Here is a 56004-nt window from a genome sequence, read left to right as displayed (position 1 = left end):
TGGTCGCGCACGCCCGCGCCGCGATCGAGGGCACCGGCGAGAAGATCGAGGAGGAGGCGTTCGAGCGGCTGACCGGGCGGATGAGCTATCTCAGCGGCGACTTCGGGGACCCGGCCACCTACCGCCGGGTCGGCGAGGCGATCGGCGGCGCCGCGGTACCGGTGTACTACCTGGAGATTCCGCCGTTCCTGTTCGCGCGCGTCACTCAGGGATTAGCCGAAGCCGAACTAATCCGCGCCGGACGAATCGTCGTGGAAAAACCGTTCGGCCACGACACCGATTCAGCGAAGGCCCTGGCCGCGGAGATCCACCAGCACGTCGACGAGTCGCAGCTGTACCGGATCGACCACTTCCTCGGAAAAATGGGCCTGGAGGAACTGCTCTACTTCCGGTTCGCCAACACCATGCTGGAGCCGGTCTGGAACCGCAACTACGTCGAATCCGTCGAGATCACCATGGCGGAGAGCTTCGGCGTCGAGGACCGCGGCCACTTCTACGACCCGGTCGGCGCCGTCCGCGACGTCGTCGTCAACCACCTCATGCAGGTCGTCTCCGCCGGCGCCATGGAATCGCCCGCCGGCGGCGACATCGACCAGCTCAAGAACACCCAGCTGGCACTCTGGCGCGCGGTCGAGACGGCGGACCCGGCGAAGTACGTCCGCGGCCAGTACGACGGTTACCGCTCGATTCCCGGTGTCGCGCCGGACTCGCAGACCGAGACCTACGCCGCGATACGCCTCGACATCGACAACTGGCGCTGGTCGGGAGTGCCGTTCTTCATCCGTACCGGAAAACGGCTGCCGGTCACCCAGACCGAGTTCCGGCTGGTCTTCAAACGCCCGCCGAAACTGGGCCTGCGACTGCCCGGCGGGATACACCAGCCGGAACCGGACCAGCTGGTGGTCAAGCTGGACCCGTCGACCGGGCTGCGCCTGAAACTGCAGGCGCACCGCTCGGACGCGGACGGACCCGAACCGGTCACCCTGGACATGGAGTTCGCCCAGGAGGGCGGGGAGGGGCCGACGCCGTACGAGGTGCTGCTGCACGCGGCGCTGCTCGGCAACAGCACCCGCTTCCAGCGCCAGGACGGCGTCGAGGAGACCTGGCGGATCATGCAGCCGCTCATCGACAACCCGCCGCCGGTCGAGACGTACGCGCCGGGAACGTGGGGGCCGCCCGGCGCCGACCGGCTCGTCGCCGACCACGGCGGCTGGCACGGCCCATGGGTGACGCCATGACCGTCCTGCCGCACCGCGACCCCGGCAACAACGGCAACCGGCACCGCCGGCCGGTACGCCGCCGGCTCACCCACACCGTCGCCCCGGCCGATCCGGGGACGGTGTGGCCCCGGGTCGAGACCGCGGTCGCCGGTGTGCCCGGCCTGTCCCTCGACGGCGGCGAGATCCTTGGCCTGACCGCCCGCTCGGCGACCGTCTCGGCCCATCTCGGCGGCCAGCCGGTGGTGGTGCGAGTGCTGTTCAACGCCGACGGCACCTGGCAGCCCGCGGCACTTCGCCTGGCCACGGTCGGGCGGCACCGCTGGCCGGTGTGAGCCCACGCTAGAGGCCGAACGCGCCACCCTCGACCAGGATGACCAGGCCGATCGCGATCAGCACCACCGGCAGGACGATGTGCCCCCAGCGGGCCAGGGTCCTCGCCACCAGCGGCCGGGTGGCGAGGAACCAGCTGGCGGCGCACCAGACCGCCACGCCCACCAGGAAGACGGCGATGTAGGCGGTCATGCCGCCGATCCCGGCGACGGTGAAGACCGGCACGTAGACGCCGATGTTGTCGCCGCCGTTGGCAAAGGTCACCGCGGCGACCTGGAGGACGCCGACGGCGTCCGGAGCCTCGTCGTCCTCTTCGCCGCGGTCCCGCCAGACCCGCCAGGCGGCACGCACGCCGAGGGCGAGCGGCAACAACCCGAGGTACGGCACGGCGGCGTCCGGCAGCAGCCCGGCGCCGAGCGCCCCGACCACCGACACCGCCAGGATGCCTAGAAATCCGAGGTACTGTCCCGCGACCACCCGCCAAGCGCTGCTCCCGCCTGCGGCGAAGAAGACGGCCAGCAGCACCAGATCGTCGATGTTGGTCACCGCGAACATGCCGGCCGCCTGGCCCAGGGTGGACAGCTCCATAGCCGTCCATGATCCAAGAAGCCGTCCGGCTCCTGGAATGATGGGTCCGTGGACGCGTTCGACGCCCTGATCGCACCGCTGCGGCCGGAGCTGCACGCGCACTGCTACCGGATGCTCGGCTCGGTCCACGACGCCGACGACGCTCTCCAGGAGACCCTGGTCCGGGCCTGGAAGGCGTTCGACCGCCTCGACGGCCGGGACAATCCGCGGGCGTGGCTGTTCCGGATCGCCACCAACCGCTGCCTCACGATGCTCACCGGCCGGGCCCGCCGCGAACTGCCCACCGGCACCGACGCGGCCTGGCTGGAGCCGTACGCCGACGACCACCTCGGCCCGGAGGCCCGCACCGTGGCCCGGGAGACCATCGAGCTCTCCTTCGTCGTGGCGTTGCAGCGCCTCTCCGCCAGGCAGCGGGCCGTGCTCCTGCTGCGTGACGTGCTCGGTTTCAGCTCGCGGGAGGTGGCCGGGCAGCTGGGCTCGAGCGTCGGCGCCGTGGACAGCGCCATGCAGCGGGCCCGCAAGGCCCTCGCCGAGGCGCACCCGGGACCCAGCCAGCAGGCGACGATCAGTGACCTCGGCGAGCCGGCAGTCCTGGATCTGGCCCGCCGGTACACGGCCGCCTGGGAGTCCGGCGACGTCGACGCCATCGTCGGGATGCTGACCGACGACGCCCGGTACTCGATGCCGCCGCTGCCGCTGGCCTACCACGGCCGCCCGGCGATCCGCGGCTTCCTGTCCGAGGACGGCGGGCCGCTCTCCTACCGGTGGCGGTTCCGGCCGGCCGCCGCGAACGGGCAGATCACGTTCGGCACCTACCGCTGGGACGACGACCGGGCCGCGTACCTGCCCGGCGGCCTCGACCTGCTGCGCCTGCGCCCGGACGGCATCGCCGAGGTGGTCTCCTTCCTCGACGCCGACCTGACCACGTTCGGCCTGCCCGCGAAATTGCCCTCCTGATCGCGATGGATTCGCGCCGCCCGCCGGGTTGTACCGGCATGAGCGACGAAAAGACGATCACTGAACTGATCGAACGCTGGGTGGCCGCCATCCGCGCCACCGACCTGGACGGCGTCCTGGCCGGCCACGCCGACGACATCGTCATGTTCGACGTACCGCCGCCGCAGGACGGCGTCCGCGGCATCGACGCCTACCGCGAGACCTGGCCGCCGTTCTTCGACTGGATCCGGAGCGGGTCGGTCTTCGAACTCGTCCAGGCCGAGGTCACGGCGGGCGCCGACACCGCGTACGCGCACCTGCTGCTGCGCTGCGGCTCGCCGGCCGCCCTCGCCCGCCATCCCGGCCACCGCCTGCGCATCACGCTGGGCCTGTGCAAGGAGGCCGGCCGCTGGCTGATCGCCCACGAGCACCACTCGTTCCCGCTCACCGACGCGGCCGAGTCGGAGCGGGAGATCCGGGACCTGCACGATTCCTGGTTCGCCGCCACCGCGGCGAAGGACCTGGACGCGCTGATGGCCCCGATCGCCACGGACGTGGTGTCCTACGAGCACGAGACGCCTCTCGCCTACACCGGCCGCGACCAGGTGCGCGAGGTGTGCCGGCGCGGCCTGGAGGCCGGCGCCGGCGAGGTGACCTGGCAGGTACCGGATCTGACCGTGGTCACCGACGGCGACCTGGCGGTCGCCTGGGGCCTCAACCGGGTCCGCGCCGACGGCGCGCCCGAGACCTGGTCCCGGGGCACGCGTGTCTTCCGGCGCGCCGGCGGCCGGTGGGAGATGGTGCACCAGCACCTCAGCTATCCGCTCGAGCCGGCGACCGGCGAGGCCCGCACAGATCTGAAACCGTAGAGGTACGCGTTTCGCACTCCCCCGAAATCCACGGGGTACCCGCCCTCCCCCCGCGATCAGGCGCGGGGAGACGCCCCAGCGCGAGCGCCGGGCCCATGCAGGTGGTTGCGCAACCCCACCGGCGTTTCCCGGCGGGCGCGCTGGGGCATCTCGCCGTGCCGGATCGCGCGGGAGCGGCGGGACGGCCACGGCATCGGCGGGACGGCCGGCGCCCGTACCGGCGAAAAGGCGTGAGCGGAAAGCCCACCCGGACCACCGCGGTCTTTAGAGTGTGCTGATGTCGAGGGTGCTGTTCACGATCGCGTTCGCGATGGCTGTGCTGGTTTCGTTCAGCCTGCACGAGGCCGGGCACATGGTGTCGGCGAAGCGGTTCGGGATGCGGGTGAAGCGGTACTTCGTCGGGTACGGGCCGACGGTGTTCTCGTGGCGGCGCGGCGGCACGGAGTACGGGCTGAAGGCGATCCCGGTCGGCGGGTTCTGCAAGATCGCCGGGATGGTGCCGGACGACCCGGTGGAGCCGGCCGACCGGCATCTGGCGATGTGGCGGTTCCCGCTGTGGCAGCGGACCGTGGTGATGGCGTCCGGCGCGCTGACGCAGTTCGGGCTGGCGATCGTCGCGTTGTGGTTCGCGGCGGCGTTCGTCGGCCTGCCGAACCTGGCGTATCCGCGGACGCCGGCCGACTTCAGCGCGCAGCCGGCCGCGATCGCGGTCGGGGACTGCCTGACCGCGGACGCCGCGCGGGCCTGCACCGCCGCTGATCCGGTGTCGCCGGCGAGGGCGGCCGGGCTGCGCGACGGTGACGTGCTGACCGCGGTGAACGGCGTGCCGATCGGGTCCTACGGCGAGCTGGTGCGCGTCGTCCGGCAGAGCGCCCCCGGACCGGCCGTGATCGCCTACACCCGGGACGGGCAACCGGGGACGGTGTCGGCCGACCTCGTCGCGCGGGGCCCGGTCACCGTGCTCGGCGTCGACTTGCGGGTCTCCGCGCCGCCGGAGGTGACCTACGGGCCGGCCGGGGCGTTCGGGGCGACCGTGACGTACTCGGGCTGGCTGGCCGGGCAGACCGTGGACGCGGCCAAGCGCATCCCGGCGAAGGTGCCGGCGCTGTGGCGGTCGATCACCGGCGGCGAACGCGACCCGGACACCCCGATCAGCGTGGTCGGGGCCAGTCTGATCGGCGGTGAGGCGGCCTCGCTGGGCCTCTGGTCGACGGTTCTAATGATCTTCATCGGGCTGAACGTGTTCATGGGGTTCTTCAACCTGCTCCCGCTGCTACCGCTGGACGGCGGGCACATCGCCGTCTGGTGGTTCGAGCGGGCCCGGTCCTGGCTCGCCGCGCGGCGGGGACGGCCGGACCCGGGGCGGGTCGACTACTACAAGCTGATGCCGCTGACCTACGCGGTCATCCTGATCGGCGCCGCGTTTACCCTGCTCACGGTCACGGCCGACGTGATCAATCCGATCACCATCCAGTGACCTGGGGTACTCTGGCCCCGTGGAGCAGGACACCAGCGCCCAGCGCAGCATGACCGAGGTGCTCGCCGAGCTCGGCGTGCCGGTCACCGCTGAGGGCAAGGCCCGCGCCAGCGAGCGCCTGCGCGACGCCGACGCCCGGCGCGACCACGCCGAGCGGGCGGCGTTCCTCGCCGAGATCCGCCGGCGGCCGGCACCGGCCGCGTGACCGAAAAGAAACGGGCGGTCCGGCTGGTGCTGGACGCCTCGGCGGTCGTCGGCTGGGTGCGTGGCTCGGTCGCGGTCGGTGAGCTGATCGCCGAGATCGACGACGAGTACGGCGCGGTCATCCTGCCGCTCCCCTGCCTGGTCGAGGCGGCGCATTCCACCGGAATGCTGCAACAGGCCCACCTGGAGATCCTGATCGGTCACCGCGCGGTGACCCTGCTGGCCGACGACCCCGCTGACTGGCTGGCGCTGACCACGCTGCGCGGCATCCTCGGGAGCCCGGACCGGGCGTCGGCGGCGATGCTGGCCCTGGACGCCGGCGTCGACGTGCTGACCCGCGACGCGAGCTGGTACGCCGGCGTGGCCGGTGGGCGGATCGCCCTGCAGTTCGACCGGTAAGCCTGTCAGGAATCAAGAAGCCGTGTCACCAGGGCACACCTAGCGTGGTGGGTACACGAGAGGAGTGACCATGATCAAGACCGTACTGCACCCGGTCGCCGACCTGACCAAGGCGAAGGCGATCTACACCGCTCTGCTCGGCGTGGCCCCGCAGGCCGACGGCGAGTGGTACGTCGGCTACGACGTCGAGGGCCAGCACATCGGCCTCGTGCCGAAGGGTGGCCCGCAGGGCATGACGTCGCCGGTGGCCTACTGGCATGTTCCGGACATCGAGGCGAAGCTGGCCGAGGTGACCGCAGCCGGCGCCACCGTGAAGGACGCACCGAAGAACGTCGGCGGGGGCCGTCTGGTGGCCTCGTTCACCGATCTGGACGGTAACGTTCTCGGGTTGATCCAGGACAGCATCTAGGGGGAGAAAGAATGAGCGAGCACCGCCTGATCCGCGTGCACGGCGCCCGGGTGAACAACCTGAAGGACGTCAGCGTCGAGATCCCGAAGCACCAGCTGACGGTCTTCACCGGCGTGTCCGGGTCGGGTAAGAGTTCGCTGGTCTTCGGCACGATCGCCGCCGAGTCGCAGCGGCTGATCAACGAGACCTACAGCTCGTTCGTGCAGGGCTTCATGCCGACCATGGCGCGGCCGGACGTGGACGTGCTCGAGGGCCTGACCACGGCGATCCTCGTCGACCAGGAGCGGATGGGCTCCAACCCGCGCTCCACGGTCGGCACGGTCACCGACGCCAACGCGATGCTGCGCATCCTGTTCAGCCGGCTCGGGAAGCCGTATATCGGCTCGCCACAGGCCTTCTCGTTCAACGTCGCCTCCATCTCGGGCGCGGGCGCCGTGAAGATCGAGAAGGCCGGGGTGGTCACCAAGGAGCGGCGCTCGTTCAGCATCACCGGCGGCATGTGCCCGCGCTGCGAGGGCCGCGGCTCGGTGACCGACTTCGACCTGACCGAGCTGTACGACGACAGCAAGTCGCTCAACGAGGGCGCGCTGACCATCCCCGGTTACAGCATGGACGGCTGGTTCGGGCGGATCTTCCGCGGCTGCGGCTACTTCGACCCGGACAAGCCGATCAGCAAGTTCACCAAGAAGGAACTGAACGACCTCCTCTACAAGGAGCCCACCAAGATCAAGGTCGACGGGATCAACCTGACCTACTCCGGCCTGATCCCGTCGATCCAGAAGTCGATGCTGTCCAAGGACGTCGACGCGATGCAGCCGCACATCCGCGCCTTCGTGGAGCGGGTGATCACCTTCACCGCCTGCCCCGAGTGCGGCGGCAGCCGGCTCGCCGAGCACGCCCGGTCCTCGAAGATCAAGGGGATCAGCATCGCCGACGCGTGCGCCATGCAGATCAGCGACCTGGCCGACTGGGTACGCGACCTCGACGAGCCCTCGGTGGCCCCGCTGCTCGACAAGCTCGGCCACACCCTGGACTCGTTCGTCGAGATCGGCCTCGGCTACCTGTCCCTGGAACGGCCGGCCGGCACTCTCTCCGGCGGTGAGGCGCAGCGCACCAAGATGATCCGGCACCTCGGGTCGGCGCTCACCGACGTCACGTACGTCTTCGACGAGCCGACGATCGGCCTGCACCCGCACGACATCGCACGGATGAACGACCTGCTGCTGCGGCTGCGCGACAAGGGCAACACGGTCCTCGTCGTCGAGCACAAGCCGGAGGCCATCGCGATCGCCGACCACGTCGTCGACCTCGGCCCCGGCGCCGGGACGGCCGGCGGCACCATCTGCTTCGAGGGCACCCTCGACGGGCTGCGGGCCAGCGGCACCCTCACCGGCCGCCACCTCGACGACCGGGCCTCCCTCAAAAAGGACGTCCGCAGGCCCACCGGCAAACTCCAGGTACGCGGCGCCGGCACGCACAACCTGCAGAACGTCGACGTCGACATCCCGCTCGGCGTGCTCGTCGTCGTCACCGGGGTGGCCGGCTCCGGCAAGAGCTCGCTCATCCACGGCTCGGTGGCCGGCCGCGACGGCGTGGTCGCCATCGACCAGGGCGCGATCCGCGGCTCGCGTCGTTCGAATCCGGCGACCTATACCGGCCTGCTCGAACCGATCCGCAAGGCCTTCGCCAAGGCGAACGGGGTGAAACCCGCCCTGTTCAGCGCCAACTCCGAGGGCGCCTGCCCGAACTGCAACGGCAACGGTGTCATCTACACCGAGCTGGGGATCATGGACACCGTGGCGACTCCGTGCGAGGTGTGCGAGGGCAAGCGGTTCGAGGCGTCGGTGCTCGACTACCACCTCGGCGGCCGCGACATCAGCGAGGTGCTCGGCATGTCGATCGCCGAGGCCGAGGAGTTCTTCGGCGCCGGCGAGGCGCGCATCCCGGCGGCACACAACATCCTGTCGCGGCTGGCCGACGTCGGGCTCGGCTACCTGAGCCTGGGCCAGCCACTGACCACCCTGTCCGGCGGCGAACGGCAGCGGCTCAAGCTGGCCACCAACATGGGCGAGAAGGGCGGCATCTACATCCTCGACGAGCCGACCACCGGTCTGCACCTGGCCGACGTCGAGCAGCTGCTGGCCCTGCTGGATCGCCTGGTCGACGCCGGCAAGTCGGTGCTGGTCATCGAACACCACCAGGCCGTGATGGCCCACGCCGATTGGATCATCGACCTGGGCCCGGGCGCCGGCCATGACGGCGGCCGCATCGTCTTCGAGGGCACCCCGGCCGACCTGGTGGCGGCGAAGAACACCCTCACCGGCAAGCACCTGGCCGAATACATCGGCTGATTCTTCACCGGCCCGGCGGGAATCAGCCGCCGGGCCGGCTCACCCTTCCGGGTGATATTCGCGCCGGCGCTGTCCGCATTCTTTCGAAGCCGGACCACCGGCTTCGGTTGATCTACCTGCGCGATCGCCCGGAAGTCGAAGTAAACGGCACCGGCCGCGCGCTGATCCTCAATGGACGGCCGCGGTTACCGTCAGACTCATGACGCTCCACCCGGTGCCGATTTTCTACAGCGAGTCTGCCTACCGAATGGCATATCACAATGCCACTTCACCCTGGCGGGATCCGTGGCGAATCGATCCCGTCCCACCAGAGGTTCGTGCACGGTTACGCCTAGGCGGTCCCGGCGCTGAGAGCGCCCGCTACGAACGCCTCGGCACGGCTACCGTGATCGCGCTGGCCATGGTCTTCGCTGGAGTGCTCGGCACGTTCGCCCACGCCGTTCTCCACGTCGGCATCACCCTGATCTCGGTAGCGTCGGAAGCAGGCACGGGCCGGAGCGGTAGCCTGAAGGACGACGCGGTGATAGCGGTGACCCAGGGCGGGCCCGGATGGTGGGACACGGCGTTGGGTGCCGTCTCGTTCTTCGCCCTGGTGGCCCAGTTCGCCGCACTCTTGGCGACGTGGCTTTCCACCGGACCGAGCGGCGGACCGATCAGCTTCTTCGAAACGCCCTACGACTTCGGCCGGTGGGGCGCCGAGAGAATCGGCCGATCCATGACGGTCGCATTCTGGTGGTTCGTCTCCGGCGCATGGGTCGGCTGGTCGGAGCGATTCCCGTTGCTCGCACTGACTTCCCTGCTGAAGTGGGGAGCATTCCTGGTGGTGATCATCACGGACGCTCTGATCTATAACGCCGTACCATTTGTGGATTTGAGGCCGCTCGTCGTCAGCGCGCTCGAGGTCTTTCTGAACCCCGCCCGGTCCGACCGCCTGGGGCTCTCCTTCACATTTTCGGCGGCTGCCTTGAGCGCGCTCTTGTTTCTTGCCGGTCGCGCATTGAGACGTCACCAAGTGCGGTGAGTCAGATCAAGACCGGATCCGACGGCGTGGCCGCGTCCTCCCGCAGCCGGAAGCTGAGCAGGGCCGATCCAGGCTGAGGAGATAGCCCCAGCCGGCGCCAACGCCGTTGGCGATGTCGAGTCCGGAGCGTCTCGTGGTCGCCGCCGCGAAGCAGGCCGCCCCGACCGGGAGCTTCCGTAGTCAGGCTCGATCTTGCTTGGCCCACGCTCAACGCTGTCTCAACGGCCGCCGGACAGCACCCACGTTGGGCCTCCTGGCCGGCACGAACAGCGGCTGCGCGAGAGTCAACGCGCCGGCTCGGGTGGGCGCCGACTACATCGCCGTGCCGCAGTGCGGGGCGGTGCCGGTGCCGCGAGCGGAACCGGCTGCATGGGCCCGGCGGCCGCGCTGCGGCCGGGTGTGGGCTGGCGGCCGCGCGGGCACGGCGGGGCGGCGCCGGTTGGGTGGGAGGTGTGGGGCGTACCGGAAGAAGAGCGTCAGACCGGGACCGCCTCGCGATGCGGAACCGGCGCCTCGGAGCGCGCCGAGAACCGCAGGCTGAGCAGGGCCAGCACAAGGCCGACCACGGTGAGGCCGACCCCGATCCAGGCTGAGGAGAGGTAGCCCCAGCCGGCGGCGATGGCGGCGCCGCCCAGGGCGGCGCCGACGCCGTTGGCGATGTTGAGTGCGGACTGGTTGACCGCCGCGCCCATCAGCTGGGCGCCGGGTGCGGCGGCGATGAGTTGTGCCTGCAAGGCCGGGACGATGAAGAGGCTGGCGGCGCCGACCAGGAACGCGCCGAGGAACAGGCCGGCCGGGTTGGCGGCGGTGACCGCGAAGAAACCGGCCGAGCCGAGCAGGCCGGCGAAGCCGAACAGCACGCTGCGGCGCAGGTCGCGGTCGGCGGCGATGCCGCCGACGGCGATGCCGGCGGTCATGCCGAGGCCCATCACCGCCATCACCCAGGGGACGGCGGTGGCGGGCAGGCCGGTCACCTCGGTGGTCACCGGCGCAACATAGCTGTTCACCGTGAAGAAGCCGCTGGTGCCGACGGCGACGACCAGCGCGACCAGCCAGACATGCGGTGAGCGGAAGGCGCGTAGTTCGGCGCGGGGTGAGCCGCCGGGGGCGGCGGCGACCGGCGGCACGGTGGCGAGCACGGCGAGGAGGGTGAGGGCAAAAGCAAGAGCGACAGCGAGGTACGCGAGACGCCAGCCGTGTGCCTGCCCGAGTGCGGTGATCAGCGGTACGCCGAGCAGGTTCGCCGCGGTCAGGCCGCCGATCACGATAGCGACGCCTCGACCGTGGTTGCCGGGGCCGAGGATGTTCGCGGCGAGGATGCCGGCCGCGCCGAAGTAGGCGCCGTGGGCGAGAGCGGCTACGAAACGACCGGCCAGCACCAGCTCGAAGGTGGGCGCGAGCGCGGACGCGGCGGTGCCGATCACGAAGAGACCGAGCAGTCCGACTACCAGGCCCCGGCGGGGTGCGCGGGCGGTGAGCGCGGCGATGGTGGGTGCACCGACCACGACGCCCAGCGCGTAGATGGTGATCATCCAGCCGGCGGTGGCGACGGCGTCCGGGGCGGAGCGCGCGTACTCGGCGGGAAGCAGGTCCTGGGCGATCTGCGGGAGCAGTCCCATGGCGGCGAACTCGGTCAGCCCGAGCCCGAAGCCGCCCAGGGAGAGAGCGAGCAGGGCCGCCCAGCGGCGGCCGGCGGTCAGTGTGTCCACGAAGATCGACTCTAGAACGTTCTAGTCCGCGCGCCGATAGAACGTTCTAGTGATCACAAAGTAGGATTCCCCCGTGCACGCAGGAGATCGCCGGACTACCCTCGCCGACGTCGCCGCCGAGGCCGGGGTGTCGGTCGCCCTGGTGTCGATCGTCATGCGCGGCGCGCCGGGCGCCGGGGCGGCCACCCGGGAGCGCGTCCTGGAGGTGGCCCGGCGGCTGGGCTATCAGCCGGACAGCCGGGCCCGCCTGCTACGCAGCGGCCGTACCCGCCTGCTCGGCGTCGTCTTCGACGTGCGGCACCCGTTCCACCACGACCTGCTGACCGGCCTCTACGACGCCGCCGGCCGGGTGGGGTACGAGCTGACGCTGAGCGCCGTGACCCCCCGGCGTGACGAGCACACCGCCGTCGAGGGCCTGCTCCAGGACCGGTGCGAGGCGCTCGTGCTGTTCGGCGGGCGGATGCGCACCGCCGAGCTGGCCGGCGTCGCCGCCCGGCTGCCGGTGGTCACCATGATGCGCGGGGTGCGGCACCGGGACGTCGACGTGGTCCGTACCGACGATCACCTCGGCTCCCAGCAGGCCGTCGACCATCTGGTGGCGCTCGGGCACCGCCGGATCGCGCACGTCGACGGCGGCGGCATCCACGGCTCGGCGGAACGCCGCCTGGGCTATCACGAGGCGATGCGGCGGCACGGGCTGTCCGAGCACGTCCGGGTGCTGCCCGGCGGCGCGGGCGAGGAGGACGGTGCGCGCGCCGCCGCGGCGTTGCGGGACGGCCCGCCGACCGCGGTCACCGTCTTCAACGACCTGTGCGCCACCGGCCTGCTCGACGTGCTGCGCCGCGACGGCCTGGACGTGCCGGGCGACATCAGCGTGGTCGGCTACGACGACAGCAGCTTCAGCCGGTTGGCGCACATCGACCTGACCACGATCGCGCAGGACGTGGACGCGATGGCCGGCCGGGCGCTCAGCCGGGCGGTCGAGCGGATCGAGGGGGCGCCGGTCACCCAGCGCGAGGTGGTGATCCCGCCGCGCCTGGTGGTACGCGGCACCACCGGCCCGGCCTGATCAGCGCAGCCGGCCCCGGATCGCGAGGATCGCGTTGAGGCTGTGCTGCCGGGTGCAACGTTCCAATTCGGCCGGCGACACATCGCGGGCCCGCAGCTGGCGCAGCAGGTCGTCGTGCTCGTCGACCGCGCTGGCCAGGCGCTTCGCCGGGTACTCCGAGGCCAGCACCCGGGAGGCGTCGATCCGGTCCCAGAGGCTGTCCAGCGACTCGATGAGGTACTCGTTGTCGCCGCAGGCGTAGATCACCCGATGGAACCGGCGGTGCAGCGACATGACCCGCTCGTGGTCCGTCGGCCCGGCGGCCTGGTCACGCAGAGCGTCGTTGAGCTCCTGGGCCTCGTCCAGCGCGGCCGGGGTGATCCGGCGCTGCGCCCGGACGACCGCGTAGCCGTCGAGCAGGGCGAGCATCTCGACGAGCTGCTCCCAGGCCTCGCCGTCGAGGGTGTTGACCCGGGCGCCGACGTTGCGCTCGAAGGTCACCAGGCTCTCGGCCTCGAGACGCCGCATCGCCTCGCGCACCGGGACCGGGCTGACGTCCAGGTCGCGGGCGATGACGCTGAGGACCAGACGGTCGCCGGGACCGTACCGCCCGTTCACGATGGCCTCGCGCAGCGCACGGTAGACCGCCTCGTGCTTCGACAGGCCCTCGGAGGAGAGCTGCATCGTGCACACCCCCTCTGGACGCCCCTCAGGGGATCGTATATCCTCGACGAATCGTATACGATTCCGGCGTCGCTGGAGCCGAACGGGGGGACGCCGGCGCAGGTCGGTTTAGGCTCCGAGTCGACGCGCGATCGAGGCGGTCGCCCCTTGTGGGCGGCCGCCTCGATCCGTCCAGACCTGCCGATTTAGCTGCGCCGCACACCGGGATCTCCTCAAGATCACAGCATGTGCGCCGCCACGAGGTTGCCGTCCGCCATCGCCCCGATGCTGGCCACACCCGGCCCGGTACCGGTGGGGGCCGGATGGGCGGCGGAGATCAAGCACGACGGGATGCGAGCCGGCGTCACGGCCGTCGACGGCCGGTGGCGGCTCCGCAGCCGGACCGGCCAGGACATCACCGGAGCGTTCCCGGAACTGGCCGTGCTGCCCGACCTGCTCGGCGGCCGGCGGGTCGCACTCGACGGCGAGCTGGTGGTGCTCAACACCGCGGGAGCCTCGGACTTCGCCCTCCTGCAACAGCGCATCGGCGTACGCGATCCCAGCCCCCGGCTGCTGCGGGCGGCGCCGGCCACCCTGTACGTGTTCGACCTGCTCGTCATCGACCAGCAGGAGGTGATGGCGGCGCCCTACACCGAGCGCCGGGCGATGCTGGAGGACTTGCGGCTGCGGGCCCCCGGCGTGGACACCACACCGGCGTTCGTCGACGGAGCCGCCGAGCTGTACGCGGCGGCGCAGGAGTACAACCTGGAGGGCATCGTCTGCAAACGGCTGACCTCGCCGTACCTGCCGGGTCAACGGTGCAGGACGTGGGTCAAGACGGTCATTCCCCACGTGGCCGACGTGGTGGTGTGCGGGTGGCTTCCCGGCCGCGGTCGCCTGCGCGGCACGATCGGCGCGCTCGTCGTCGGCGCGTACGACCGGACCGGGCACCTGCACCTGATCGGCCGGGTGGGCAGCGGCCTGTCCGGCGCGGCCCGTCAGCAGTTGCAGGAGCGGCTCGCACCGTTGCGCCGCAGTAACCCGCCGACCGGCCATGCCGAGAGCGTCGCCATGGCGGAGGCGACCTGGGTCGACCCACAGGTGGTGGCGCGCGTCGCCTACCGGTCGTGGACGGGCGGCACCCAGCTGCGGCACCCGGTGTATCGCGGTGTGCTCGACGACCGGGACGCCACGTCCGCCCAACTCCCAGAGGTCATGAGGCCTGCTCAACGGTGACGGCACCCGCCTTGGTCCGCACCTCGATCCGGTGCGCCGAGCCGGGATCCTGGTCGACCGAGACCTTCGACCGGCCGACCTCGGTGGCGACCGTGACCGCGTAGGCAACCCCGGGCGGCAGGCGCAGGCTAACCGCGCCCACCTCGGTGCCGACCGCCAGGGCGGTCGGCGCCTTCGTGAACTCCAGCTCGGTGGCGCCGGCCCGGCTGTTGACCGTCACCTCCGGACCGGCCAATCCGCTGCCGCGCACCGCGCCGGCCTCGGTCGTCACCCGCACGTCGCCGGCCAGCCCGGTCAGCGTCACCGCCCCGGCCTTCGCGGTGACCTCGCTGCGGGTGGCGGCCGGCACCCGGATCCGGTACTCCACCTCGCACCGGACGTCGCCGCCGCCGCAGCCGGTTTCGGTCAGGGTCAACGTGGTGGCCTCGACGCGGTGTGCCGTTCTCGGACGGTCCTCGGCGTACCGGAACCGCTCGGTGACGGTGACCGGGCCGTCGCCCGCCTCGACCGTGATCGCGGCGGCCCGGGCGTCGACGACCAGGGCGTCGACCGGTTGATCGATCTGGTAAGACTGCTCGTCGGTGCTGGTGCCGGCCGAGCAGGCGGGCAGGGCGGCCAGTGCCACCAGCAGGAGCAGGACGCGACGCGTCATGGTGATCGCCGGCCGCAGAAGGCGCGGATCAGCACGTCGTTGTAGACCGCCATCCCGGCCGCCCCGAGCAACTGCGGGTCACCGTTGATCGCGAGGACCGTCTGGCGCCGGGTGTCCGGGCTGATCCAGGCGTAGACCAGGTAGCCGGCCACGTTGCCGCTGTGCCCCCAGGCCACGCCGCACGGGGTCCAGCGCTGCACGCCGAGCCCGGAACTGCTGGGCAGGTCGGTGTCCGGGTCCGGGACGGTGTTCGTCATCATCTCCCGCATCAGCCTCGGACCCAGCAGCTCGCCACCGAACAGCGCCCGGTAGAACCTGGCGGTGTCGGTGACGGTGCTGGTCAGGCCGCCGGCCGCCCATGCCCACGGGTACAGGTAGGTCAGGTCGGTCGCCACCGGCGGATCGCCGAGCGGGAAGTATCCGTGCAGGTGCGGACCCCAGATGTCGGCGGTGCGCGGCAGGTCCGTGCCGGTCAGGCGCAGCGGCCGCAGGATCCGGGCGCGAAGCTCATGGTCGAAGCTACGGCCGGTGACCGCCTCCACGATGTACGCGGCGAGGAAGAAGTTCGTGTCCGAGTAGTTGAACCCGGTGCCCGGCCGGTACAGCGGCGGATGCTCGAACGCGATGTCCAGCAGCTGCTGCGGCGTCCAGACGTGGCCCAGGTCGCCGGCCAGGTACGGGGCGAGCACCCGCGGATCGTCGTTGAAGTTGAACAGCCCACTGGTGTTCTGCAGCAGGTGACGAACGGTGACGCCGCGCCCGTAGCCGTGCGGGATCACGCCGGGCAGCAGCCGGTCGACCGCGTCGTCGAGCCCCAGCCGCCGCTCCTGCACCAGTTGCAGCACGACGACGGCGGTGTAGCTCTTCATCAGGCTGGCGGCCCGGAACCGATCGGTGATCCGGGCCGGTCGCCCGGTGGCCAGATCGGCGACGCCGCTGGTCAGCCGGGCCGTGTGCCGGCCGTCCCGGTCGAGCAGCAGCGCGCCGGGGGCGCCCGCTGCGACGAGGCCGTCCAGCGCCCGCCGCAACGGATCGGTGCCCGCCGCCGCTGCCGCGGAACCCGGCAGGAGAAGGACCAGGGCGGTCAGGAGACGTACGGTGAACGCTGCCATATGCCTCACGCTCGCAGGTCCGGGACGGGACGGGCAACGGCGGCGCGCCCGCCTTCGCGGGGTACGCCGATCCCGACGGGCGGGTTAGCCTCGATCAATGAGTGCGTTGCCCAAGGAACTCCTCGACCTCGTCGCCTCCGGCCCGCTGGCCCACGTCACCACCATCAACCCGGACGGAAGCCCGCAGGTTTCCGTCATCTGGATCGGCGTCGACGGGGACGACCTGGTCAGCGGCCACCTGAGCCGCAACGTCAAGCTGCGCAACATCGAACGCGACCCGCGGGTCGTGGTGTCGTTCGACGCTCCCCGCGTCCCGGGCGTCTTCCTCGCCGAACACGCCGTGCTGCGGGCGACGGCCACCGTCGAGCCGAGCGAGCAGGCATGGGACCTGCTCAACCGGCTCGGCAAGGTGTACGTCGCCCCGGACGCCGAGTTCCCCGCCCCGAGGAAACCCGGCTACCTCATCCGCTACCGCATCGACCGGGTCGGTGGCGTCGGCCCGTGGGCACCCGCCTGACTACAGCTGGATGGACTTGACCTGGGTGAATTCGAGGACGCCGTACGGGCCGAGCTCCCGCCCGTGCCCGGACTGCTTGTACCCGCCGAACGGTGCCAGCGGGTTGAACGCCGCCCCGTTGATCTCGACCTGGCCGGTGCGCAGCCGGCGGGCGACCCGGATCGCCCGGTCCCGGTCCCCTGACCAGACGCCGCCGGCCAGGCCGTAGTCGGTGGCGTTGGCGATCCGGACCGCGTCGGCCTCGTCGTCGTAGGGCAGGATCGTCAGCACCGGGCCGAAGATCTCCTCACGGGCGATGGTCATCTCCGGGGTGACGTCGCTGAACACGGTCGGGCGTACGAAATAGCCGGTCTTCTGATCTTCCACTGGCGATGCGCCGCCGCAGACCAGCTTGGCCCCCTCCGCCTGGCCGCGCGCGATGTAATCGCGCACGCGGTCGCGCTGCGTCGCCGAGACCAGCGGGCCCAGCGCGGTGTCCGCGGCGAACGGGTCACCGACGGTGATCTGCCCGGCGACGGCGGCGGCGATCTCCTCGACCACCGGCAGGCTGGCCCGGGGCACCAGCATCCGGGTCAGCGCCGAGCAGGTCTGCCCGGAGTTGATGTAGCACTTCGCGATGCCGTCGGCGACCGCCTGCTTGAGGTCGGCGTCGTCGAGGATGATGTTGGCGGACTTGCCGCCGAGTTCGAGGGCGACCTTCTTCACGGTGGCCGCGGCGAGCTCGCTGACCCGCTTCCCGGCCCGGGTGGAGCCGGTGAACGACACCATGTCGACGTCCGGATGGCCGGCCAAGGCCTCCCCGACGACCGGGCCGTAGCCGGTGACCAGGTTGAACACTCCGGCCGGCAGACCCACCTCGGCTAGGATCTCGGCGAGGACGAACGCGCTCAGCGGCGCCTGCTCGCTCGGCTTGACCACGATCGTGCAGCCGGCCACCAGGGCCGGCGCCACCTTGGCGGCGACCTGGTGCAGCGGGTAGTTCCACGGCGTGATCGCCGCGACCACACCCACCGGCTCGCGCTCCACCAGGGAGTTTCCGATCCGCTGCTGCCACGGCAGATCCTCCACGAGGTACTGCATCGAGGCGAACGTGGCGGCCGGCAGCGCGGCCTGCACCCCGAGCGCGAACGGCAGCGGCGAGCCCATCTCCCGGGCGATCAGCGCCGCGATCTCCTCCGAGCGCTGCTGCAACCGCAGCGAGACCGCGGTGCAGAGGTCGACCCGGTCGGCGAGCGGGCTGGCGGACCAGGCCTCGAAGGCGGCGCGGGCCGCGGCCACCGCGGCATCGGCGTCAGCCGCGCCGCCGGCCGGGATCTTGGCAAAGACCTCTTCGGTGTACGCGTTGACGACGTCGATCGTCTCGCCGGAGGTGGACGGTACCCACTGTCCGCCGATGAAGAGCTTGTCCGTGTTCACAGCGCCGCCTCCTTGATGTTCTCGGCGGTCCTCGACGCCAGGGCCATGATGGTGATCATCGGGTTGGTGCCGGACGGGGTGGGGAACGCCGAGGCGTCACCGATCCACACGCCCGGGGTGTCGTGCAGTTCGCCGCGCGGGTCGGCGACGCTGGTGGCCGGGTCGGTGCCCATCCGGCAGCTGCCCATCTGGTGTGCGCTGAAGAGGGTGGCGCCGCCGGCTCGCAGCGGCAACCGCTGTGCCCGGGCGATGTACGCGTCCAGGTCGTCCCCGTACCGCCAGGGCGGGATCCCGCGGGCCAGCACCCGGATGCCGCGGGCGCCCGCCGCGTGGTGCAGCCGGATCTGCGCCTCCAGGGCACGACGGGTGTTGCGGGCGTCGAGTTCGTCGGTGAGCGCGTACCAGTGTGCGGTGTTGCCGGCCGCGTCCAGGGTGACCCGGCCGTGCCCGTGATCGCGGACCAGCCCGATGAACGAGCCGTGGTTGCGGTAGTCGGCGAGCGCCTGCTTGTGCTCGGCGGCGGTGGTGAACGGCAGCGCGGAGGCGCCCAGCCCGGTGGTGTACTGCACGCTCTCCATCAGGAAGCCGTAGCCGTCCTCGACGTTCGCGAACTCGTTGACCAGCGCGGCGTGCGGTGCGCCCCACCAGGCCCGCATGTCGGTGCCGTAGTCACCCATGGTGATCGTGACCGGGTGCAGCCGCAGGTAGTCCCCCACCGCCGGGCCGCCGATGCCGGAGCGCAGCAGCACGCCGGGCGACTCCAGGGCGCCGGCGGCGAGGACGACGACCGGCGCGCGTACGGTCACCGCCGCCCCGTTCGCACACCGGCCCCGCACGCCGGCCGCCCGGCCGTTCGCCACCAGGATCTGCTGGACCTGGCAGCCGTCCACGACGCGGGCGCCGTGTTCGGTCACCGCGGGTTCCAGGTAGACCTTGAGCGTCGAGCGTTTCGCCCCGGACGCGTCCCCGAAGCCGAGGTGCCCGGCGATCGCCGGGTCGTGCCGTTTGGAGTCCCAGTTGCGGTACACGGTCGCGAACGACCAGCCGAGCGCGTCCGCACCCCGGTGCATGGCCTCGTGCACCGGGTTGAACTCGGAGCACTGGTCGTTGACCGACAGCTCACGCCAGACCGCGTCCAGATGCCTGTCGAAGGCGGGCGTGGCCACGTCGGTCAGGCCGTGGTCGTCAGCCCACTGCCGGCGTACCCAATCCTTGGTCCGGATGCAGTTGGTCCAGTTGATGACCGTGCCGCCGCCGAGCCCGGCGCCCGCCATCAGCGTGACGTTCAGGTCGGTCGTCGGGTTCGGCCCGCCCCGCCAGTACGAGTTCTGGTACGCGGCGAGTTCGAGCTGGTGGAAGTCCGCCTCGGTGCGGTAGTGGCCGGCCTCCAGGACCACGACGCGGGCGCCGGACGCGGCGAGCCGGCCGGCGATCAGGCCGCCGCCGGCACCCGAGCCGACCACGACGACGTCGGCCTCCAGATCGACGTCCTGCTCCGGCCGCAGCGGGGTGATCGCCGGTTCGTCGGGCGGCGGTGCCGCGGTGACCGGGCCGGGGTAGCCGAGCCTGGTCCAGTTCGGATTGCGGCCCGCGGCGTCGGTGGCGCCGTAGGTGAGCAGCAGGATGAGGCTGGTCAGCGAGCCGATGCCGGCGGCCGCCTGCGCCGAGGCGAGGGACAGGGTGGTCAGGATCTGCTCGCGGGACTCCTGCGAGGCGGCGGGCTGGAAGCCCTGCGCGCCGAGCACGTCGAGCAGGCCGCCGATCGCCTCCCGCTGCTCGGCGGGCATGGCCGCGAGCATGGCCAGCACGCCCTGGTCGGCGCCGACGTCGGTGGCGCGGCGGCCCCAGAAGCCGTCGCGGTCGTCCGGATGCGGGACGGCGGGCACGACGGTGTCGCACAACAGGCGCAACACCGCGGTCTGATTCGGGGAGAGGATGTCGGTCACGATGCGGTCCTCCTACTTCGGCGATGAAGGTCGGCGGCCGGACAGAGACCATCAATGTACGACGGGGATCTATGCCCACGGACCGAGCAGATTGCCCAGTCGCGAAAGCTCGAGCTTGGCCGCGCGCGCGTCGCCGCCACGGATCCCGTCGAGGATCGAACGAACCGAGTCCCAGGCGCGCTGCTCTATCGCGGGCAGGTGTCCCGCCGCTTCCAGCACGGCGAAGGCCTCGCGGCGGGCGATGAACTCCCACCGCTCTCGCCGTGCCCCGTCGTCGGGCCCGCACTTGTCCAGGGCGTGGAGCGCCTTATCGAGCAGTCTCAGACGGTCTCTGATCTGCCCTTCCCGCCGGTCGCCGGGAAGCTCGGTGGCCGCCGGATGGGCAAGGGTATGGAGGCCGATCGTCTGCAGCATGACCTTGGCGAACTCCTTCACCGTTTCGGTCAGAACCACCCCGCCGGCCACCAGCAGCGGACCGGCCTGGGCGCCGACCACACCTCCGGGCGGCCCGCCGACGATGGAACCCGCCACCCCGCCCGCGACGCCGGCCGCGATGCTCACGGCGATCGCCGGGCGCAGGGCCGAGTTCAGCTCCGCGGCCAGAGTCCGCCGCGCCACCGGTGAGTCCACCGGTTGCGGCGCCGATCGGTCGGTCATCGCCCGCTCCAGCAGCCATCGGAACCGCTTGGTGAACCACCTGAGCTGTAGCTGGGCCTCGGCGGCCCGCCGGCTCAGGTTCCCCTCGTCGGGCGGGGCGGCCAGCACGGCCGTCAACGGCTCGCGCATCCACGTCGCCCAGATCTCCGCCGGTGGCGGTGGAGGCGGATCGGGATAGCCCAGACTCCGCAGCACGGCCGGGATGTCGTGGGCGCAGATCTCCCGCAGGTACATCTGTTTCTCGAACGTCATCGGCGCGAATTCGTGGGCCCGACGATCGTCTGCCGACAACTGATCCCACAGGGCATCGTCGTTCGCCACCGACTCGAGCGCGCGCATCAGTCCCATACCGGCGTCGATCAGGAGCGACCGGGCGCGGAGATCGCGGCGTGCCTGTTCGGTCTCATCCAGGTAGGTGAACTCGGTATGTTCGAGTACCGACGTGGCTTCGGCATGGTCGAGAGCGTCGTTGACCCCCACCACCTCGGTGATGATCAGCTCAGCATCGGCGCGCCACTTTCCGGCCAGTTCCGGGAGCATCTCCTCACCCTCGCGCGGGTGGCCGGCGGCCGGATCGGGCGAAGGGGCATATCTTCCGGCGGATCTCGGACATCGTCCGGCACGGCGTTGTGGAGATGTCGGGGAGGTCGCGTGCGGGTGGGTGGCCGTACCCGGGTTCGGCCCTAACGTCGCAGGTTGTGAGAGTTGACGTCCTTGTGGTGGGTGCGGGCCTGGCCGGGCTGCACACCGCCCGCCGGCTCGCGGAACGGGACCTGTCGGTGCTGGTGGTCGAGCGCCGCCGGTCGCTCACGGCGGGCATCCGCACGACCGGGATCTTCGTACGCCGTACGCTCGACGATTTCAGCCTGCCGGACCACCTGCTCGGGCCGGGCATCCGCGACGTGCTGCTGTATCCGCCGTCGCGGCGGAGCCCGATCCGGCTCACCAGCGACCGTGACGAATACCGGGTCGCCGACATGGCCGCCGTCTACGAGCACGCCCGGCGCGCCGCGGAGGTCGCCGGGGTCCGGGTCATGCTCGGGGTGCGTTACGCGGGCGCCTCGCACGACTCCCCCGCGACCCACCTCCTGATCGGCGCCGAGCCCGTGTCGGCCCGGTTCCTGATCGGCGCGGACGGTGCCCGGTCCCGGGTGGCCCGCGATCTCGGCCTGGACGTCAACCGGCGGTTTCTCGTCGGCGCCGAACTGGTTCACCCGGTCGCTTCCGGCCGGAACACCCCGGCGTTCCACTGCGTCCTCGACCCACGGGTGGCCCCCGGATATCTGGCCTGGGTGATCGACGACGGCCGGCACGCGCATGTCGGGGTGGCCGGCTACCCGTCGGTGATGCGCGCCGGTGTCCGGCATCTGCTGGACGCCTTCGCCGCCGACGCGCCCGGCCGGACCGCACCGGCCGGCCCGATCGAACGGCGTGGCGGCCCGATCCCGGTCGGCGGAGTGCTGCGGCGGCTCGCGTCCCCGGCCGGGCTGCTGGTCGGTGACGCGGCGGGAGCGGTCTCCCCGCTGACCGCCGGCGGTCTCGACCCGTGCCTGCGCCTGTCCGAGCTGGCCGCGTCGGTCACCGCCGACTTCCTGCGCACCGGTGACCAGCATGAGCTGCGCCGCTACGACGGCGGTGGGTTGCGATCACACTTCAGCGGGCGATTGCTGCTGCGCCGGGCATACGCGGCGGTCCGTTCCCCAGGTGCGGCCGAGGCGGCGGTCGCCCTGCTGCGCAACCGCGCCGGCCGCGCGATGGCCGCTCGGGTGCTGTTCGGCGACCGCTCCTTTCCGGACGTCACCACCCACCCCGTGCCGGTCGGCCGGAACAGCGGAACGTGACAGCCGTTGGAAGCGCAACCCACCACCCGGGCCCGGCGGGCGCGGTGGGGCGTCTCGCCGTGCGGCGGCCGCGGGGTGGTCCGGGGACGGTCCCGATTCGGCGGGAGCCGGAAAGGCGTACCCCTCAAAGGTTTTAGGGGGCGACGGCGTGCAGGCGTTCGATGGTGCCGGCCTTGAGGCGTTCGGCCTCGGCCACCTGGAAGCCGGCGGCTTCGACAAGCGGCCGCTGGCGGCGGGTGAAATGCTCGCCGGCCGTGGCGATGGTGACGCGCTCGACCAGCCACTGCGCGGCGTAGATCGGCGGCCACGTGCTGCCGATGTGGTCCAGCAGCAGCAACCGGCCACCGGGGACCAGGACTCGCCGCATCTCGGCGACCGCGGCCCGCGGGTCGGGGATCGCACACAGCGAGAGCGCGCAGACCACCGTGTCGAACGTGGCGTCACCGAAGGGCAGCTGCTGTGCGTCGCCCTCGCGCAGGTCGGCGGCGAGGTTCAGGCCGGCGGCGCGGTGCCGGGCGTGTGCCAGCATCTCCGGGCTCAGGTCGATGCCGGTGATCACCGCGGTGGCCGGATAGTGCGGCAGGTTGCGGCCGGTGCCGACGCCCACGTCCAGGACGCGGCCGGTGGCGCGGGCGCCGAGCCACTCGCGGCCGCCGGTGAACCAGTGCCTCTCCAGGAAGGCGATCTGCCGGTCGTAGGTGGGCGCGGTCCGGTCCCAGACGCGGCGGGCCTTGGCGGTCCGTTGTGATAGGTCCACGGCCCTCACCGTAACCGGCCGATTGCCTGGCCGAACATCCGACGACGGCACTGGACCGGGTGCGGCACGGTGGAGGCTGGCGGGCAGCGCTGATCCTCGACGGGGAGGACCGGGCCGATGGGGAAGCTGGAACGGATTCGCGACGGGCTGGCCGGGGCCGGGCGGATGCTGGACGGCCCGTTCGGGCCGCGGCGGATCACCTACGCCGACTACACGGCGTCGGGGCAGGCGCTCGACTTCGTCGAGGACTTCATCCGCGATCATGTGCTGGCCGGCTATGCGAACACGCACACCGAGGCGTCGGCGACCGGCGCGCAGACCGGTGCGCTTCGCGAGGAGGCCCGGTCGATCATTCACCGCAGTGTGGGCGCGGGTCCCGAGCACGTGGTGATCTTCTGCGGTTCGGGGTCGACCGCGGCGGTGGCCAAGCTGGCCGCGATCGTCGGGCTTCGCATCCCGGAAAACCTCGATGATCGGTACGGGCTGAGCGCGCACATCCCCGCCACGGAGCGCCCGGTCGTCCTGGTCGGGCCGTACGAGCACCACTCCAACGAGCTGCCCTGGCGTGAATCGATCGCCGACGTCGTGGAGATCGACTCGGATCACACCGGTCACGTGGATCTGGGCACGCTACGGGCGGCGCTGCTGGCGTACGCCGACCGGCCGCTTCGGATCGGCAGCTTCTCCGCCGCCTCGAACGTCACCGGCATCCTGACCGACACCGCGGCGGTGTCCCGGGTGCTTCGCGAGCACGGCGCCCTGTCGGTCTGGGACTACGCGGCCGCCGGGCCGTACGTGCCGATCTCGATGGCCGGCAAGGACGCCGTCTTCCTGTCGCCGCACAAGTTCCCCGGCGGACCGCAGACGCCGGGTGTGCTCGTGGTGGACCGGCGGCTGATGACCAACCGTGTGCCGGTCACGCCGGGCGGCGGCACGGTGGCGTACGTGGACCCGACCGGCCACCGCTACCTGGACGACCCGGTGGCCCGCGAGGAGGGCGGCACCCCGGCGATCGTCGAGTCGATCCGGGCCGGCCTGGTGTTCGCCGTCAAGGACGCGGTCGGCACCGATCTGATCGAGGCCCGCGAGCGGGAGCTGTGGCTGCGCGCCCGCCGACGCTGGACCGCCGAGCCGAACATCGGCATCCTCGGCGACCTGGACGCGGACCGCCTGTCGATCGTCTCGTTCCAGATCCGCGCCGGTGACCGCTACCTGCACCACAACTTCGTCGCGGCGCTGCTCAACGACCTGTTCGGCATCCAGGCGCGGAGTGGGTGCTCGTGCGCCGGCCCGTACGGCCACCGGCTGCTCGGCATCGACGCACCGCACTCCCGGGAGTTCCGCGACGAGATCCTGGCCGGCTGGGAGGGCGTCAAACCGGGCTGGACCCGGCTGAACCTCAACTACTTCATCTCCGACACGATCGCCGACTTCCTGATCGAGGCGGTCACCCTGATCGCCCGGTACGGGTCACGGCTGCTGCCCGACTACCGGTTCGACCCGCGGACCGCCCGGTGGACGCACGTCCGGCACGCTCCGCCACCGGTGCGGCTGGCGGATCTGCGGCTCACCGACGACGGCACGGTGTCCATGCCCGACGCGCCGGTGTGCACGGCCGGCGAAGACGTCCTGGCCGGCTACCTGGTGGACGCCCGCCGGATCCTGACCTCCCGGCCGGAGCCGGCCGACGGGGTACGCCTCGACCTGCCGCCCGGCTTCGAGAAGCTGCGCTGGTTCCTGCTCCCGGACACCTGTTGGGAGTCCAAACCTCGCGGCGGTTGACGAATCGATGAACCTCTCGCGAAAAAGGCCGGAACTCTCCGCTCTTGCTGGGAGCTGGGCGATTCGCGGGGTAACGCTCGTCTTGTGACCGAGACACTAGTGATTCTGACGCTCGTGGTCATCACCGCCCTCGGATTCGACTTCACGAACGGCTTCCACGACACGGCCAACGCGATGGCGACGTTGATCGCCACCGGCGCTCTCCGGCCGAAGGTCGCCGTCCTGCTGTCGGCGGTGCTGAACCTCGTCGGCGCGTTCCTCTCCGTCCAGGTGGCGCTGACGGTGACGAACGCGGTGGTACGCATCCAGAACAGCGACGGCACACCGAAAACCGAAACCCTCGACGGCGGCGGGACGGCACTGCTGCTGATCGTGCTCGCCGGCCTGGTCGGCGCCATCGTGTGGAACGTCTTCACCTGGCTGCTGGGCCTGCCGTCGAGCTCGTCGCACGCCCTGTTCGGCGGCCTGATCGGCAGCGCGGTCGCCGGTCTGGGCTGGGCCGGCGTCAACTGGACCGGGGACGGCAGCAAGCTCGACGGCGTGGTCGGCAAGGTGCTCCTGCCCGCGATCCTGTCGCCGGTGATCGCCGGCGTGGTCGCCGGCGTCGGCACCTGGCTGATCTACAGACTGACCGTCGGGGTGGCCCGCCGGTTCACCGACAACGGCTTCCGCTGGGGCCAGATCGGCAGCGCGTCGCTGGTCTCGCTCGCACACGGCACGAACGACGCGCAGAAGACCATGGGCGTCATCACCCTCGCGCTGATCGCGGCCGGCGAGTGGTCGGACACCGGCGCGATCCCGTTCTGGGTGAAGGTCACCTGCGCGGTCGCCATCTCGCTCGGCACCTACCTGGGCGGGTGGCGGATCATCCGTACGCTCGGCAAGGGCCTAGTCGAGATCGGCCCGCCGCAGGGCATGGCCGCCGAGTCGGCCTCGGCCGCGGTGATCCTCTCCTCCAGCCAGCTGGGCTTCGCGCTCTCCACCACGCAGGTCGCCACCGGGTCGATCCTGGGCAGTGGGGTGGGCCGGCCGGGTGCGCAGGTGCGCTGGGCGGTCGCCGGCCGGATGGTGACAGCCTGGCTGATCACCATGCCCGCCGCCGGGCTCGCCGGCGCCCTGATGTGGTGGATCGCGGACCTGATCGGCGGTTCCGCCGGCGCCGTGGTGATCTTCGCGCTGTTGCTGGCGCTGACCGGGCTGATGTGGGCGCGCTCGCGTCGCACGCCGGTGAACCACCACAACGTCAACGACGAATGGCAGGACGACCGGGCACCGGCCCGGGTTCCCGCCGGACACGCGAGCTGAGAGGCGGCGCGACATGCACAACCTGCAACTGGCGCTCGACGGCGCCTGGAAGGTACTGCTGGCCAGCCTGATCCTCGGCGCCGGCCTGCCCGCGCTGTTCGCGCTGGGCGTGCGGTCCATGGCCTACGGCACCGGTGGCGAGGTCTCCGGCGGGAGCCCGCACCGGACCGGCACGATCGTCGGGTACGTCTGCTTCGGGATCGTCCTGCTCGGCGTGCTGCTGGGCCTGACCTACATCGTGGCGACCGGGCTCGGCAAGACGCTGAGCTTCGAGAACGTGATCCCGACGCTGGTGGACAAGTCGTGAGCGAGCAGCGGTCGAGCTTCGTCACCCGGGCCGTGGAGTGGCTGCGGGCCGGCTATCCGGACGGGGTGCCCCGGCGGGACTACGTGGCGCTGCTCGGCCTGCTGCGCCGGAAGCTGACCGAGGACGAGATCCGCAAGATCGCCCAGGAGCTGGCCGATCAGTCGCAGGGCACCCCGGACCCGATCACCACGCAGGACATCGAGGCGATGATCAACAGCACGGTCCTCCAGCAGGCTACGCCGGAGGATGTGGTCCGGGTGTCCGCGCACCTGGCCGCGGGCGGGTGGCCGCTCGCCGATCCGCCCGCCGACTGAGCCGGCGGTCGATGGCGTCCAGGTAGGGCCGGACCGGGCCGACGGTCAGCAGACCGCTCCCGGCTCCGGCCCACTCGCCTGCCGCCGGCTCCAGGGCCCGCCGGGCCCGGCGCATGGCCGCATCGTCGCCGGCATCCACGGCGGCCCGCGCGACCAGGCACCAGAGCGCCTCGGCCAGCGGGCCGGGCGGCGGATCAGGCACGTCACCCACGGCCATGCCAGGGCTGAGCAGAGGGCGGACCCATGCCTCGTACGGGCCGAAGCCGCCCTCGTCGACCAGAGGCAGCCCTCGCTGCACCCGCATCCCGAGCAGCGCGAGCGGCAGCAGACCGGCACGCATCCCCGGCATCCCGGCCCGGTCCAATCGCGCCGCGGCCGCCCGATAAGCCTGCTCGGCCTGCTCGGCCCGCGCGTCCCGGGCCACGTCGGTTCGAAGTGCCCGGTACCAGTCGGTGAAGACGCCGACCAGCGGCAACGAGTGCCGGGCCGCGAGGGCGTCAGCCGCCGCGGCATGCCGGTCCGCCTCGGCGAACCCGGCGACCGCGGACCTGGCCTGCATCCGGATCAGGTGCCCGAGCACCTCAGCCGTCACCAGCGCGTGCCGGCTCGCGAGGGCGACCAATTCCGCACCGATGGCATCCCGCCGGCCCGACTGCCCGATCCGGCCGAAGCTCTGCATCCACACGCCGTTGAGCGCGAACGCCAGCAACCCCGGATCATCGAGCTCGCGGGCAATCCGCTCCGCCTCAGCGGCACACGCCACCGGCCGAGGTTCGGTCGTCCCCCGCGACTCCACGGCGATGGTGGCCAGCAACCGCGCCCGCACGGTCGGGTGGGCATCGGACGGCAGGGCCGCGAGAGCACGCTCGGCCGCGGCCACGACCGCGCCCGCCTGCTCCGGATCGTCGACACGCGTCCAGATCGCCGGAACGTCATAGGCACCGATCACCCGAGCGGTCAGTTCCGGATCGGAGAGCTGCTCCGCCGCTGCGACAGCCGCTGCCCGCTGCTCCCGCGCCGCCTCCAGCCCGTCCGGCCCGGCCACCGCGAGATTCCGCAGCAGCCCGACCGCTGCCTCCAGCCGGGGACCCCCGCGCAGAACCCGGTCATAGGTGGCCGCGGCCCGCGTCCAGACCGCCTGACCGTCCAGGTGCGGCTCCTGAGTGAGGATATCGCTCTGGAGGGCGCGCAGAGCCGGCCCCGGGTCGATGCCCAGCTGCCCGGTGAGGAGTTCCCGCGCCCGCCGCAGAACGGCGAGCGCGTCCGCCTGCCGCCCGCTCCGATAGAGCGCGGTGGCCAGAAGCCGCCATCCCTCCTCCCGCCACGGATGCTCGGTCACGTGGGCGTCCAGATCCGGCACCGCCTCGGCCGGACGGCCCAGATCGAGGCGGGCGGCCGCTTGCCGCTCGACGGCGTGCAGGCGCAGTTCGGTGAGACGGGCCCGGTCGGCACGAGCCCAGGCGGCATCGGGGAAGTCGGCGTACGCGGGTCCCCGCCACTGTCCGAGCGCCTCGGTGAGCGCGGCGAGTGTCGATTCCGGATCCAGCACGACCTGCTCGAACCGCCAGGCGTCGACATCGGCGGGGGGCGGGCTGAGCGCGTACCCCGGCCCTTTGGTGATCAGCAGCGCCGCCGGCGCCCTGGGCGGCCGGTCCGGCTCGAGGCCGCGCCGCAGTGCGGCTACGAACGTGCGGACCGCGGCGACCGCGCCGTCCGGAGGCGCCACCCAGAGATCGTCGACCAGATCGCTGACCAGCACGACTCGCCCGCGCGCCACCAGCAGCCGGGCCAGCACCGCGCGGTGCATCGGGCCTTTCAGGTCGACCGGCCGACCGGTCTCGTCCTCGGCGACGACCGGCCCCAGCACGCCGAACCGGATCCGCACGCCGGTCACGCTACCGCCGTGCTCATTCGCTGCTCATCCGGACCCGCGACAGTTCCTCCCATGAACTTCGAACACCTGCGTGTCCCGGTCGCCGACGGGGTCGAACTGCACACCGCCGTCGCCGGATCCGGCAGCCCGATCGTGCTGCTGCACGGCTTCCCGCAGACCCACCTGATGTGGCGGCACGTCGCCGCCGACCTGGCCGCCGACCACACGGTGATCTGCCCTGATCTACGCGGTTACGGTGCCAGCGACAAGCCCGGCGAGGACGGTCCGGACACCTATGCGAAGCGGACCATGGGCGCCGACATCGTGGAACTGGCCCGCCGGCTCGGCCACGACCGGTTCGCCCTGGCCGGCCACGATCGGGGCGCGCTTGTCGCGATCCGCGCGGCGCTGGACCATCCGGCCGCGATCACCCACCTGGCGTCGCTGGACGTGCTTCCCACCCTGGACATGTGGGAGGTGATGCACGGGACGAGCGCGGCCGTCGGCTTCCACCTGTACCTGATGGCCCAGCCGCCGGGCCTGCCGGAGCGGATGATCGCGGCCACCTCGGACGAGTTCTTCGGGCACTTCCTGGACCTCTGGACGAACGACCCGGCGGCGATCCCGGCCGACGTACGCGCCGCCTACCTGGACGCCTGCCGGGGCGCGGTGCCGTCGATCGTCGCCGACTACCGCGCCTCGGCCGGCATCGACGTCGAACACGACCGCGCCGACCGGGCGGCCGGCCGGGTGCTGCCGATGCCGGTCACCGTTCTCCAGCAGGACTGGGGCTCGATGCTGGGCTTCGACGCGGCCGAGCTGTGGCGGGCCTGGGCGCCGGACCTGCGGCACGTGCCGGTGCGCTGCGGCCACTTCATGGCGGAGGAGGCCCCGGACCTGGTGGTCAAGGAGATCCGGGAGCTGCTCACCCGCTGAAGGTTTGCTGTTGGTCGATCGCCCAGTACGATCGTATTGGGCGATCGACCAACAGGAGGCTGGCGCATGGTGACCACGGCGGAGCGGGGCCGGGAGGTGCGCGCACGCCTGTTGCGCGCCGCGACCGAGCTGATCGTCGAGCGCGGCTGGACCGCCACCACCACCCGGGTCGTGGCCGACCGCGCCGGCGTGGCTCCCGGCCTGGTGCACTACCACTTCGCCTCGGTGCAGGCGCTGCTTCGCGAGGCGGCTCTGGACACCGCACGCGGCCTGACCGCGCAGATCGGCCCGATGCTGGCCGGCACCCGCAGCGCCGGCGACACCGTCGACCTGCTGTTCCGCGCGCTCGACGGGTACAGCGGCACCGACCCGGCCTCGGTGCTGCTCGTCGAGGCCTATCTCGCCGCCACCCGCGACGATCAGCTCCGGGAGGCGCTCGCCGGCGTGATCACCGACTTCCGGCGGGAGCTCGCCGAGCGCCTCGCCGACCACGGCGTCCCCGGCCCGGAGACCACGGCCGCCGTCGTGGCGGCGGCCGTCGACGGGGTGATGCTGCACCGCTCACTGCTCGGACCCGAACGCGGCGACACCACCGCGGTGCTGCGCCGGCTGGTGCGGCGATGAGGGTCATCGTCTGCGGCGCCGGGATCGCCGGCCTGGCGCTCGCCCAGCTTCTCGACGGTGCCGGCGTCGAGGTGACCGTGGTCGAGCGGGCGCCCGGCCCGCACCCCGGCGGCTACATGATCGACTTCTTCGGGCCGGGCTACGACGCCGCCGAGGCGATGGGCGTGCTGCCGCGCGTCCAGGAGCTGGGCTACCGGGTGAAGGAGCTCGCCTACGTCGACGAGAAAGGCAGGCGGCGGGCCGGTCTGAGCTACGACGAGTTCGCCCGGGCGGCCGGCGGGCGGGTGGTCAGCATCATGCGCCCCGATCTGGAGCGGGCTCTGCACTCCCCCGTCGACATCCGCTACGGCCGGACGCTCACCGCGGTCGACAACCGCGCCGACGGCGTGACCGTGACCCTCGACGACGGCGAGACCCTCACCGCCGATCTGCTGGCCGGCTGCGACGGCATCCACTCGACGGTCCGCGCCCGCGCCTTCGGGCCCGAGCGCGACTACGTGCGCTACCTGGGATTCCACACCGCGGCGTACACGTTCGACGATCCGGTCGCGCACGCCGCGGTCGCCGGCCGGTTCTGCATGAGCGACACCCTGCACCGCACGCTCGGCTTCTACGGCCTGCGCGACGGACGGGTCGCGGTCTTCGCCGTGCACCCGGCCGGTGACCCGGCCCGGCCCGCCGACGCCCGCGACGCCCTGCGGCACGAGTACGCCGGCGTCGGCTGGATCGCGCCCCGGGCCCTCGCCGCCTGCCCGCCGGCCGAGCAGGTCTACTACGACCAGGTCGCCCAGGCCGTGGTGCCGGCCTGGAGCACCGGCCGGGTGGTCCTGCTCGGCGATGCGGCGTACGCGGTCTCCCTGCTCGCCGGCCAGGGCGCCTCCCTGGCGGTCGCCGGCGCGAGCCTGCTCGCGCGCGAGCTGACCAGCGGCGCCGCCATCGATTCCGCCTTTCATCGGTACGAGCAAACCCTGCGCCCGATCGTCTCGGACACCCAGGAACGAGCCCGCCGGGGCGCCCGCTGGTTCGTCCCGACCAGCCCGGCCCAGCGGTGGCTGCGCCGGTTCGCCCTCCGGACGGGCGGGCGCCTGCTCGTGTCCAGGCTCGTCGGCAAGCCGGCCGCGCTACGGTTCGCCCACCGGCCGGGACAGTGAGGGGCGGCGCCGGTGTGTACCGGTATGCTTCCCGCCACCCAGCGTAACGATCAGTCGGGAGTTGATGTAGGTCATGTCCGTTACCCGAGAGGCCTGGGGCAGCACGCCCGCCGGCGCCGTCGACCGGTACACCCTCAGCAACGGTCACGGCCTGGTGGTCCGAGTGCTGACCCACGGCGGCGTCGTGCAGTCGATCGAGGTGCCGGACCGCGACGGCGGCACCGCGAACGTGGCGCTCGGCTTCGACACGGTCCAGGGCTACCTGGACAACCCGGGCCCGTACTTCGGGGCGATCATCGGCCGGTACGGCAACCGCATCGCCAAGGGACGGTTCAGCCTCGGCGGCGTTGCCGTTCAGGTGCCGGTCAACGACGGCCCGAACAGCCTGCACGGCGGCACCCCCGGCTTCGACCAGCGGATCTGGGCCGCCGAGGTACGCGACGGCGCGCTCGTCCTCAGCCATGTCAGCCCCGACGGCGACCAGGGCTATCCCGGCACCCTCACGGTCACCGTCACCTACAGCCTCACCGGCGACAACGGCCTGCGGATCGACTACCACGCCACGACCGACGCGCCGACCGTGGTGAACCTGACCAACCACAGCTACTTCAACCTGGCCGGCGAGGGGTCCGGCGACGTCTACGACCACGTCCTGCGGATCGACGCCGACGGGTTCACCGAGGTCGACGCCACGCTCATCCCGACCGGCGAGATCGCACCGGTGGACGGCACCCCGCTGGACTTCCGTACCCCGGCGCCGATCGGCGCGCGGATCCGCGACAACCACGCCCAGTTGCTCCGCGGCGGCGGCTACGACCACAACTGGGTGCTCTCCGGCCCGGTCGGCGAGCTGCGGGACGTCGCGCACGTCGCCGAGCCGCGCACCGGCCGGACCTTGACGGTACGGACCACCGAGCCGGGCGTGCAGTTCTACTCCGGCAACTTCCTGACCGGCGCGTTCGCCGGGACGAGCGGCCGTACCTACCGGCAGGGCGACGGGTTCGCGCTGGAGACACAGCACTTCCCGGACTCACCCAACCAGCCCCGATTCCCGTCCACCGAGCTGCGACCTGGTCAGGCGTACAGTTCCACGACCGTGTATATCTTCGGGACGCATAGCTGACAGCCGGGTATCACCGCCGGTAGGTTCCGGTCCATGCCTACAGAGGACTGACCGACGGACGACGGGCGGCCATGGTGGTAGGAACGTCACGGCGCGCCCTCATCGGGTTGCTGAGCGCGCAGGCATGCACGCTGTCGGCCAACCGTGTCCTGACGGTCGCGGTGCCATGGCTGCTGCTGACCGCCACCGACGATCCGGACCGGGCCGCCTTCCACGCGGGCCTGGTGGTGTTCTGCCAGGCCGCGCCGTACGCGCTGACCCAGTGGCTGGCCGGCCCGCTGCTGGACCGGGTCGGTCCCCGCCGGATCTGCATCGCCGGCGACCTGGCCTCGGCCGCGTTGCTGGCCGTGCTGGCGACCGTCCCGTCCCCGCCGGTCTGGCTGATCGCCCTGATCCTGGCCGGCGTGGGGGCGGCGGACGGTCCGGCCAGCGCGGGCAAGCGGCTGCTCGTACCGGTCGCCGCCACCGCGGCCGGCCAGCCGGTCGCGCGCGGCGCCGGGCTCGCCATCGCCCTGGAACGGGCGGCTACGGCGTTCGGGCCGGCACTCGCCGGATGGCTCGTCGCGTTCCTCGGCGGCGCCTCCGCCCTCTGGGTGGCCGGCGCGCTGCTCGGCCTCGCCGCGCCGATCGCCACGCTCACCTTCCGGAACCCGCCCCGCGACGCCGCGCGGCACGGGTACGCCACGCGCCTGCGCACCGGTGCGGCCTATCTGCGCCGGCACCGCTCGCTGCGCGCCCTGACCAGCATGTTCGTGCTGACGAACCTGCTCGACCAGGCACTGATCAGCGTCCTGCTCCCGGTCTGGGCGCGATCCGGCGGTCACAGCGCCGCCGTCGTCGGCCTGGCCCTCAGCGCGGCCGGCGCCGCGTCGGTGTGCTCCGCGCTGGGCACCGCCTGGCTCGGCACCCGCCTGCCACGCCGCGCCACCTACCTGGCCGCCGTGATCATCAGCGGGCCGACCCGGATCATCGTGCTCGCGCTCGGCTGGCCGGCGGAGGCGGTGATCGCCGTCTGGGTGATCGCCGGCCTCGGCTCCGGCGTGTTCAACCCGCTGCTGGAGACCGTCCAGATCGAGATGACCCCGGCCGAGCTGCGCGGCCGGGTGCTCACCCTGATCAGTGCGCTGGCCTGGGTGGGCATCCCGGTCGGCGGCCTGCTCGGTGCCGCGATGCTCACCTCGGTCGGGCTGCCCGCCACGCTGTGGCTGTGCGGCGCCGCGTACCTGGCCGCGGTCCTGCACCCGGGCCGCCAGGTCGCCTGGGAGGCGCCGGGTGCTGCCCGCCACACCGTGCGGACGGAGCGCACCCCCGCTGTGATCACATAGGGTGGACGCCATGACGAACGCCACCGCCACCATCCCTGACGAGCTTCGTGACCTGCTGGAACGGCCGCTCTTCGCCGACCTGGCGACGATCCGCGAGGACGGCACCCCGCAGGTCAATCCAATGTGGTACGCCTGGGACGGCGAGGTCATCCGCTTCACCCACACGAACTTCCGCCGCAAGTTCCGCAACATCCAGGCCAATCCGGCCGTGGCCATCTCGATCATCGACCCGGAGAACCCGTACCGCTACATCGAGGTCCGCGGCGTCGTCGAACGCATCGACCCGGACCCGACCGGCGCCTTCTTCGTCGAGCTGGCCAAGCGCTACAACGCCCCGTTCGGCACGGACGCCCCCAAGGACTCCCCCGACCGCGTCATCTTCGTGGTCCGCCCCACCGCCATCAGCAAGCACTAGAGAGCTTCCGTAGTCAGGGTGGCTTTGGCCCACGCTCAGTGCTGTCTCAACGGCCGCCAGACAGCACCCACGTTGGGCCGGACAAGACCCTGACCACGAAAGCTGTCTAGACCCGGTCCTGCTTCTTCGGGGTACGCGTGACCCGCGTCCCGCCGAAGCCGACGCGTGCCCGCTCTCCCGGCGCGAGCCCGGCCTTGCCTCACCGCCGCAGCGCGACCGCCGGGAGACAGCATCGCCTGGCGGTTACGGCGGCGAACGCGGGAAGCACGGCCGCTGGGCGAGCAACCCGCCCAGTCCATCGCCCAGCGCGACGGACTGGTGTTTCCCGGCGGCCGCGCTGGGGCGGTGACGGAAAGCCCGGCTCGCGCCCGGGAGAGCGGGGACGGACCGAATCGGGCGGGACGGCGCTACCCGTACCCCGAAGAGGCGGGACCGGAAACGAGGCTCTCAGCGGCCGTTACCGGCGAGCCTGTGCCACAGCCGCTGCCGCGGCCGGCGGGGTTCGCCGACCAGGTCGGTGAGCTCCGAATCGACCAGCTCGCGGCATCCGGCGAGCGCGATGGTGAGCGCCGCCTTCAGTCCGTCGCAGGTCCGGCACACCGCCCGCGCGCAGTCGGCGCGATGGTCGTGCGCGGTGCGCACCAGGACCGAGGACATGCCACCCTCGGCGTAGCCCTGCGGCCCGCACTCGCGCATCCGGGCCCGGTACCGGGCGACCGAGTCGTCCTCGACGCCGTAGATGCGGGCCGCCTCGCCGATGCTGCGTAGTGCTTCCTCGTACACGTTCGCCCTCGCTTGCACGCTTGCCCCCGTCGCTTCGCGTGAATCCGTGTTCACCGGAAGCTACCGCCGGAAGCGGCCGGCCACCATGGACCGGAAAGACGATCGTTGAACTCAGACGGCGCCCTCCAGGATCGTGTCGGTGATCTGCGGGCGCCCCCAGCGGGCGAGGATCTCGTTGGCCAGGGCCACGATCGGCAGCGGGTCCGGAGCGCCCGGCACCTCGATGCCGGCGGCCGAAAGGCCACGCGGGACGGCGCCGGCGTCCAGCAGGGCACGCCATTCCGCCACGCCGAGCCGCAGGAACTCCAGGCCGGTCAGCTGGGCGATCTCCAGCGGGTCGGCGAGCGTGCCGGGGTACGCCGTGAGCGTCCGCAGCCGGGGCAACCCCATGACCGGTGCGAGGCTGAGCGGCGCACCGTTCCAGACACCGATGCCCAGCACCTCGAGCCGCGGGTCGACCGCCGCCTCGATGCTCGGCAGGGCGCGGATGTTGACCCGGGCGACGAGCGGCTCGCCGGTTCCTTCGGACCGCCAGGCGCGACGCCGGTTCACCACCATGTCGGTGAGCGAGCCGGCGAGCAGCCCGGCGCCGATGTTCCGCTCGTGATCGATCATGATGATCTGCCCGAGGTGGCCGGACGGGCCGGGGGTCAGGTCGATCGCCAGCCGGTCGCCGCCGCCGTTGTCGCCGAAGGCGAGCCAGCCGGGCGAGCCGACGAGGCCCTGCACGGCGGCGCCGGGCGGGGTGGACACCGCCTCGGTGGCCGCGAACTGCCACGGGCACGGCCGGGACGCCGCGTCGGCGACGTACAGGTCGTCGAGGCTGAACAGCTCGCAGCCGACCGCGGCCGAGACGCGCTCCGCAGTCTCGTAGTCCTCTCCCCAGCGGGTGACCCGGTAGAGCGCCTTGAGCTCGGCGGGCAGCGCGATGCCCAGGCGCGCCTCGGCGGCGGCGATCTCCGCGTCGGTCGCGCCGATGGCGCCCGGAAGCCGTTCGCGCAGCGTGCGTTCCAGCAGCGCCGGGTCGGCGGTCGGCGCGGGCGCCGCGTCGACCGGCTCGGGCAGTCGCCGCCAGGGTTCCGGGACCGCGCCGTCGACCAGGACGAGCGAGCCCGGGTACGGCCCGAGGCCGTCCTCCACGGCGGGGCCGTTGTCGAGCAGGTGCAGCACCAGTCGCCCGGGCGACTGCGACTCCACCGCGAACGAGATGCTGCCCAGGCCGCCGGCCTTCAGGGCGGCGTGCACCCGGCCCACCGCGTCGAACTCGGCGCTCATGTCCTGCCCCGAGGTCGGCACGCTCCACGAACCACGGCTGATCTGCCCGTGGGCGCGCCCACCGGAGTCCAGGCGCAGGAGCCGCAGCAGTGGAACCCAGGTCGCGAAGTCATCGATCACCGGCGAAGATTATCGTTCCACGGGTGAAGCCACTTCCGATCTCCTCCACCAGCGGCAAGGTGCGGATCGGCGCCCGCCTGCGCGCCGCCCGGCTGCGGCAGGGGCTCACCATCGACCAGGTGGCGGCGAGCGCCGAGGTGAGCAAGGGCTTCGTCAGCCGGATCGAGCGCGACGAGACCTCGCCGAGCGTGGCGACCCTGGTGACCATCTGCGAGGTGCTGTCGCTGCCGGTCGGCGCGTTGTTCGAGGCGCCGCAGTTCGACCTGATCCGGGCCGGGGACGCGCCGCGGATCCAGCTGGCCGGCGACGGCTCGGACGAGCGGTTGCTGACACCGCGCGGCCAGTCCCGGGTGCAGGTGATCCGGTCGGTGGTCGAGCCGGGCGGCACCGGCGGCCCGGAGCTGTACACGCTCAACTGCGAGCTGGAGGTGCTGCACGTGCTCGACGGCGTCCTGGACGTGGTGTTCAGCCGGCACACGGTGAGCCTCGGTGCCGGTGATTCGCTCACGTTCTCCGGCCGGGAGCCGCACAGCTGGCTCAACCCGGACGCGGAGCGCACCGCCGAGGCGATCTGGGTGATCATCCCGGCGGCGTGGAACGTCTCACCCTAGTTCCATCGCCACCGCCCGGACCGGTGCGCCGTCGGCTCCCTCGAGCGCGATCGGCAGGCAGGAGACCAGCGGCGACGGGAAGTCGACGAGTTCCAGGTTGCGGAAGTTCTCGCCGATGACACCACCGGCCGCGGCGATCAGGTGGTGCACCGGGTAGCCATCACCGGGATGCCGGTCGTCCGGGGTCTCGTCGAGGTTGACCGCGTCGACGCAGAACGTGCGGATCCCCAGGTCGAGCAGGCGCCGGCAGGCGTCCGCGTCGAGGTACGGGTGGTCGTAATAGGCCGGCGTGCCGTAATGAGCCGACCAGCCGGTGCACAGCAGCACGATGGTCCCCGGTGTCAGCCCGCCGGCCGCCGGCGCGAGGTGCTCCCAGGTGATCCGCTCGCGCGCTCCCATTCCCCGGACGTCGAGGAGGGCGCCCGGCCCGGTGAACAGGCGCAGATCCAGCTCGTCGATGCGCGGCGCGTCGTCGCGGAAGTGGTAGGGCGCGTCCACGTGCGTACCGCTCTGCGACCCGAGGTCGAGATGCAGCAGGTTGTAGCCGTCGCGGCCGACCGTGGCGTGCCGGGTGAAGCGGACCTCCGGATCACCGGGATAGACCTGGGTGCCCGGCCCGACCGGCACGGACAGATCGACGACGCGGCGGACCCGCATTGTTTCCCCCTCGGAAACGTTTGGCAACAAGTGTTGCCTACCAGACAACACAAGGTCTAGCTTCTGCACCACCCCCGAGATCGAGGACGGTCGACAGTGAGACGGACCTTCGAGATAGAGACCTACGGCATCGACACGATCCGCGACGAGGACCGCGTGTCCCGGCCCCGCGACCTGTTCCGGATCCAGTTCGGCGGCGCGAACACCTTCGCCACCATCATTCTGGGCACCTTCCCCGTACTCCTCGGTCTCTCCCTCTGGCAGGCGGTCGCCGCCACCGTGACCGGCCTGCTGGTCGGCGCCCTGATTCTCATGCCGATGGGCCTGTTCGGACCGCGCACCGGTACGAACAACGCGGTCTCCTCCGGCGCACACTTCGGGGTACGCGGCCGGGTCGTCGGCTCCTTCCTGTCCCTGCTGACCGCCATCGCGTTCTACTCGATCTCGGTGTGGGTCAGCGGTGACGCCGTCGCCGGCGCACTCACCCGGCTGTTCGGCGTGCCGGACAACGACCTGGTCCGCGGGATCATCTACGCGGTGCTGGGCGGGCTGGTCCTCGTCGTGGTCGTGTACGGCTACCAGCTCATGCTGGCGGTCAACAAGATCGTGGTGGTGGCCAACACCGCGCTGATGCTGCTCGGCCTGGTCGCGTACGCCGGAACCTTCGACTTCGGCTACGACCCGGGCCCGGAGGCGTACGCGCTCGGCTCGTTCTGGCCCACCTTCGTGCTCTCCGCGCTGATCGTGATGGGCAACCCGATCTCGTTCGGCGCGTTCCTCGGCGACTGGTCCCGCTACATCCCGGCGGACACGCCGGTGCCCCGGCTGCTCGGCGCGACCTTCGGCGCCCAGCTCGCCACGCTGGTGCCGTTCCTGTTCGGCGTGGGCACCGCCACGATCGTCTCCGGCGAGCAGGACTACGTGTTCGCGCTCGTGCAGGTCTCCCCGGCGTGGTACACGGTGCTGCTGGTGTTCATCGCCTTCCTGGGCGGCATGTCGACCGGCGTCACCTCGCTCTACGGCACCGGTCTCGACTTCTCCTCGGTCTTCCCGCGGCTGAGCCGGGTACGGGCGTCGCTGTTCATCGGCGCCCTCGCGTTCGTCTTCATCCTGGTCGGCCGGCTCACCTTCGACCTGATCGACAGCGTGAACGCGTTCATCGGCGCGATCGTCATCTGCACCACGCCGTGGATGGTCATCATGACGATCGGGTACATCGTGCGGCGTGGCCACTACGATCCCGCCGACCTCCAGGTCTTCAACCAGCGCCGCACCGGCGGCCGGTACTGGTTCACCGCCGGCGTCAACTGGCGGGGCATGGTGGCCTGGATCCCGGCGGCGATCGTGGGCCTGATGTTCGCCAACTACCCGCCGCTGATCGAGGGCCCGTTCCGCGACGCCGCCGGCGGCGTCGACATCAGCCTGCCGGTCACGCTGGTCCTCGCTACCGCGGCCTATCTGCTTCTTCTGTACGCCGTACCCGAGCCGCGCTTCGTCTTCGGACCGGACGGCCCACGGGGTGTGCCGGCCGCCGACGGCGTGGCCCCGCTGGTGAAGGCATGAGTGACCCTCGCATCACCGAGAACGGCCGGATCGGTCAGGTCGACGCCACCGTGGTGCCGCGGTTCGCCGGGCCGGCCACGTTCGCCCGGCTGCCCCGCGCCGACGACGTGTCCGACCTGGACGTGGCGATCATCGGGGTGCCGTTCGACGCGGGCGTCAGCTACCGGCCGGGCGCCCGGTTCGGACCCGGCCACGTCCGCGAGTCGTCGCGGCTGCTGCGCCCGTACAACCCGGCCGCCGGTGTCTCACCGTTCGCCGAGCTCCAGGTCGCCGACGCCGGCGACCTGGCGGTGAACCCGTTCGACATCGGCGCCGCCATCGAGCGGATTCATCACGGCGCCCGTTCCGTCCTGGAGCGGGCGCCCCGCCTGGTCACCATCGGCGGCGACCACACCATCGCGCTGCCGCTGCTGCGGGCGATGGCCGAGCGGCACGGCGGCCCGATCGCCGTCGTGCACTTCGACGCGCACCTGGACACCTGGGACAGCTACTTCGGCGCCGACTACGTGCACGGCACCCCGTTCCGCCGGGCCGCCGAGGAGGGGTTGATCGACGGGACCGGCTCGATGCACGTCGGGATTCGCGGCCCGCTCTACGCCGCCACCGACCTCACCGACGACGCGGCGCTCGGCTTTCAGGTGGTGCACAGCCACGAGATGGACGACATCGGTGCCCGCGGCGTGGTGGAACGTATCCACCGGCGGGTCGAGGACCGGCCGGTCTACGTGTCCCTCGACATCGACGTGCTGGACCCGGCGTTCGCACCCGGCACCGGCACTCCGGAGGCGGGCGGGTTGTCCAGCCGTGAGCTGCTGACCATTCTGCGCGGCTTCGCCTCGCTGAACCTGGTCGGCGCGGACGTGGTGGAGGTGTCTCCGGCGTACGACCACGCGGAGATCACCGGGATCGCGGCCGCGCACGCGCTCTACGAGTTGCTGTCGGCGATGGCGCTGAGCCGGCCGAGACCGGGGCCGCGCAGGTCGTGAACGGCGACGGTCCGGCCGGTGATCGCCATGCCGATCGCCTCCATCGGCCCGGCCACCTCGGCGCCGTCGCCGTGGCTCCAGTCCGCGTCCGTGGCTACCAGGCGCAGCCCGTCCAGGGTTCCCGGCCGGACCAGCGCGGGTGCCACGGTCGACGACGTCAGGTACTCCAGCAGGATGCGCCAGTGCGCGGCCGGCACGTCGGCGAGCAGGCCGAGCGGCCGGGCGATGTCGCGCAGGTGCAGACAGGTCTCGGCGAACGGACCCATCGGACCGACCCGCGGCGGATTCACCCGGTCGGCGGCGTGGGCGCGCAGCAGGGCGATCAGCTCCGGCCGGGGCCGCCGGGCCAGCCGCCGGGTGAAGTGGTCGACGGTCCGGTCGGTGTCGCCCCGGTAGCGCAGCGCGGCGAGGAAGAACCGGCCGAAGCCGACCATCATCGGCTGGACGAAGTGTGCGGCCATGTGCTGCACGGTCCAGCCGCGGCACAGCGTCTCGGCCCGCCACTGGGAGTCGTCCAGGTTCTCCAGGACATCGGCGATCATCAGGCGGTTGGCGGTGGTCAGCTGGTAGATCACGCGACCCTCCCACGTACGTCCCGGTTGAGCGCCCGCAGCACCTTGAGCGCCGCGGCGATCTCGTCCGGGGTGCACTCGCCGGCCATCCCGGCGAGATTGTTCAGTTCGTCCTCCCGGATGCGACCGAACAGCTCGGCACCGGCCGGGGTCATGGCGATCAGCACCGACCGGCGGTGTGCCGGGTTCTCCCGGGCCGCCACGTAGCCGAGCTCGATCAGATCGTTGACGTGCCGCTGGACGCCCTGCCGGGCCAGGTCGAGCCGGTCGGCGATCGCCGGCACGGTCGCCGGCCCCTGCCCGTCGAGCACCTCGAGGACCGCGCGCATGCCGACGGTGAGCCGCTCCGGCCGCAGCGACGCCTCGACCGCCCGGGCCGAGTTGAGCACCAGCGGCCGGACCTGCCGGAGGACGTCGTACAGGGCGATACCTCGCTCATACATGACAACAATGATGTCATATCGAGAGGGCGTCGGCCGTCAGACGTCGGCGTAGTTGCGCAGCAACCGCAGCGCCTCCGCCGCGTGCGGCCCCCGGGTCCGCAACCCGGACGCCTCCGGCGCCAGCCGCTGCGCGCCGACCCGGCAGAAGGCGCCGGCGTCACCGGTGATCACGGACCCGGCGGCCGGGTCGCCGTACCGCCAGGACGAGCCGTCCGGCGCGGTCAGGTCGCAGTACACCGCCACCGCGGGCAGGCCGGCCAGGTGGAACGCGTACGGCAGCGTGCTGTGCCCCAGCCAGGCGATGTGCCGCAGCCGCACGGTGTCCGGATAGTCGATGCCGAGCGGCACGGTGACGTCCAGCGCGTGCGCCCAGTGCTCGGCCAGCCGGGTCGTGGCGAGCGTGCGCGGTTTGAGCGACGTGGTGACCCACCGGACCTGCCGCTGCGGATCCGAGTCCCGCAGCGCCTGGACGGCGGCCCGGCGCGCCGCCCGCCACCGCTCGAAGACGACCGCCGGTTCGGCCTGCTCGGCGTGGACCATTGCGGCCATGGCGTCGTCCACGGTGCCGCCGTACCGCCGCCAGTCGACCATGCCCGTCCCGCCGCACGTCATCGACACGGCCTCCTCGGTCTGGGCGAGGTGCAGCACCACGTCGGCGACCGTCCATCCGGCCGCCGCGGACGGCGCGAGCCAGTCCCCCGGCGAGAGCCCGGCCAGCACACCCTCCAGCTGCTCCTGCTCGGCTTGCAGATCGTCGATGACATCCGGCTGGGAATTCATCAGGCAAGTATGCGACCGCTCTTGTAGTCTGGCCGACTTTGATCCGAACAGGAGGCTCGAAATTGACCAGCTATCCACCGGAGATCACCCAGCGCTTCCACGGCACCCCCGAGCAGATGGCCCGCGCTCTGGTCGGCGAACGGCCACGCAGCTGGGACGCGATCCAGGTCGAGGAGTACGACCCGGCGTGGGTGGACCGTTTCGCCGCCGCCGCGTCCGCACTGCGTGACCTCCTCGGCGACCGGGTCGTGGCCGTCGAACACGTCGGCTCCACCTCGGTGCCCGGGCTGGCCGCCAAGCCGGTCATCGACATCGACCTGCTCCTCGACGACACCGCCGACGAGTCCGGCTACGTTCCCGTCCTGGGCACTCTCGGCTACCGTCTGGTGCTCCGGGAACCGTGGTGGTACGGCCACCGGATGCTGGTCAGCGCCGCCGAGGACGTCAACCTGCACGTCTGGCCGCGGGGTGCGCCGGAACCGGTCCGGCACCGGCTGTTCCGGGACTGGTTGCGTACCCACCCCGAGGACCGCGACCTGTACGCCTCGACCAAACAACGCCTGGCCCGGGAGACCACGGACCGTCCCGGCGACTACAGCCTCGCCAAGAACGACGTCATCGACGCCATCTACGCCCGCATCTTCGCCGCGCCGGCTCAGGCCGGGTCGTAGCCTCCGGCGGCGATCTCGTCGGCCAGCGACGGGCGGGCCGGCTGCCAGCCGAGCACCCGCCGGGCCTTCTCGCCGGCCGCCTGCTGGTCCAGCAGCAGCGCCCGGCCGAACTCGCCGAGCCGCTGCACGGTGGCGGCCGGCTCCTCGGGGACGACCCGGCCGCCGAGGCCGAGCCGCCGGCTGGCCGCCTCGCCGAGCCGGCGGGTGGTGGGGTTGTCGCCGCTGACGCCGAGGAACGTCTCCCCGTGCCCGGCCCGGTCCAGGGCGGCCAGGTACAGCCGGGCCAGGTCGTCGACGTGGACGGTGGCCCAGTGCTGGGTGCCGTCGCCGATCAGCGTCAGGCCGTCCGGGCGCCGCTCGGCGCCGGTCACCAGGCGCGGGATGCCGCCGCCGTGGCCGTACACGACGCCCGGCTCGATGAGCACCGCGCGGATGCCCGGCGCGGTCAGCACGCGCTGGTCGACGGCCGCCCGCCAGGCCACGAGGGGCGGCGGGTCGAGCGGCGTCTGCTCGGTGATCGCGGCGCCGGAGCCGTGCACCCAGACGCCGCCGGTGCGGATGAACGTGCCGCTCAGCCCGGACAGGACCGCGTCGGCGAACGCGTCCTCGGCGGCGGCGCTGGTCTCGTCGCCCGGGCTGGCCGCGTGCAGGACGGCGTCGCTCTTCTCGGCGAGCCGCCGGACCAGCCCGGCGTCCCGCATGTCACCGACCACCGCCTCCAGCCCCGCACCGGCGATGCGATCAGCGGCAGCGGGGGTACGCACGAGCGCGGTCACCGCATGCCCGGCGTCGAGAAGTGCGGAACGGACAGCGGATCCGATGTAGCCGGTAGCCCCGGTCAAGAAGATGTTCATGACCAGAACCCTCTCGCGCGCCCGTCATCGTGTCCAACGAACGCTCTTGATTACCGTCATCGTCGAAGGCGATATGCTCGCCGGCATGGAGCAGCGCCAGCTGGAGTTCTTCATCGCGGTCGCCGAGGAGCTCAATTTCACCCGGGCCGCGAAACGCACCCACGCCGTCCAGTCCACGGTGTCCGCCAGCATCCGCGCGCTGGAGCGCGACCTGGGCACCCCGCTCTTCGACCGCAGCACCACGCACGTCACGCTGACCGCGGCCGGCCGGGCGCTGCTGCCGGAGGCCAAGAACGCCCTCGAGTCGCTGGACACGGCCCGCGCGGCGGTCGAGGGCGCCGGCCTCGGCCTGCGCGGCAGCCTCCGGGTCGGCACCCTGGCCGGCCTCGCCGTGGTCGACCTGCCCAGCCTGGTCGGCGGCTTCCGCAAGCGGCACCCCGGCGTGCGGCTGCACATGACCATCGCCGCCGAGGGCAGCTCCGGCCTGCTCGAAAAGCTGCGCTCGCACCAGCTGGACGTCGCCTTCGTCGGCGTCGACACGCTGAGCCTCGACGGCGTCGATCTCACCCCGATCGCCACGTTCCAGCCCCGGCTGCTCGTCGCCGAGGACCATCCGCTCGCCGCGCGGAAGACCACCGCCCCCGGCGCCCTGGCCGGCGAACAGTTCATCGACCTGCCCGCCGGCTACTGCAACCGGGTGCGCACCGACAACGACTTCCGCCGGGCCGGTCTCACTCGCACCGTCGTCGTCGAGGCCACCGACCTGACCACGATCCCCCGATACGTCGAAGCCGGCCTCGGCGTGGCCGTGGTACCGCCGCTACGAGCAGAGGCCGGCGCCCGGGTGGTCCCGGTCGAACTCGACCCACCCGCGACACCATGGACGCTCGCCCTGGCCCGGCCGTCCGCGATCCCACCGAGCCGGGCGCTGCGGGCTTTCCTCGCGCTGGTCCCGGCCCACACCGACAACACCGGCGAATATTGAGCTATTTGGGTACGCGTCAGCGCCGTCACGCCGTTTCAGCCCGTCCCCGCTCTCCCGCGCGAGCCCACCGCCACTCCAGGCCCCACCGCGACCGCCGGGCCCATGAAGATGGGCACGCAGGCCGGCCAGCCCTCACTTGCGGCACGCGCGGGAACGAGGCGGGCGGGATCGGCTGGCGGTGAGGCACGCTATCCGAGCCGGCGACTCCCGGCGCTGGTGAGCAACCGCAACAGGCCCGTGCTGTTTCCCGGCGGTCGCGGTGGGGCCGCGCCCGGCTCCCGGCTCGCGCCGGGAGAGCGGGGACGGGGTCGATCCGGCGGGGCGGCCGGTCACGCGTACCCAAAAGATCAGGTCGGCAGGGGTGGATAGGCGGCCGGCGCGGCCGCGCGCTGGCGCGGGCGGCGGCGGTAGAGGCGCTGGCGTTCCAGAATGATCCACTCGCGGCCGTCGGCCGCGACCGCTTCCAGGATGCGCAGGGCGCTCGTCACGCCGGCCGCGTCCGAGGCGAGTTCGGCCAGGTGTTCGGCGTTCTCCAGCTGGTGGTCGATCGATTCCTCGGCGAAGTCGTCCAGGAGCACGTCGAAGGTCTGGCCGTTGACCAGGGAGAGCCGGAGCGCCTGCCGGTTGACGATCTTCTGGGTGCGGGAGCGTGCGTCGACGAACCGCCGGCCCACCTCGGTGACCTGCACCGATCCGATCGCGTCGTAGCGGAACGTGGTGCGTTTCTCGCCGGAGAACGCGCCGGTGGCGAAGTCCAGGCGGGCCTGCACCTGGCGCACGCCGCTCTCGGTGAGCAGGAACAGCACGACGGTGTAGGCCGAATGCCGGAACGGGCCGCCCACATACCGGGCGCTGCGGCTGCGGGGCGCCGCCTCGGTGAGGGCCAGGTGGGCGAGAATGTCACGGTTGGCGAGCCGGTAGTCGCCCATCACCTCGCGCTTCCAGTACGCCAGGTCGAGGCTCAGCCAGCGGCCCATCTCGGCGTCGGTGGGCCGGTCCGCGAGCCACTCGGTCCAGCGCTGGTGTGCGGCGCGCTCGGCGGTCCACCGCTGCTGGAACTCCTCGGTGTCCAGCGCGATCCGCCGTCGCTCACCGTAGAGGGCGATGCCGCCGCGATGTGCCTGGCGCGCGCCGAAGTACAGCAGCGGCGCGGCCACCACCAGCGAGCAGAAGGTCATCGCGCTCATCGCCAGCAGCACGACGAGCACCGCGGCGGCCAGGGCGGCGATCCCGCCGAGGAACGCCGGCGGCATCGCGGCCGGGCGGTAGCGGCGGCGGAAGTCGTCGAGCGTACCGTCGCGCCAGCGGCAGGAGATGTCGTCGGCGTGGTGGTGCACCAGCCAGCGCACGGCGTCGGCACGGATCCCGCGTACGCCGTACAGATCGACGAGATCGGCCTGCAGGGCCGTGCGCAGGCCGTGGACGTCGCGCCAGAACGCCTCCCGCAGCTCCGGCTCGCGGGGCTGATGCCCGGCGAACGCCGATTCGATCATCCCGCTGACCGCGTCGGCGAAGTCACCGCGCAGCGAGTCGCCGCCCGGCGCGCCGAAGGCACCGCGCGTACCCGAGCTGAACTCGGCCTCCTTCGCGGCCCGCCGGCTGCTCAGGAAGGCCCGCTCCAGGCCGTGCCGGACGATCGCGTAGCCGCCGCCCGCCACCAGCAGGAACACCGCGATCCCGGCCACCGCGTTGGTCGCGGCCGCGGCCTGCACCAGCAATGCGATGCCGGCCGCGGTGAGCAGGCAACCGCCGGCCAGCGGCAGGAAGGTGGACTGCGCGGGCGCCGGCCGGGCGACCTTGGCGACCGGCTCCGCCGGATCGAATTCGAAGAACTTGGGTACGCGCGCCAGGCGGTCCGGTTTCGGGCGCATCGCTCTGATGTGTACGGCGTTGAGCTTCTCCACATGGTCCTGAGCCACCCCGGACAGGGTGAGGCTCAGGTGCCGTTCGATGTCGTACCGGTCGACGTCCGGCAGCGACCCGTACGCGTGCAGCGCCGCACCGAGCGCGTCCATCGCCGGCTGGCCGTCCGGCCCCACGTCGAGCATGGCGTTGACCAGCGCCCGGATCGTGTCGACGCACCGCCACCACCGCCCGCTGGCATGCCGCTCGGCCATCCCGAACGCCTCCGCCAGCTCGTCCTGGTCGGTGCCGCTGAGGCTGCTCAGCGGCCGGCCGCTGAGCAGCGACAGCATCCAGTAGTAGGCGAGTTCGGCGGAGCTCAGCCCGTCCTCGGCGACCAGCGCCCGGAACCGGCGGCGGGCCTCCGCGGCCGCCCCGCTGTCCAGGTACCGGACCGCGATCTCGAACTTCTGCTCCGGTGTCGCGTTCGGCGGTGCCTGGAAGTAGTTGACGTCGCCGTGCACGTAGCCCGCCTGCATGCCGACGGTGGCGTGCTCGCCGGCGTAGTTGGCGTAGCCGGACTCCGGATCCGGGCCGGTCACGAGGACAGGCCCTCGACGGCGGCAACGGCGGCGCCGACCAGGGCGGCGAGACCGGCGACCCCCTCCAGCATGCCGCCGGCCCGGCGCAGCGCCCGGATCGCCCGGCCCCGCTCCGGCAGCGCGGAACGGGTCACCTCGATCTCGTGTTCGGCCTCGGCGAGCGTGTCGGTGTCGACCTGGCCGCGCTGGTGGGCCTGCCGCAGCCCGGCGAGGAGCCGGCCGAGTTCGGCCTCGACGGCGCCGGGTACGGCCGGCCGCCCCATCGAGACGCTGCCGGTGTTCTGGCCGATCTGCATGCCGACCTGCGCGTTGCCGGAGGCGACGTTCTGAAACTGTGGAGTGGACATGGTCTGCTTTCGCCCAGGAGTGGATGTTTTGTCGCGCTCGGCCGGAGCACGGCAATTCTGTCCCGCCACCCCACGACGGCAAGCCCGACGAACGGCCGAGTGCGCATCGACCCCCTTCTGAGCTGGGCGGTCAGCGGGCACTCCCGGGCAGATTCCCTCGATAGAGGCCCCGGTCGGGTGACGTCCGTGCTTGAGTTACGCCTGGTGGCATCACAGCCAGGGAGGTATGCATGAAACGGACGCGACAGGCTGTCGCCGTGGTCGCGGCGGCGGTATGCGCGCTGGCCGGCAACGCCTCTCCCGCGCTGGCCGCGAAGAGCGAGCTGACCAAAGCCCAGCGTTCGGTGTTGCTGGAGGCGACCCGCGAGTTCCGTGACGTACGGCGCGCGCTCGCGGCCGGTTATCTGCCGACCGAGGACTGCGTCGCCGGGATGGGCTTCCACTACGTGCATCCGGGCCGATCCGCCGACGGCGACATCGACCCGGTCCTGCCGGAGATCCTGCTCTACCTGCCGGGCCGGGACGGCAAGTTACGGCTGGCGGGGCTGGAGTACTTCCGCGCCGACGCCGACGGTGACGTTCGCACCCGCAAGGACCGGCCGACACTGTTCGGGCACGGCTTCGACGGGCCGATGACCGGGCATCCAATGCCGCCGGGCGCCCCGCCGATGCCGGTCCACTACGACCTGCACGTGTGGCTGTATCTGCCGAACCCGGACGGGGAACTGGCTATCGAGAACCCGGACGTGCGGTGCCCCGAGCCCCACACCCGGGGGCACCGCACGAGCTGATCAGCCGCGATAGACACCGAGTTCGTAGAGCGAGTAGCCGTACGAGGTGGCGCGTGCGCTGCCGTTGACCCGGACGTACCGGCCGGAGCCGGAGACGTTCAGCTGGTCGAAGCCTCCGTTGCCGGAGCTGGTGGAGTACACCGTGGTCCAGTTCGAGCCGTCCGCCGAGGTCTGCACGGTGTACGCCGTGGCGTACGCCGCCTCCCACGCGAGCTGCACGTGGTTGAACGACTGCACCGAGCCGAGGTCGACCTGGAGCCAGGCGGTGTCCACCCACTCGCTGGCCCACCGGGTGCCGTAGTCGCCGTCGACCGCGTACGACGGGAGCTGCGGGCCGTTGGTGCCGGTCGGCTGGTGCGAGGAGGCGGTGACGGTCCGGCCGCGGGCCAGGTTGGTGCCGGCGACGGTCGGCGGGACGACCTTGAACGATCGCTGTTCGATGCCGACGTTGCCGTGGCCGTCGTAGGCGTACACGTAGACCTTCCAGACCCCGAGCGCTTCCGGCGCGCGTACGGTGAACTGCCCGTTGCCGGTCTGGGTGAACTCCAGATGGCGCAGGCCGCGGTTGGCCGTGATGTGCTTGTCGCTGGCCATCAGGTTGTAGCGGATCAAGTCGCCCTGCGGGTCGGTCGCGGTGGCGGACACCGTGAAGGTGCCGCCCGCCGGCACGGCGGTCTGGTTGCCCACCGTCATCGCGGTGATCTCCGGCGGGGTGTTCGGCGCGACCTGTCCGGTGTACGCCTGCCGCATGGCGTGGTAGCCGAGGCGGCGCCAGCCACCGGTGGTGGTGTTGAGCCAGACGCCGCCGAAGTCGTTCTCCAGGCCGTAGTGGAACTCGGTGGCGCCGAGCGCGACGCCCGGGTGCCCCTTGATCGCGTTCCAGCTGTACGTGTACCCGGCCTTCTTGGCCAGGTCGGACGGCTCGTTCGGCACCCCGTTGACGTCGTTGGGCACCTCCCACTCCCCCGCCGGTCCACCCTCGGTGAGGATGTACGGCTTGGTGTAGCCACCCGCGATCCAGTCCCGCTTGACCGTGTCGATCGCCCCGTACGAGTTGACCGCCAGCAGGTCGAGCGCCGGAGCGTGCGGCTTGTAGTACGTCCACGCGTGGGTGTACGCGTCCGTCGAGGTGACCGGGTGGTTGGCGTCGGCCGCGTGAATGGCCACGGCGACCTCGTTGACGAACTTGGCGTACGCCACCCGCCGCGCCTCGACCACCTCGGCCGACAGCCCGTAGTTCTGCATCTCCAGGATGACCTCGTTGCCGACGTCCCAGAGCAGCACGCCGGAGCGGCCCTTCAGCTCGTTGACCTTGGCGACGATCTCGGCCTTCACCGCGGTCTTGTAGGCGGTGTCGTTCACGTAGTCCGCGCCGTGGTTGAGCCACAGCCCGACGACGACCTTGATGCCGTGCCGGGCGGCGGTGTCGAGCAGGAGCGGCGTGTTGGCGTCCGGTCCCCAGATGCGGATCGTGTTGACGCCCATGTTCTTCAGGTCGCGCATGTAGCCGTCGGCGGCGGCCTGCGGCGGCCCGTACGTCATGCCCTTGACCTCCCACGGAGTCCCGTTGACCGTGAGCTGCCAGTTGCCCTGCGACCCGGTGACCTTCACGACGCTGGGCCCGGCCGGGACCGGCGGGTCGGTCATCGCCGGCGCCGTGGCTCCGGCCTTCCTGGAGACCGTCACCGAGTCCACGCTGAGCACCCCACCCGACGTCGTGCCCGGAACAGGCGTGGTGAAGCCGGCGATCGCGTTCGGCAGCGAGCCACCGATCGCGAGGTCGAAGCGCAGGTAGAAGCCGTGGTGCACGGCCGCCTCCCAGGCCGCGACACCGACCTGGGACTCGCGTACCACCCAGGTCTGCCGCCCGTCGAGGTAGAAGCGGATCTCCTCGTCGGTCTTGGTCCGGTCGATGACCTGGGTGTACTCGTGGAAGCCGGTCTGGCATCCGGTGCAGGACGCGAAGCCGGAGGACCGGCCGTCGTACTCGTTGCAGGGCCCACCCGGCGCGGTGCCGCAGTGCAGCGCCTGGGAGAGCTGGTTGCGCCCGTTGACGCCGGTCATGATGTCGGTCTCGCCGACGCCGGGCCAGTTGGTGTAGTTGCCGCGGTAGGCGGCGCCGGTGGCCCGGAAGCCGGGCCAGTAGCCGGCGGCGTTCGCCACGTCCGGCTGCTTGAGCACGGCGGTGAACTTGAGCAGCTCGCCGCGCTGCGGGGCGAAGTCGGTGCGCTGGGTCTCGATGCGGCCGGACGTCCACTTGCCGGAGCCGTCGCGGATCGCCTTGATGTTCAGCTTGCCGTTGCCGTCGAGGTAGACGTTGGCGGTGGAGTCGCTGGCGGTCTCGACCGAGCCGGTGCCCCAGTTGGCGGCGCCGCCGGGGTACTGGGTTCCGGTGCGCCTGATCCAGTTCGCGGTGCTCGGTGAGGTGTTGGCCGCTCCGTCGAAGGTGTCGGTCCAGACGGTGGTGAAGTCGCCTTCCTCCGCCGGCGGTTCGGTGGTCGGCGGTCGGGCGGTCAGCACCTGGAACTCCCAGAGCGAGTATCCGTAGCCGGATGCCCGCGCGGTGCCGTTGAGACGCACGTACCGGCCGCTGCCGGTCACCTCGATCGTCTCGGTGCCTCCGGCACCATTGGCCTGCGAGTGCACGGTGGTCCAGGTGGCGCCGTCGGCCGAGGTCTGGATCTGGTACGCCCTGGCGTACGCGCCCTCCCAGCGCAGGACGACCCGGCAGATGGCCGTGGTGGCGCCCAGGTCGACGCGGATCCACTGCGGGTCGGCGAACTGGCTGGACCAGCGGGTCGCGGTGTTGCCGTCGACGGCCTTGTCCGGGCCGACGTCGGCGCCCTCCGACGACGACGCGGTGGCGGGCTTGCCCTGGGCCGCGTTCGTGGTGCAGGCGCCGGTCGGGGCGCTACCGCCGTAGACCTTGAATTCGTAGAGCGAGTAGCCGTATCCGCTGTTCCGTGCGGTGCCGTTGAGGCGGACATAGCGGCCGCTGCCGGTCACGTCGATCGTCTCGGTGCCTCCGGCGCCATTGGCCTGCGAGTGCACGGTGGTCCAGGTGGCGCCGTCGGCCGAGGTCTGGATCTGGTACGCCTTGCCGTACGCGCCCTCCCACTGCAGGACGACCCGGCTGATCGTGGCGGCGGCACCCAGGTCGACCCGGATCCACTGCGGGTCGGCGAACTGGCTGGACCAGCGGGTCCCGGCATCACCGTCGAACGCCTTCTCCGCGCCGACGTCGGCGCCCTCCTGCGAGGAGGCGAGGGCGGGCTTGCCCTGGGACAGCAGGGTGTCCGCGGCGCTGGCCGCGGTCGTCACGGCCACACCGGCGAGGCCGAGCAGCACCGCGAGGAACGCGGCGATACTTCTCTTACTCATGATCACGCCCAAGGGGAAAGGGGGGTCGGAAAGCGCTCTCCAAGCGAGGGCGATTGTTTCGCCGAGGTTGCCGGACGTCAATAGCCAGCATTGACATCGGTGGTTCCGGAACCGGAGACTGCGCGGGTGTTTGCGAATCCCCGGCTCCTCCTCGCATGCGCCGTGACCGCCGTCCTGGCCGGCTGCGGCACACCCCCGGTGACAGTGCCGCCCCCGGTTCCGGCCACCTCCGCCCCGACGTCCGCCGCATTCGGCGGCACCGATCGCTCGTGGCTCGAGATCAACATCGCGATGGACGAGGAGTTGCTGCCGCTGCTGGACCTGGCCGCCACCCGTGGTGACGACACCGCGCTCCAGCAGCTCGCTGACCAGGTAAAAGTCGTGATAGACGAGGAGCTCGGCACACTGCGACAGCTGCACGCCGACGCCGGCCTGCCCGCCGAGAACCCGCACAAGGGCATGCCGATGCCCGGCATGGTGACGCCCTCGCAGGTGGCTGAGGCCGGCCGGCAGCGCGGCGCCGACTTCGACGAGACCCTGCGCGACTGCCTCCGGGCACACCTGGAGCAGAGCCGGCAACTGGCCGGCAGCGAGCGCACCGCGGGCAGCGAGCCGCGTACCGTCGCGCTCGCCGATCGCATTTTCACAAGCCGCGAAGAATTCTTGAAGTCGCTCGATTCATAAGTGTTATCGGGAGGCCCGGGCACCGTCGGTGGAACGGTGCCCGGGTATTCCGGTCAGTCCAGTTCGTAGTTCTCGTTCAGGGCCGCACCGCGCTCCGGCTTGTACTGGTCGAAGCCGCGCGGGTTGCACTGGAGCCCGCCGTTGATGCAGTGCCGGACCAGAGCGGCCAGGGTGGGCGGGTCCCAGACGTTGTAGACGTCGTAGTGGAACGAGTAGCCGCGCCCGCTGGAGAAGCGGACCTGTGACATGTCCCCGCTGACCGGCCACGCCATCTTGAACTCGATCATCGGAACCGCCACCGGGTGCGACGCCGGGCAGACGCCGTTGACCGGGTACGACATGTGGCTCTTGTGATCCGGCGTGTCCAGGTGCAGCCCGTTCCAGCAGCTCGGCGCCTGGTAGCGGACGTTCAGCTGGGTGCCGGCCGGACAGTTCGCCGGGATGTCCCAGTTGAAGGCGCTGTTGCCGCACTCGAAGCCCTCGACCGCGCCCGGCGCGTACCGGAACTCGTCGAGCGTGGCGGTCGGGCTGCCGACCACGTAGCGCAGACCCGGCGGGAACGGCCGGACGCTGCGGTAGTCGATGACCCCGCTCTTGTAGTAGATGACCTGCGGGCCGTCCGGCTGGACGGCCTGGTTGCCCTTGAGCAGCGTGGGCATCCAGTAGCCGGTCTTGTCGCCCGGCGTGATGCACGACGTGCCACCGGCCTGAAGGCTCGGCAACGTCGAGTTGGCGTTCGTGGTGCGGTTGCCCATGAACGTGTGCGAGTGCGAGGCACCCGGCAGGTTCGGGAAGATGATCGGGTCGTCGTTGAGGTTGGAGCGGCTCACCGAGCAGTTCGCCTGGAACTCGCGGTGGGTGACCGGCGGGTTCTGCGCCGGCGGCGTCGCGGTGGACGGCACGACGCCGGTGACCGGCGGGTTCGCGTTGACGTAGCCGGCGCCGCCGGTGGGCTGCGGTGTGGCCGACGAGGTGCCGAAGACCTGGAACTCATACAGGGAGTAGCCGTAGCCGGTGGCCCGCTGGGTGCCGTACAGCCGCACGTAACGGCCGCTGCCGTTGACGCCGAGGGTCTGCCGGCCGCCGGCTCCGGTGGTGGTGCTGTAGATCGTGGTCCAGTTGCTGCCGTCGGGTGAGGTCTGGATCTGGAAGGCCCGGGCGTACGCCGCCTCCCACTCCAGGACCACCTGGGTGATCGTGGCGGTGGCGCCGAGGTCGACGCGGAGCCACTGGGGATCGGCCCACTGGCTGCCCCAGCGGGTGTCGGAGCGGCCGTCGAAGGCCGCGATGGCCGGTGACTCGCCGTTCTCCAGCGAGGAGGCGAGGGCCGGGCGGCCCTGGGACAGCAGCGTGTCGGCGGCCTGGGCGGACTGGTTGCCGGCCAGCGCCAGGGCGCCGGCCAGGAGTACGGCGCACACCGGCGCCAGGATTCGTTTTCGCACGGGGATCTCCAACACAGGGGATGCGGACGGATGCGCTTGGAGAGCGCTTTCCAGTGTTGGCGTGCTTCGTCACGTACGTCAATGTTCTGGGGTTCCGGAACGCGGCTCCGCCGGTAGTTTGGGCAAGCGCTCTCCGTGCTATAAACGTCGGCATGCAGAGTGAGCGGCTGCCCACGCTCGAGGACGTGGCGCGCGTGGCAGGCGTCTCGCGCTCGACGGTCTCGCGGGTCATCAACGGGATCCGCAACGTCGACCCGCAACTGCACGAGCTGGTGTGGAGCGCGGTCGACCAGACCGGCTACGTGCCCAATCTGCTCGCCCGTTCGCTGGTCACCCGGCGTACCGGCACGATCGCCCTGGTGGTCTCCGACTCCGAGACCCACGACGACGACCCGTTCATGAGCCGGTTCTTCTCCGACCCGTACTTCGGTCGCGTCGTCGGCGGCCTGATGAGCGTGCTGCGCCCGCTCGGCGTGCAGCTGGCCCTGCGGATGGTCGGCCCCGACGGCCACAAACCACTCGTCGGCGACCTGCGCAACGGCCAGGCGGACGGCGCCGTGATCCTCTCCCTGCCGGCCAACGACCCGCTGCCCGGCATGCTCGCCGACGCCCGCGTCCCGGCCGTCCTGATCGGGCGGCCCGCCTCGCCGATCCCGATCAGCTACGTCGACCTGGCCAACGAGACCGGCGCCGCCCTGGCCGCCGACCGCCTGGTCGAGCGCGGCTGCCGCCAGCTCGCCATGATCTCCGGACCGGCCGAGGTGCCGGCCAGCGTCGACCGCGACTCCGGCTTCCGCCGGGCCCTGGCCCGGCACGGGCACGCCTGGGTGCCGCAGCGGATCGGCAACTTCACCCAGGACAGCGGCGAGCAGGCGATGCGCGCCCTCCTCGCGGCCCAGCCGCAACTCGACGGCGTGTTCGCCGCCAACGACCTGATGGCTCTCGGCGCGCTGCTCGCGCTCCGCGACGCCGGCCGCCGCGTGCCCGAGGACGTCGCCGTCATCGGGTTCGACGACAGCAGCGCGGCGGTCGCCGCCCGCCCGGCGCTCACCACGGTCCGCCACCCCCTGGAGGACATGGCCGCCGAGGCGGCCCGCCTGCTGCTGGCCCGGGTGGACAACCCGACAGCTCCCGTCGCCTCGATCATCTACGAGCCGACCCTGGTGGTCCGGCAGACCGCCTGAGTCACCCGCCCGGATCGGGGTATCAGTCCCGCATGACAAGCGAACCCGAACCCCGCGGCGCCGGCGCCAGCACCGAGCAGCACGGCGACGACTTCGAAGAGACCGGAACCTTCGTCACCGACGAGCCGCCCGGTGGCGACGTGCCGGCTCACGGCAGCAGCAACGCCGGCATCAACGCGACCGGCGCGAACCGCGCCCAGGGCACCGACGAGCAGGAGGAGCCGGAAGGCCGCAGCTGAGTCCCGCCACGCCCGACGACCGCGCGCACTCAAGATCGGCACGCCATCAATAGAGCTTCCGTAGTCAGGGTCCCAAAGCGGTGATCTTGCTTGGCCCACGCTCGATGTTGTCTCAACGGCCGCCAGACAGCACCCACGTTGGGCCGGGCAAGACCCTGACCACGAAGGCCTGCTAGCGGCGCGCCCTCAAGAGCGGCACGCTTTCAGGGCGACGGCATGCCGGAGTCGGTGAGTTCGGCCCAGGCGCCCCGGGCCAGCCAGCGGTCGCCCAGCTCGCACGCCGCCCGCTCGTCCCAGTACACGTACGCCCGGCCCCGCGCCGAGTGCCAGGCCACCCAGCGCCCGTCACCGGTGGTGCCGAAGCGGACCGTCGCCGTACCGGATCGCCAAGCCCGCAGCCAGGTCACACCGACCAGATCGTCCGCGTGTATCCGTTCCGCCCCCATACCCGCGCAGGCTAACGCCCACCTCGCCGCAAACCGTGGATTCCGCCCACATCGGAGCGTCGCGGCGCCCGGTGCGGGAACCCGACAGCGGATCGAGAGGGAATCGAGAGCCACGATCGGCACCATGAAGAAAGCCGGGCGGGGTCTCACGCCCCAAGCAGCGGCCTCGCCCGGCCCTCACGACGCGCATACGCTACGACGATGACCGCACCCGACTACGACGACCTCTACCG

General features: G+C 71.7%; 56 protein-coding genes (2 of these 56 running past the window's edge). 34 read left to right on the top strand and 22 right to left on the bottom strand.

Annotated elements, in window-relative coordinates:
• A protein-coding gene (locus tag I4J89_RS24390) for a glucose-6-phosphate dehydrogenase (RefSeq protein WP_196416366.1) crosses the window boundary here: on the top strand, positions 1-1238 show its 3' portion. Its footprint begins 160 nt before the window's first position; 1238 of the gene's 1398 nt are visible here — the last part of the coding sequence; the start codon falls outside the window, past its left edge; the stop codon is at positions 1236-1238.
• A complete protein-coding gene (locus I4J89_RS24385) occupies positions 1235-1552 on the top strand; it encodes a hypothetical protein (RefSeq protein WP_196416365.1) in 318 nt (105 codons plus the stop codon). The genes I4J89_RS24390 and I4J89_RS24385 overlap by 4 nt, the downstream gene beginning before the upstream one ends.
• A 7-nt stretch (positions 1553-1559) precedes the next feature.
• Here I4J89_RS24385 and I4J89_RS24380 read toward each other — a convergent pair whose 3' ends face one another.
• Complete coding sequence (locus I4J89_RS24380; protein WP_196416364.1) at positions 1560-2138, bottom strand: cadmium resistance transporter; 579 nt, start codon at positions 2136-2138, stop codon at positions 1560-1562.
• A 48-nt stretch (positions 2139-2186) separates the two neighbouring features.
• Here I4J89_RS24380 and I4J89_RS24375 point away from each other — a divergent pair, with 48 nt between their 5' ends.
• The 8 genes from I4J89_RS24375 (at position 2187) to I4J89_RS24340 (ending at position 9804) form a co-directional block, all read left to right on the top strand.
• A complete protein-coding gene (locus I4J89_RS24375) occupies positions 2187-3095 on the top strand; it encodes an RNA polymerase subunit sigma-70 (RefSeq protein ID WP_196416363.1) in 909 nt (302 codons plus the stop codon).
• A 38-nt stretch (positions 3096-3133) separates the two neighbouring features.
• Entirely contained in the window at positions 3134-3943 is an 810-nt protein-coding gene (locus I4J89_RS24370) for a YybH family protein (RefSeq protein ID WP_196416362.1), read from the top strand.
• Between the two features lie 277 nt (positions 3944-4220).
• Positions 4221-5420, top strand: a complete 1200-nt coding sequence (locus tag I4J89_RS24365) for a M50 family metallopeptidase (RefSeq protein WP_196416361.1) — start codon at positions 4221-4223, stop codon at positions 5418-5420.
• A gap of 19 nt (positions 5421-5439) precedes the next feature.
• Complete coding sequence (locus tag I4J89_RS24360) at positions 5440-5625, top strand: hypothetical protein (protein ID WP_196416360.1); 186 nt, start codon at positions 5440-5442, stop codon at positions 5623-5625.
• Positions 5622-6023, top strand: a complete 402-nt coding sequence (locus I4J89_RS24355; RefSeq protein ID WP_196416359.1) for a hypothetical protein — start codon at positions 5622-5624, stop codon at positions 6021-6023. The genes I4J89_RS24360 and I4J89_RS24355 overlap by 4 nt, the downstream gene beginning before the upstream one ends.
• A 70-nt stretch (positions 6024-6093) precedes the next feature.
• A complete protein-coding gene (locus I4J89_RS24350) occupies positions 6094-6432 on the top strand; it encodes a VOC family protein (RefSeq protein ID WP_196416358.1) in 339 nt (112 codons plus the stop codon).
• 11 nt (positions 6433-6443) lie between these two features.
• Complete coding sequence (locus I4J89_RS24345; RefSeq protein ID WP_196416357.1) at positions 6444-8783, top strand: ATP-binding cassette domain-containing protein; 2340 nt, start codon at positions 6444-6446, stop codon at positions 8781-8783.
• Positions 8784-8982: 199 nt separating this feature from the next.
• Positions 8983-9804: a hypothetical protein gene (locus tag I4J89_RS24340; protein WP_196416356.1), complete on the top strand. Its 822-nt coding sequence runs from the start codon at positions 8983-8985 to the stop codon at positions 9802-9804.
• Positions 9805-10280: 476 nt separating this feature from the next.
• On the opposite strand, the gene I4J89_RS24335 is transcribed toward I4J89_RS24340, so the two are convergent.
• On the bottom strand, positions 10281-11513 hold the full coding sequence (locus I4J89_RS24335; protein ID WP_196416355.1) for an MFS transporter: 1233 nt from the start codon (positions 11511-11513) through the stop codon (positions 10281-10283).
• 73 nt (positions 11514-11586) lie between these two features.
• Here I4J89_RS24335 and I4J89_RS24330 point away from each other — a divergent pair, with 73 nt between their 5' ends.
• Positions 11587-12582, top strand: coding sequence for a LacI family DNA-binding transcriptional regulator (locus tag I4J89_RS24330; RefSeq protein WP_196416354.1), 996 nt, complete (start codon positions 11587-11589; stop codon positions 12580-12582).
• Here the strand turns inward: I4J89_RS24330 and I4J89_RS24325 are convergent, their stop codons facing one another.
• Positions 12583-13245, bottom strand: a complete 663-nt coding sequence (locus tag I4J89_RS24325) for a GntR family transcriptional regulator (protein ID WP_196416353.1) — start codon at positions 13243-13245, stop codon at positions 12583-12585.
• Between the two features lie 225 nt (positions 13246-13470).
• Between I4J89_RS24325 and ligD the strand changes: the two genes are divergently transcribed.
• Complete coding sequence (ligD, locus tag I4J89_RS24320; RefSeq protein ID WP_196416352.1) at positions 13471-14460, top strand: non-homologous end-joining DNA ligase; 990 nt, start codon at positions 13471-13473, stop codon at positions 14458-14460.
• On the opposite strand, the gene I4J89_RS24315 is transcribed toward ligD, so the two are convergent.
• Both I4J89_RS24315 and I4J89_RS24310 read right to left on the bottom strand, forming a co-directional pair.
• Positions 14438-15112 carry a DUF4097 family beta strand repeat-containing protein gene (locus tag I4J89_RS24315; protein ID WP_196416351.1) on the bottom strand — a complete coding sequence of 225 codons (675 nt, stop codon included), beginning with the start codon at positions 15110-15112 and terminating at the stop codon, positions 14438-14440. The genes ligD and I4J89_RS24315 overlap by 23 nt on opposite strands.
• Positions 15109-16224 carry a serine hydrolase domain-containing protein gene (locus tag I4J89_RS24310; RefSeq protein WP_196416350.1) on the bottom strand — a complete coding sequence of 372 codons (1116 nt, stop codon included), beginning with the start codon at positions 16222-16224 and terminating at the stop codon, positions 15109-15111. Before I4J89_RS24310 ends, I4J89_RS24315 begins: the two co-directional genes overlap by 4 nt.
• A gap of 97 nt (positions 16225-16321) precedes the next feature.
• Between I4J89_RS24310 and I4J89_RS24305 the strand changes: the two genes are divergently transcribed.
• Entirely contained in the window at positions 16322-16741 is a 420-nt protein-coding gene (locus tag I4J89_RS24305) for a PPOX class F420-dependent oxidoreductase (RefSeq protein WP_196416349.1), read from the top strand.
• Here the strand turns inward: I4J89_RS24305 and I4J89_RS24300 are convergent, their stop codons facing one another.
• From I4J89_RS24300 to I4J89_RS24290, 3 genes are all read right to left on the bottom strand, one after another.
• Positions 16742-18157, bottom strand: a complete 1416-nt coding sequence (locus I4J89_RS24300; RefSeq protein ID WP_196416348.1) for an aldehyde dehydrogenase family protein — start codon at positions 18155-18157, stop codon at positions 16742-16744.
• Positions 18154-20103: a GMC family oxidoreductase N-terminal domain-containing protein gene (locus tag I4J89_RS24295; protein ID WP_196416347.1), complete on the bottom strand. Its 1950-nt coding sequence runs from the start codon at positions 20101-20103 to the stop codon at positions 18154-18156. Before I4J89_RS24295 ends, I4J89_RS24300 begins: the two co-directional genes overlap by 4 nt.
• Before the next feature lie 69 nt (positions 20104-20172).
• The gene (locus I4J89_RS24290; protein ID WP_196416346.1) at positions 20173-21300 is read right to left on the bottom strand and encodes a hypothetical protein; all 1128 of its coding nucleotides are present in this window, start codon (positions 21298-21300) and stop codon (positions 20173-20175) included.
• A 158-nt stretch (positions 21301-21458) separates the two neighbouring features.
• Between I4J89_RS24290 and I4J89_RS24285 the strand changes: the two genes are divergently transcribed.
• Positions 21459-22601: an NAD(P)/FAD-dependent oxidoreductase gene (locus tag I4J89_RS24285; protein WP_309238455.1), complete on the top strand. Its 1143-nt coding sequence runs from the start codon at positions 21459-21461 to the stop codon at positions 22599-22601.
• Between the two features lie 133 nt (positions 22602-22734).
• On the opposite strand, the gene I4J89_RS24280 is transcribed toward I4J89_RS24285, so the two are convergent.
• Positions 22735-23358, bottom strand: a complete 624-nt coding sequence (locus tag I4J89_RS24280; protein WP_196416344.1) for a class I SAM-dependent methyltransferase — start codon at positions 23356-23358, stop codon at positions 22735-22737.
• 117 nt (positions 23359-23475) lie between these two features.
• On the opposite strand from I4J89_RS24280, the gene I4J89_RS24275 reads away from it, so the two are divergent.
• From I4J89_RS24275 to I4J89_RS24260, 4 genes are all read left to right on the top strand, one after another.
• Entirely contained in the window at positions 23476-25140 is a 1665-nt protein-coding gene (locus I4J89_RS24275) for an aminotransferase class V-fold PLP-dependent enzyme (protein WP_196416343.1), read from the top strand.
• An 84-nt stretch (positions 25141-25224) separates the two neighbouring features.
• The gene (locus I4J89_RS24270; RefSeq protein WP_196416342.1) at positions 25225-26445 is read left to right on the top strand and encodes an inorganic phosphate transporter; all 1221 of its coding nucleotides are present in this window, start codon (positions 25225-25227) and stop codon (positions 26443-26445) included.
• A gap of 13 nt (positions 26446-26458) precedes the next feature.
• On the top strand, positions 26459-26752 hold the full coding sequence (locus I4J89_RS24265) for a hypothetical protein (protein ID WP_196416341.1): 294 nt from the start codon (positions 26459-26461) through the stop codon (positions 26750-26752).
• Positions 26749-27066: a DUF3349 domain-containing protein gene (locus tag I4J89_RS24260; protein WP_196416340.1), complete on the top strand. Its 318-nt coding sequence runs from the start codon at positions 26749-26751 to the stop codon at positions 27064-27066. The genes I4J89_RS24265 and I4J89_RS24260 overlap by 4 nt, the downstream gene beginning before the upstream one ends.
• On the opposite strand, the gene I4J89_RS24255 is transcribed toward I4J89_RS24260, so the two are convergent.
• A complete protein-coding gene (locus I4J89_RS24255; RefSeq protein WP_196416339.1) occupies positions 26987-28951 on the bottom strand; it encodes an AfsR/SARP family transcriptional regulator in 1965 nt (654 codons plus the stop codon). The genes I4J89_RS24260 and I4J89_RS24255 overlap by 80 nt on opposite strands.
• A 60-nt stretch (positions 28952-29011) precedes the next feature.
• Between I4J89_RS24255 and I4J89_RS24250 the strand changes: the two genes are divergently transcribed.
• The 6 genes from I4J89_RS24250 (at position 29012) to I4J89_RS24225 (ending at position 34513) form a co-directional block, all read left to right on the top strand.
• A complete protein-coding gene (locus tag I4J89_RS24250) occupies positions 29012-29875 on the top strand; it encodes an alpha/beta fold hydrolase (protein ID WP_196416338.1) in 864 nt (287 codons plus the stop codon).
• A 66-nt stretch (positions 29876-29941) separates the two neighbouring features.
• Entirely contained in the window at positions 29942-30499 is a 558-nt protein-coding gene (locus I4J89_RS24245; protein WP_196416337.1) for a TetR/AcrR family transcriptional regulator, read from the top strand.
• Positions 30496-31650 carry an FAD-dependent monooxygenase gene (locus tag I4J89_RS24240; RefSeq protein ID WP_196416336.1) on the top strand — a complete coding sequence of 385 codons (1155 nt, stop codon included), beginning with the start codon at positions 30496-30498 and terminating at the stop codon, positions 31648-31650. Before I4J89_RS24245 ends, I4J89_RS24240 begins: the two co-directional genes overlap by 4 nt.
• A 73-nt stretch (positions 31651-31723) precedes the next feature.
• The gene (locus tag I4J89_RS24235; protein WP_196416335.1) at positions 31724-32773 is read left to right on the top strand and encodes an aldose epimerase family protein; all 1050 of its coding nucleotides are present in this window, start codon (positions 31724-31726) and stop codon (positions 32771-32773) included.
• 71 nt (positions 32774-32844) lie between these two features.
• Positions 32845-34098 carry an MFS transporter gene (locus I4J89_RS24230; protein WP_196416334.1) on the top strand — a complete coding sequence of 418 codons (1254 nt, stop codon included), beginning with the start codon at positions 32845-32847 and terminating at the stop codon, positions 34096-34098.
• Positions 34099-34108: 10 nt separating this feature from the next.
• The gene (locus I4J89_RS24225) at positions 34109-34513 is read left to right on the top strand and encodes a PPOX class F420-dependent oxidoreductase (RefSeq protein WP_196416333.1); all 405 of its coding nucleotides are present in this window, start codon (positions 34109-34111) and stop codon (positions 34511-34513) included.
• A gap of 447 nt (positions 34514-34960) precedes the next feature.
• On the opposite strand, the gene I4J89_RS24220 is transcribed toward I4J89_RS24225, so the two are convergent.
• Positions 34961-35314, bottom strand: coding sequence for a hypothetical protein (locus tag I4J89_RS24220; protein ID WP_196416332.1), 354 nt, complete (start codon positions 35312-35314; stop codon positions 34961-34963).
• 93 nt (positions 35315-35407) lie between these two features.
• Entirely contained in the window at positions 35408-36691 is a 1284-nt protein-coding gene (locus tag I4J89_RS24215) for an SMI1/KNR4 family protein (protein WP_196416331.1), read from the bottom strand.
• Positions 36692-36714: 23 nt separating this feature from the next.
• Between I4J89_RS24215 and I4J89_RS24210 the strand changes: the two genes are divergently transcribed.
• Positions 36715-37302 carry a helix-turn-helix domain-containing protein gene (locus tag I4J89_RS24210; RefSeq protein ID WP_196416330.1) on the top strand — a complete coding sequence of 196 codons (588 nt, stop codon included), beginning with the start codon at positions 36715-36717 and terminating at the stop codon, positions 37300-37302.
• Here the strand turns inward: I4J89_RS24210 and I4J89_RS24205 are convergent.
• Positions 37294-37959, bottom strand: coding sequence for a cyclase family protein (locus I4J89_RS24205; RefSeq protein ID WP_196416329.1), 666 nt, complete (start codon positions 37957-37959; stop codon positions 37294-37296). The two genes, I4J89_RS24210 and I4J89_RS24205, sit on opposite strands and share 9 nt — an antisense overlap.
• Before the next feature lie 96 nt (positions 37960-38055).
• On the opposite strand from I4J89_RS24205, the gene I4J89_RS24200 reads away from it, so the two are divergent.
• Together I4J89_RS24200 and speB are read left to right on the top strand one after the other, a co-directional pair.
• The gene (locus I4J89_RS24200; protein ID WP_196416328.1) at positions 38056-39522 is read left to right on the top strand and encodes a purine-cytosine permease family protein; all 1467 of its coding nucleotides are present in this window, start codon (positions 38056-38058) and stop codon (positions 39520-39522) included.
• Complete coding sequence (gene speB / locus I4J89_RS24195; protein WP_196416327.1) at positions 39519-40508, top strand: agmatinase; 990 nt, start codon at positions 39519-39521, stop codon at positions 40506-40508. The genes I4J89_RS24200 and speB overlap by 4 nt, the downstream gene beginning before the upstream one ends.
• Here speB and I4J89_RS24190 read toward each other — a convergent pair.
• The 3 genes from I4J89_RS24190 to I4J89_RS24180 are packed head-to-tail and all read right to left on the bottom strand — an operon-like array spanning position 40448 to position 42303.
• A complete protein-coding gene (locus I4J89_RS24190; RefSeq protein WP_309238454.1) occupies positions 40448-41083 on the bottom strand; it encodes a maleylpyruvate isomerase family mycothiol-dependent enzyme in 636 nt (211 codons plus the stop codon). The two genes, speB and I4J89_RS24190, sit on opposite strands and share 61 nt — an antisense overlap.
• Positions 41080-41523 (bottom strand): MarR family winged helix-turn-helix transcriptional regulator, encoded by a 444-nt coding sequence (locus I4J89_RS24185; protein WP_196416326.1) that lies wholly within the window; start codon positions 41521-41523, stop codon positions 41080-41082. Before I4J89_RS24185 ends, I4J89_RS24190 begins: the two co-directional genes overlap by 4 nt.
• A gap of 36 nt (positions 41524-41559) precedes the next feature.
• On the bottom strand, positions 41560-42303 hold the full coding sequence (locus I4J89_RS24180; protein ID WP_196416325.1) for a maleylpyruvate isomerase family mycothiol-dependent enzyme: 744 nt from the start codon (positions 42301-42303) through the stop codon (positions 41560-41562).
• 62 nt (positions 42304-42365) lie between these two features.
• Here I4J89_RS24180 and I4J89_RS24175 point away from each other — a divergent pair, with 62 nt between their 5' ends.
• Positions 42366-42974 (top strand): GrpB family protein, encoded by a 609-nt coding sequence (locus I4J89_RS24175; protein WP_230859465.1) that lies wholly within the window; start codon positions 42366-42368, stop codon positions 42972-42974.
• On the opposite strand, the gene I4J89_RS24170 is transcribed toward I4J89_RS24175, so the two are convergent.
• The gene (locus I4J89_RS24170) at positions 42959-43828 is read right to left on the bottom strand and encodes an NAD-dependent epimerase/dehydratase family protein (protein WP_196416324.1); all 870 of its coding nucleotides are present in this window, start codon (positions 43826-43828) and stop codon (positions 42959-42961) included. The two genes, I4J89_RS24175 and I4J89_RS24170, sit on opposite strands and share 16 nt — an antisense overlap.
• Before the next feature lie 85 nt (positions 43829-43913).
• On the opposite strand from I4J89_RS24170, the gene I4J89_RS24165 reads away from it, so the two are divergent.
• Complete coding sequence (locus tag I4J89_RS24165) at positions 43914-44813, top strand: LysR family transcriptional regulator (protein ID WP_196416323.1); 900 nt, start codon at positions 43914-43916, stop codon at positions 44811-44813.
• A gap of 347 nt (positions 44814-45160) precedes the next feature.
• Here the strand turns inward: I4J89_RS24165 and I4J89_RS24160 are convergent, their stop codons facing one another.
• Positions 45161-47257: a hypothetical protein gene (locus I4J89_RS24160; RefSeq protein ID WP_196416322.1), complete on the bottom strand. Its 2097-nt coding sequence runs from the start codon at positions 47255-47257 to the stop codon at positions 45161-45163.
• Complete coding sequence (locus tag I4J89_RS24155) at positions 47254-47604, bottom strand: hypothetical protein (protein ID WP_196416321.1); 351 nt, start codon at positions 47602-47604, stop codon at positions 47254-47256. Before I4J89_RS24155 ends, I4J89_RS24160 begins: the two co-directional genes overlap by 4 nt.
• A 230-nt stretch (positions 47605-47834) precedes the next feature.
• Here I4J89_RS24155 and I4J89_RS24150 point away from each other — a divergent pair, with 230 nt between their 5' ends.
• Entirely contained in the window at positions 47835-48395 is a 561-nt protein-coding gene (locus I4J89_RS24150; protein ID WP_196416320.1) for a hypothetical protein, read from the top strand.
• Here I4J89_RS24150 and I4J89_RS24145 read toward each other — a convergent pair whose 3' ends face one another.
• Entirely contained in the window at positions 48396-51776 is a 3381-nt protein-coding gene (locus I4J89_RS24145; RefSeq protein WP_196416319.1) for a discoidin domain-containing protein, read from the bottom strand.
• Between the two features lie 126 nt (positions 51777-51902).
• Between I4J89_RS24145 and I4J89_RS24140 the strand changes: the two genes are divergently transcribed.
• Positions 51903-52460 (top strand): DUF305 domain-containing protein, encoded by a 558-nt coding sequence (locus tag I4J89_RS24140; RefSeq protein ID WP_196416318.1) that lies wholly within the window; start codon positions 51903-51905, stop codon positions 52458-52460.
• 53 nt (positions 52461-52513) lie between these two features.
• Here the strand turns inward: I4J89_RS24140 and I4J89_RS24135 are convergent, their stop codons facing one another.
• Positions 52514-53902 (bottom strand): DUF1996 domain-containing protein, encoded by a 1389-nt coding sequence (locus I4J89_RS24135; RefSeq protein ID WP_196416317.1) that lies wholly within the window; start codon positions 53900-53902, stop codon positions 52514-52516.
• A 152-nt stretch (positions 53903-54054) separates the two neighbouring features.
• On the opposite strand from I4J89_RS24135, the gene I4J89_RS24130 reads away from it, so the two are divergent.
• Both I4J89_RS24130 and I4J89_RS24125 read left to right on the top strand, forming a co-directional pair.
• The gene (locus I4J89_RS24130; RefSeq protein WP_196416316.1) at positions 54055-55086 is read left to right on the top strand and encodes a LacI family DNA-binding transcriptional regulator; all 1032 of its coding nucleotides are present in this window, start codon (positions 54055-54057) and stop codon (positions 55084-55086) included.
• 32 nt (positions 55087-55118) lie between these two features.
• Complete coding sequence (locus tag I4J89_RS24125; protein WP_196416315.1) at positions 55119-55325, top strand: hypothetical protein; 207 nt, start codon at positions 55119-55121, stop codon at positions 55323-55325.
• Positions 55326-55528: 203 nt separating this feature from the next.
• On the opposite strand, the gene I4J89_RS24120 is transcribed toward I4J89_RS24125, so the two are convergent.
• Positions 55529-55771: a hypothetical protein gene (locus I4J89_RS24120; protein ID WP_196416314.1), complete on the bottom strand. Its 243-nt coding sequence runs from the start codon at positions 55769-55771 to the stop codon at positions 55529-55531.
• 201 nt (positions 55772-55972) lie between these two features.
• Between I4J89_RS24120 and I4J89_RS24115 the strand changes: the two genes are divergently transcribed.
• Positions 55973-56004: the start of a class I SAM-dependent methyltransferase gene (locus tag I4J89_RS24115; RefSeq protein WP_196416313.1), read on the top strand. The gene runs 571 nt beyond the window's last position; 32 of the gene's 603 nt are visible here — the first part of the coding sequence; its start codon is at positions 55973-55975; its stop codon lies off the right edge, out of view.

The organism is Actinoplanes aureus (assembly GCF_015704865.1).
In the GTDB taxonomy this organism is placed as follows: Bacteria; Actinomycetota; Actinomycetes; order Mycobacteriales; family Micromonosporaceae; genus Actinoplanes; species Actinoplanes aureus.
This window is presented reverse-complemented; position numbering and strand designations above follow the sequence as displayed.

Coding starts and splice junctions, on each gene's coding strand:
- I4J89_RS24240 (WP_196416336.1), top strand. CDS start 30,496: ATGAGGGTCATCGTCTGCGGCGCCGGGATCGCCGGCCTGGCGCTCGCC.
- I4J89_RS24180 (WP_196416325.1), bottom strand. CDS start 42,303: ATGAATTCCCAGCCGGATGTCATCGACGATCTGCAAGCCGAGCAGGAG.
- I4J89_RS24225 (WP_196416333.1), top strand. CDS start 34,109: ATGACGAACGCCACCGCCACCATCCCTGACGAGCTTCGTGACCTGCTG.
- ligD (WP_196416352.1), top strand. CDS start 13,471: ATGTGCGCCGCCACGAGGTTGCCGTCCGCCATCGCCCCGATGCTGGCC.
- I4J89_RS24340 (WP_196416356.1), top strand. CDS start 8,983: ATGACGCTCCACCCGGTGCCGATTTTCTACAGCGAGTCTGCCTACCGA.
- I4J89_RS24365 (WP_196416361.1), top strand. CDS start 4,221: ATGTCGAGGGTGCTGTTCACGATCGCGTTCGCGATGGCTGTGCTGGTT.
- I4J89_RS24315 (WP_196416351.1), bottom strand. CDS start 15,112: ATGACGCGTCGCGTCCTGCTCCTGCTGGTGGCACTGGCCGCCCTGCCC.
- speB (WP_196416327.1), top strand. CDS start 39,519: ATGAGTGACCCTCGCATCACCGAGAACGGCCGGATCGGTCAGGTCGAC.
- I4J89_RS24250 (WP_196416338.1), top strand. CDS start 29,012: ATGAACTTCGAACACCTGCGTGTCCCGGTCGCCGACGGGGTCGAACTG.
- I4J89_RS24385 (WP_196416365.1), top strand. CDS start 1,235: ATGACCGTCCTGCCGCACCGCGACCCCGGCAACAACGGCAACCGGCAC.
- I4J89_RS24325 (WP_196416353.1), bottom strand. CDS start 13,245: ATGCAGCTCTCCTCCGAGGGCCTGTCGAAGCACGAGGCGGTCTACCGT.
- I4J89_RS24170 (WP_196416324.1), bottom strand. CDS start 43,828: ATGAACATCTTCTTGACCGGGGCTACCGGCTACATCGGATCCGCTGTC.
- I4J89_RS24310 (WP_196416350.1), bottom strand. CDS start 16,224: ATGGCAGCGTTCACCGTACGTCTCCTGACCGCCCTGGTCCTTCTCCTG.
- I4J89_RS24150 (WP_196416320.1), top strand. CDS start 47,835: ATGAAACGGACGCGACAGGCTGTCGCCGTGGTCGCGGCGGCGGTATGC.
- I4J89_RS24305 (WP_196416349.1), top strand. CDS start 16,322: ATGAGTGCGTTGCCCAAGGAACTCCTCGACCTCGTCGCCTCCGGCCCG.
- I4J89_RS24230 (WP_196416334.1), top strand. CDS start 32,845: ATGGTGGTAGGAACGTCACGGCGCGCCCTCATCGGGTTGCTGAGCGCG.
- I4J89_RS24245 (WP_196416337.1), top strand. CDS start 29,942: ATGGTGACCACGGCGGAGCGGGGCCGGGAGGTGCGCGCACGCCTGTTG.
- I4J89_RS24125 (WP_196416315.1), top strand. CDS start 55,119: ATGACAAGCGAACCCGAACCCCGCGGCGCCGGCGCCAGCACCGAGCAG.
- I4J89_RS24370 (WP_196416362.1), top strand. CDS start 3,134: ATGAGCGACGAAAAGACGATCACTGAACTGATCGAACGCTGGGTGGCC.
- I4J89_RS24185 (WP_196416326.1), bottom strand. CDS start 41,523: ATGTATGAGCGAGGTATCGCCCTGTACGACGTCCTCCGGCAGGTCCGG.
- I4J89_RS24275 (WP_196416343.1), top strand. CDS start 23,476: ATGGGGAAGCTGGAACGGATTCGCGACGGGCTGGCCGGGGCCGGGCGG.
- I4J89_RS24345 (WP_196416357.1), top strand. CDS start 6,444: ATGAGCGAGCACCGCCTGATCCGCGTGCACGGCGCCCGGGTGAACAAC.
- I4J89_RS24165 (WP_196416323.1), top strand. CDS start 43,914: ATGGAGCAGCGCCAGCTGGAGTTCTTCATCGCGGTCGCCGAGGAGCTC.
- I4J89_RS24235 (WP_196416335.1), top strand. CDS start 31,724: ATGTCCGTTACCCGAGAGGCCTGGGGCAGCACGCCCGCCGGCGCCGTC.
- I4J89_RS24265 (WP_196416341.1), top strand. CDS start 26,459: ATGCACAACCTGCAACTGGCGCTCGACGGCGCCTGGAAGGTACTGCTG.
- I4J89_RS24120 (WP_196416314.1), bottom strand. CDS start 55,771: ATGGGGGCGGAACGGATACACGCGGACGATCTGGTCGGTGTGACCTGG.
- I4J89_RS24290 (WP_196416346.1), bottom strand. CDS start 21,300: ATGCTCCCGGAACTGGCCGGAAAGTGGCGCGCCGATGCTGAGCTGATC.
- I4J89_RS24130 (WP_196416316.1), top strand. CDS start 54,055: ATGCAGAGTGAGCGGCTGCCCACGCTCGAGGACGTGGCGCGCGTGGCA.
- I4J89_RS24205 (WP_196416329.1), bottom strand. CDS start 37,959: ATGCGGGTCCGCCGCGTCGTCGATCTGTCCGTGCCGGTCGGGCCGGGC.
- I4J89_RS24350 (WP_196416358.1), top strand. CDS start 6,094: ATGATCAAGACCGTACTGCACCCGGTCGCCGACCTGACCAAGGCGAAG.
- I4J89_RS24145 (WP_196416319.1), bottom strand. CDS start 51,776: ATGAGTAAGAGAAGTATCGCCGCGTTCCTCGCGGTGCTGCTCGGCCTC.
- I4J89_RS24155 (WP_196416321.1), bottom strand. CDS start 47,604: ATGTCCACTCCACAGTTTCAGAACGTCGCCTCCGGCAACGCGCAGGTC.
- I4J89_RS24380 (WP_196416364.1), bottom strand. CDS start 2,138: ATGGAGCTGTCCACCCTGGGCCAGGCGGCCGGCATGTTCGCGGTGACC.